Source organism: Vibrio harveyi NBRC 15634 = ATCC 14126 = KCTC 12724, from assembly GCF_001591145.1.
Classification (GTDB): Bacteria; Pseudomonadota; Gammaproteobacteria; order Enterobacterales; family Vibrionaceae; genus Vibrio; species Vibrio harveyi.
This window is the reverse complement of the sequence record NZ_BCUF01000016.1, coordinates 57,672-102,641: the sequence shown is the minus strand read 5'-3', so window position 1 is coordinate 102,641 and position 44,970 is coordinate 57,672. Positions and strand designations below refer to the sequence as shown.

General features: G+C 46.7%; 36 protein-coding genes (1 of these 36 cut by a window edge). 18 read left to right on the top strand and 18 right to left on the bottom strand.

Annotated features, from left to right (window positions below; translation table 11 throughout):
* The first annotated feature begins 270 nt into the window (after window positions 1-270).
* From VHA02S_RS10715 to VHA02S_RS10680, 8 genes are all read left to right on the top strand, one after another.
* Window positions 271-1,377 (top strand): M20/M25/M40 family metallo-hydrolase, encoded by a 1,107-nt coding sequence (locus tag VHA02S_RS10715; RefSeq protein WP_005445476.1) that lies wholly within the window; start codon window positions 271-273, stop codon window positions 1,375-1,377.
* Between the two features lie 317 nt (window positions 1,378-1,694).
* Window positions 1,695-3,305: a peptide ABC transporter substrate-binding protein gene (locus VHA02S_RS10710; RefSeq protein ID WP_038897563.1), complete on the top strand. Its 1,611-nt coding sequence runs from the start codon at window positions 1,695-1,697 to the stop codon at window positions 3,303-3,305.
* A gap of 164 nt (window positions 3,306-3,469) precedes the next feature.
* Window positions 3,470-4,390, top strand: coding sequence for an oligopeptide ABC transporter permease OppB (oppB, locus tag VHA02S_RS10705; protein WP_038897564.1), 921 nt, complete (start codon window positions 3,470-3,472; stop codon window positions 4,388-4,390).
* A 9-nt stretch (window positions 4,391-4,399) separates the two neighbouring features.
* Window positions 4,400-5,332, top strand: a complete 933-nt coding sequence (locus VHA02S_RS10700; protein WP_005439955.1) for an ABC transporter permease subunit — start codon at window positions 4,400-4,402, stop codon at window positions 5,330-5,332.
* Between the two features lie 9 nt (window positions 5,333-5,341).
* Complete coding sequence (locus VHA02S_RS10695; RefSeq protein WP_038897565.1) at window positions 5,342-6,325, top strand: ABC transporter ATP-binding protein; 984 nt, start codon at window positions 5,342-5,344, stop codon at window positions 6,323-6,325.
* 9 nt (window positions 6,326-6,334) lie between these two features.
* A complete protein-coding gene (locus tag VHA02S_RS10690) occupies window positions 6,335-7,330 on the top strand; it encodes an ABC transporter ATP-binding protein (protein WP_038897566.1) in 996 nt (331 codons plus the stop codon).
* Window positions 7,327-9,123 (top strand): aminopeptidase P family protein, encoded by a 1,797-nt coding sequence (locus tag VHA02S_RS10685; protein ID WP_038897567.1) that lies wholly within the window; start codon window positions 7,327-7,329, stop codon window positions 9,121-9,123. The genes VHA02S_RS10690 and VHA02S_RS10685 overlap by 4 nt, the downstream gene beginning before the upstream one ends.
* A 395-nt stretch (window positions 9,124-9,518) precedes the next feature.
* Window positions 9,519-13,229 (top strand): M66 family metalloprotease, encoded by a 3,711-nt coding sequence (locus VHA02S_RS10680; protein WP_152432892.1) that lies wholly within the window; start codon window positions 9,519-9,521, stop codon window positions 13,227-13,229.
* Between the two features lie 115 nt (window positions 13,230-13,344).
* Here the strand turns inward: VHA02S_RS10680 and VHA02S_RS10675 are convergent, their stop codons facing one another.
* The gene (locus VHA02S_RS10675) at window positions 13,345-15,789 is read right to left on the bottom strand and encodes a collagenase (protein ID WP_038897568.1); all 2,445 of its coding nucleotides are present in this window, start codon (window positions 15,787-15,789) and stop codon (window positions 13,345-13,347) included.
* Window positions 15,790-16,284: 495 nt separating this feature from the next.
* Between VHA02S_RS10675 and VHA02S_RS10670 the strand changes: the two genes are divergently transcribed.
* Entirely contained in the window at window positions 16,285-16,779 is a 495-nt protein-coding gene (locus VHA02S_RS10670; RefSeq protein WP_227740397.1) for a beta/gamma crystallin-related protein, read from the top strand.
* A 74-nt stretch (window positions 16,780-16,853) separates the two neighbouring features.
* On the opposite strand, the gene VHA02S_RS10665 is transcribed toward VHA02S_RS10670, so the two are convergent.
* The 5 genes from VHA02S_RS10665 to VHA02S_RS10645 form a co-directional block, all read right to left on the bottom strand.
* Window positions 16,854-18,113, bottom strand: a complete 1,260-nt coding sequence (locus VHA02S_RS10665; RefSeq protein WP_038897569.1) for a sensor histidine kinase — start codon at window positions 18,111-18,113, stop codon at window positions 16,854-16,856.
* A complete protein-coding gene (locus VHA02S_RS10660; protein WP_038897571.1) occupies window positions 18,110-18,799 on the bottom strand; it encodes a response regulator transcription factor in 690 nt (229 codons plus the stop codon). The genes VHA02S_RS10665 and VHA02S_RS10660 overlap by 4 nt, the downstream gene beginning before the upstream one ends.
* A gap of 53 nt (window positions 18,800-18,852) precedes the next feature.
* Window positions 18,853-19,335, bottom strand: a complete 483-nt coding sequence (locus tag VHA02S_RS10655) for a winged helix-turn-helix domain-containing protein (RefSeq protein ID WP_227740400.1) — start codon at window positions 19,333-19,335, stop codon at window positions 18,853-18,855.
* 215 nt (window positions 19,336-19,550) lie between these two features.
* The gene (locus tag VHA02S_RS10650; RefSeq protein WP_009697411.1) at window positions 19,551-22,640 is read right to left on the bottom strand and encodes a multidrug efflux RND transporter permease subunit; all 3,090 of its coding nucleotides are present in this window, start codon (window positions 22,638-22,640) and stop codon (window positions 19,551-19,553) included.
* 5 nt (window positions 22,641-22,645) lie between these two features.
* The gene (locus VHA02S_RS10645; protein WP_038897572.1) at window positions 22,646-23,785 is read right to left on the bottom strand and encodes an efflux RND transporter periplasmic adaptor subunit; all 1,140 of its coding nucleotides are present in this window, start codon (window positions 23,783-23,785) and stop codon (window positions 22,646-22,648) included.
* Window positions 23,786-24,009: 224 nt separating this feature from the next.
* Here VHA02S_RS10645 and VHA02S_RS10640 point away from each other — a divergent pair, with 224 nt between their 5' ends.
* Together VHA02S_RS10640 and VHA02S_RS10635 are read left to right on the top strand one after the other, a co-directional pair.
* Window positions 24,010-24,438 carry a hypothetical protein gene (locus VHA02S_RS10640; protein WP_038897573.1) on the top strand — a complete coding sequence of 143 codons (429 nt, stop codon included), beginning with the start codon at window positions 24,010-24,012 and terminating at the stop codon, window positions 24,436-24,438.
* A 9-nt stretch (window positions 24,439-24,447) separates the two neighbouring features.
* A complete protein-coding gene (locus VHA02S_RS10635) occupies window positions 24,448-25,122 on the top strand; it encodes a Crp/Fnr family transcriptional regulator (RefSeq protein WP_038897574.1) in 675 nt (224 codons plus the stop codon).
* A gap of 72 nt (window positions 25,123-25,194) precedes the next feature.
* Here VHA02S_RS10635 and tsgA read toward each other — a convergent pair whose 3' ends face one another.
* The 9 genes from tsgA to VHA02S_RS10590 all read right to left on the bottom strand — a co-directional run bounded on the left by tsgA (window position 25,195) and on the right by VHA02S_RS10590 (window position 35,221).
* Window positions 25,195-26,361 carry an MFS transporter TsgA gene (tsgA, locus tag VHA02S_RS10630; protein WP_038897575.1) on the bottom strand — a complete coding sequence of 389 codons (1,167 nt, stop codon included), beginning with the start codon at window positions 26,359-26,361 and terminating at the stop codon, window positions 25,195-25,197.
* Window positions 26,362-26,448: 87 nt separating this feature from the next.
* Window positions 26,449-27,159, bottom strand: a complete 711-nt coding sequence (gene deoD / locus VHA02S_RS10625; protein ID WP_370445480.1) for a purine-nucleoside phosphorylase — start codon at window positions 27,157-27,159, stop codon at window positions 26,449-26,451.
* Between the two features lie 220 nt (window positions 27,160-27,379).
* Window positions 27,380-28,228: an ABC transporter permease gene (locus VHA02S_RS10620; RefSeq protein WP_017190291.1), complete on the bottom strand. Its 849-nt coding sequence runs from the start codon at window positions 28,226-28,228 to the stop codon at window positions 27,380-27,382.
* A 2-nt stretch (window positions 28,229-28,230) separates the two neighbouring features.
* Entirely contained in the window at window positions 28,231-29,511 is a 1,281-nt protein-coding gene (locus VHA02S_RS10615) for an ABC transporter permease (RefSeq protein WP_038897576.1), read from the bottom strand.
* Window positions 29,508-30,647 carry an ABC transporter ATP-binding protein gene (locus VHA02S_RS10610; RefSeq protein ID WP_038897577.1) on the bottom strand — a complete coding sequence of 380 codons (1,140 nt, stop codon included), beginning with the start codon at window positions 30,645-30,647 and terminating at the stop codon, window positions 29,508-29,510. Before VHA02S_RS10610 ends, VHA02S_RS10615 begins: the two co-directional genes overlap by 4 nt.
* Before the next feature lie 74 nt (window positions 30,648-30,721).
* Window positions 30,722-31,636 carry a dihydrodipicolinate synthase family protein gene (locus VHA02S_RS10605; RefSeq protein WP_009705942.1) on the bottom strand — a complete coding sequence of 305 codons (915 nt, stop codon included), beginning with the start codon at window positions 31,634-31,636 and terminating at the stop codon, window positions 30,722-30,724.
* A gap of 56 nt (window positions 31,637-31,692) precedes the next feature.
* Window positions 31,693-32,664, bottom strand: a complete 972-nt coding sequence (gene lhpI / locus VHA02S_RS10600; RefSeq protein ID WP_038897578.1) for a bifunctional Delta(1)-pyrroline-2-carboxylate/Delta(1)-piperideine-2-carboxylate reductase — start codon at window positions 32,662-32,664, stop codon at window positions 31,693-31,695.
* 105 nt (window positions 32,665-32,769) lie between these two features.
* Window positions 32,770-33,843, bottom strand: a complete 1,074-nt coding sequence (locus VHA02S_RS10595; protein WP_038897579.1) for a polyamine ABC transporter substrate-binding protein — start codon at window positions 33,841-33,843, stop codon at window positions 32,770-32,772.
* Between the two features lie 121 nt (window positions 33,844-33,964).
* Entirely contained in the window at window positions 33,965-35,221 is a 1,257-nt protein-coding gene (locus tag VHA02S_RS10590) for an NAD(P)/FAD-dependent oxidoreductase (RefSeq protein WP_038897580.1), read from the bottom strand.
* Window positions 35,222-35,331: 110 nt separating this feature from the next.
* Here VHA02S_RS10590 and VHA02S_RS10585 point away from each other — a divergent pair, with 110 nt between their 5' ends.
* The 4 genes from VHA02S_RS10585 to VHA02S_RS10570 all read left to right on the top strand — a co-directional run bounded on the left by VHA02S_RS10585 (window position 35,332) and on the right by VHA02S_RS10570 (window position 39,494).
* Window positions 35,332-36,333 carry a 4-hydroxyproline epimerase gene (locus VHA02S_RS10585; RefSeq protein WP_038897581.1) on the top strand — a complete coding sequence of 334 codons (1,002 nt, stop codon included), beginning with the start codon at window positions 35,332-35,334 and terminating at the stop codon, window positions 36,331-36,333.
* Window positions 36,334-36,351: 18 nt separating this feature from the next.
* Window positions 36,352-37,884 carry an aldehyde dehydrogenase (NADP(+)) gene (locus tag VHA02S_RS10580; protein WP_038897582.1) on the top strand — a complete coding sequence of 511 codons (1,533 nt, stop codon included), beginning with the start codon at window positions 36,352-36,354 and terminating at the stop codon, window positions 37,882-37,884.
* 140 nt (window positions 37,885-38,024) lie between these two features.
* Entirely contained in the window at window positions 38,025-38,699 is a 675-nt protein-coding gene (locus VHA02S_RS10575; protein ID WP_005439897.1) for a GntR family transcriptional regulator, read from the top strand.
* A gap of 27 nt (window positions 38,700-38,726) precedes the next feature.
* On the top strand, window positions 38,727-39,494 hold the full coding sequence (locus VHA02S_RS10570; protein ID WP_009697395.1) for a hypothetical protein: 768 nt from the start codon (window positions 38,727-38,729) through the stop codon (window positions 39,492-39,494).
* 111 nt (window positions 39,495-39,605) lie between these two features.
* On the opposite strand, the gene VHA02S_RS10565 is transcribed toward VHA02S_RS10570, so the two are convergent.
* The 3 genes from VHA02S_RS10565 to VHA02S_RS10555 form a co-directional block, all read right to left on the bottom strand.
* Complete coding sequence (locus tag VHA02S_RS10565; RefSeq protein WP_038897583.1) at window positions 39,606-40,727, bottom strand: GGDEF domain-containing protein; 1,122 nt, start codon at window positions 40,725-40,727, stop codon at window positions 39,606-39,608.
* Window positions 40,728-40,922: 195 nt separating this feature from the next.
* Window positions 40,923-42,098, bottom strand: a complete 1,176-nt coding sequence (gene rlmF, locus VHA02S_RS10560; protein ID WP_038897584.1) for a 23S rRNA (adenine(1618)-N(6))-methyltransferase RlmF — start codon at window positions 42,096-42,098, stop codon at window positions 40,923-40,925.
* Window positions 42,085-42,600: a YgjP-like metallopeptidase domain-containing protein gene (locus tag VHA02S_RS10555; protein WP_038897585.1), complete on the bottom strand. Its 516-nt coding sequence runs from the start codon at window positions 42,598-42,600 to the stop codon at window positions 42,085-42,087. The genes rlmF and VHA02S_RS10555 overlap by 14 nt, the downstream gene beginning before the upstream one ends.
* A 139-nt stretch (window positions 42,601-42,739) precedes the next feature.
* On the opposite strand from VHA02S_RS10555, the gene VHA02S_RS10550 reads away from it, so the two are divergent.
* The 3 genes from VHA02S_RS10550 to VHA02S_RS10540 all read left to right on the top strand — a co-directional run.
* Window positions 42,740-42,967, top strand: coding sequence for a glutaredoxin family protein (locus tag VHA02S_RS10550; protein ID WP_005439862.1), 228 nt, complete (start codon window positions 42,740-42,742; stop codon window positions 42,965-42,967).
* 285 nt (window positions 42,968-43,252) lie between these two features.
* Window positions 43,253-44,359: an HlyD family secretion protein gene (locus VHA02S_RS10545; RefSeq protein ID WP_038897586.1), complete on the top strand. Its 1,107-nt coding sequence runs from the start codon at window positions 43,253-43,255 to the stop codon at window positions 44,357-44,359.
* A protein-coding gene (locus VHA02S_RS10540; RefSeq protein WP_038897587.1) for a DUF2955 domain-containing protein crosses the window boundary here: on the top strand, window positions 44,349-44,970 show its 5' portion. Its footprint extends 380 nt past the window's final position; 622 of the gene's 1,002 nt are visible here — the first part of the coding sequence; it begins with the start codon at window positions 44,349-44,351; the stop codon falls past the right edge of the window. Before VHA02S_RS10545 ends, VHA02S_RS10540 begins: the two co-directional genes overlap by 11 nt.

The window sequence follows — 44,970 nt, the reverse complement described above, 5'->3', positions numbered from 1 at the left end:
CGATTTGAAGGCTTAGTGGGTCTAAACATTGATTGACTAAGTAAACTCGCTTTTAACTCGCTTTCGCATATTTCTACATTCATTGTGTACTTTCGTGACCGCCGCATCAGATCCGGTAATTAGCAGGTCAGAATAATGTCAGGCAGAGGCGTTTTTTGATTCAAGACAGTTTTCACTCGGATTAGCTGTGTAATAAGAGGTGTTCTGTTCCCTTTCGGGCTCGCACTCTATACCGCTGCGGTCTCGACCAAGAAAGAAAGAGACATCCAAATGACACAAATTAATCAAGAACGTCTAGTTGAACATTTCTGCCAACTGGTTCGCATCGACAGCGAATCTATGAATGAAAAACAAATTGCAGAAACTCTGGCTGAGCAACTGGGCGAACTAGGCTTTACGGTTCACAAGCTACCTGTACCAGAACACATTTCTAACGGCTTTAACGTGTACGCACGTCTAGAGGGTAAGAAAGAAGGCTCTATCCTAATGAGCTGCCACATGGATACAGTAACGCCTGGTATCGGCATTGAGCCAATCATCGAAGATGGCATCATTCGCTCTAAAGGCAATACGATCCTTGGTGGTGACGACAAATCAGGTATCGCGGCAATCATGGAAGCGGTTCGCTGCATCCAAGCTGAAAACCTAGAACACAAAACGTTAGAGCTTGCTTTCACTGTGCATGAGGAAGGCGGTCTGTTCGGCTCTGAGTACTTCGACATGACGCACGTAACGTCTAACGAAGCGATCGTACTGGATACAGGCGGTCCTATCGGCACCATCGTGACTGCGGCACCTGGTCAGCAAAAAATCGTTGCGACAATCAAAGGCCGCCCTGCACACGCGGGTCTAGCACCTGAAGAAGGCATCAGCGCAATCATGGTAGCGGCAGATGCAATCAACCAGATGAAACTGCTTCGTATCGACGAAGAAACCACAGCAAACATCGGTATGGTAAACGGCGGTCAAGCGACAAACATCGTGATGCCAGAACTGAAGATCGTTGCTGAAGCACGCTCTCTAAACGGTGAGAAGCTAGAAGCGCAAGTGAACCACATGATCTCTACCTTTGAGTCAGTATGTGAAAAACACGGCGCAGAAGTTGAAATCGAATCAAGCCGCGCGTACGACGCTTTTGTTATCGAAGAAGACAATGCTCACGTATCAGCAATCAAAGCGGCATTCGCTGACATGGGCATCGATGCATTTACAAAAGGCACTGGTGGCGGTAGCGACGCAAACAACTTCAACAAGAAAGGTCTAACAACGGTAAACCTTTCTACTGGTATGGCGAAAGTACACACCACTGAAGAATTCATTGCCGTTGACGACATGGTGAAAATCACTGAGTTCGTTAAGCACTTCCTAGTGAAATAATCTAGAGAATAGAGCGCAACTTACGCTGAATGTGAAACGCTAATGCAGATCCCCTTCTTGCTTCGCGCATGAAGGGGATTTTTCGTTTCTATCCGCTTCACTCTCTTCATTATCTCTTTGCCCTGCATTCTTAGCAGAGAATCTGACTATGCCAAGTTGGCATAAATTCATGGATTGAAATTCTACTGGCTCACTTTTTGAGACCAAAAAGCTCAGCTTCTAACACCCTGTTACAGGTATGTTAAAACTCGATTGTCTGAACAATTTATACAATATACATTCAACTCATCTTCAAGGATGAATCGAGTGAGGAAAGGATGAAACTACCTAAGCTACTTTTGTTGGCATCTGTGATGAGCCCAATGTTTGCGGCTTCGACTTATGCTGTGCCGTACCCATCGGGCGTGACACTCGCCGAAGCTCAAGAGATCACGCTTAATAACGGTGCAGAAGTGACGTCTATCGATCCAGCGAAGCAAGCAGCTGAGCCCGCATTTAACCTTGGTCGAGACTTGTTCGAAGGGTTAACCATTCAAGACAAACAAGGAAAAACCATTCCCGGCGTTGCGAAATCTTGGTCGGTGAACGACAACAATACGGTCTACACCTTTCAGCTTCGTGATGCAAAATGGTCGAATGGTGACAATGTCACTGCACAAGACTTTGTCTACAGTTGGCAGCGCCTACTCGACCCCAATACGGCGTCCCCTTACGCTTGGTTTGCCGCGATTCCAAACATCCAAAACTCACAAGCGATTATGAAAGGCGAAGCAACACCGCAAACACTTGGCGTAAAAGCACTGGACGAAAAAACCTTCCAAGTGACGCTTGAAAAGCCAATTCCATTTTTTATCAAGCTGCTTAGTCATCCGGTTCTTGCTCCGGTGCATCAAGCCACGGTTGAAAAATACGGCAGCAACTGGACGCACCCAAAACACATTGTTACTAATGGCGCGTTTACCGTTTCTGAGTGGAAGGTAAACGAAAAAATGGTGATGGTGAAAAATCCATATTATTGGGACGCAAGCAACGTCGTGTTGGATAAAATCACGTGGCTGCCGATTGGTGATGCCAATGTTGTGCTCAATCGCTATTTAGCGGGGGAAATAGACCAAGTGATGTCGATTCCTTCTGCGCAAAAGAAAAAGCTGATCACCAAGCTGCCACAAGAAGTCGCAGACACCAGTGCGTCACTTGGCTCGACGTTTTATTACCTCAACACCCAGCAGGGTCCAACCAAAGACCTGCGTGTTCGACAAGCCCTATCCTATGCCATTGATCGCAAGATCTTAACCGACGCGATTTTAAGAAACGGTGGTATCCCGATGTTTACCTTAGTGCCGCCACAAACCGATGGCTTTCAATCACACACTCCCGAATACGCGACATGGACAACAAATCAGCGTATCGACAAAGCCAAACGCTTATTGGCACAAGCTGGTTATAACAAAGCGAATCCACTCAAACTCACTTTCACTGTTCCTACCTTCTCTAAAGACGTGAAAATGGCAACAGCAATGGCAGGCATGTGGAAAAGCCGCTTAGGCGCGCAAATCACCATTAAACAACTCGAGCCTAAAGTGTTCTACGCATTAAAAGAGCCAACTGAAATCACTCGTGGCGGCTGGACCGCAGACTACAACGAAGCTTCAACATGGCTCGATATCTTCGTCTCCAATGGCGAGTACAACGATTCACGCTACAACAACCCCAAATATGATGAGTTGATGTCGCGTTCTAAAACCATGAATGATCCCTCAAAGCTGTATCTACAAGCAGAAAGCATGCTGATTGAAGATATGGCGATTATCCCGGTTTACCGTCCAGGCAACGATCAATATTTGATCAAGCCTTATGTTGGTGGCTACGAGCGTACTAACCCCGAGTCTTCGTACTACCGCAAGAATGTCTATGTGAAAGTCCACTAATGGCATGCTTTCGGCCTGAGTCGGCTCGGTAACACGCACTGACATTGCGAGTACATGGCATATCGTGTCGAACTTCTCTTCTCTCGGTGATGAGCTCAGGCCAATTTTTTTCTCTTTCTCGACGTGACGACATGTAACGTCGAATGACCAAAGGATGATGGATCATGATTTGGTACATTCTCAGACGATTAGCCATCGCGATTCCGACGTTGTTGTTTATCACTTTGGTCTCTTTTTGGTTGATGCATATCGCACCCGGCGGACCGTTTGACATGGAGCGTCCTATGCCGGAAGTGGTTCGCGCTAACATCGAAGCCAAATTTCACCTCGACGAACCATTTTTGGTTCAGTTCTGGATTTATATTACCAACTTCGCTCAAGGCGATTTAGGACCAAGCTTTGTCTATCAAGACTTTACGGTGACTCAGTTGGTCGCTCAATCTTGGCCGGTCTCTGCCCTGCTCGGCGTTCTGTCTTTTTGTATCTCAGTGCCACTTGGCATGTTGCTTGGCACCATTGCTGCGTTAAAACGCAATAGCCGCTTAGATTACGGGTTGATGACCCTTTCCATGACGGGTGTTGTTGTGCCTGCTTTCGTCCTCGCGCCAATATTGGTGACGATATTTGCGATTCATTTAGGTTGGCTGCCTGCCGGTGGTTGGGAAGGAGGACAACTCGCTTTTCTCGTACTACCAGTGCTAAGCCTTGCGATTGGCTCTATCGCCAGTATTGCTCGTGTTATGCGCGGCGCCATGATTGAAACACTGAATCAACCTTATATTCGTACTGCAAAAGCCAAAGGGTTATCGACTGCATACATCTTGTTCCACCATGCACTGCGACCGTCATTGATCCCCGTCGTCGCCATGCTGGGTCCAGCTTTTGTCTCGGTTGTCACAGGCTCGGTCATCATCGATATCTTTTTTGGTACTGGCGGTATGGGTCAACACTTTGTCTCCGGCGCACTGAATCGCGATTACGGCTTAGTCATGGGTATTACTCTCATCGTTGCTTCACTGACGATCTTTTTCAACCTTGTGGTCGACTTGCTCTACACCGTTATCGACCCGCGTATCCGAGTTTAGGAGCCGAGCATGTTATCGATTAAAAAGCTGGATACTCAATCCTTACAAGACCGAGTTGTTGATAATATCGAAGCCGTAGAAGGTCGAAGTCTATGGCAAGACGCGTGGACTCGCTTTCGCCGAAATCGCGCGGCAATGACCTCCGTATACGTGCTTGCGTTCATCATCTTGTGTATCACCTTTGGTCCTTCACTTGCTGCCTTTGGACATGATGAGATTGATTGGAACATCCTTGCTGACCCGTACGAATTGGGGAAACCCTCTTTAAGCAGCGGGCACTATTTTGGTACCGACGACCTAGGACAAGACCTGTTTGCCCGCACGATGCAAGGTGGTCGCCTGTCGATTTTGGTTGGCTTTGTTGGTGCCTTGGTTGCCGTTGTGATTGGCACGATTTGGGGCAGTATTTCCGGCTATCTTGGTGGTGTGGTAGACAGCGTAATGATGCGTATCATCGAAGTGCTCGACTCAGTGCCATTTATGTTCATGGTCATCCTGTTCGTGACCTTATTTGGCAACAACATCTATCTGATCTTTATCGTAATTGGCATGGTGTCATGGCTGGGTATTGCCCGAGTGGTACGGGGCGTAACCTTCGGCATCAAAAAGCGCGAATTTATTGAAGCAGCGCACTCCATTGGCGTCTCAAAGTTCACCATTGTGCGTCGTCATGTGCTGCCAAACGTGCTTGGGATCGTGATGGTCTACTCCTCCTTAATGGTGCCCGGCTTCATCATGTTTGAATCCTTCTTGAGTTTCTTAGGCTTAGGAGTTCAACCGCCAGACACCAGTTGGGGAATCTTGATTTCAGAAGGCGCAAAAACCATCGACGTGGCATTGTGGATGCTACTTTTCCCATCGCTGTTTTTGGTCGCAACCCTGTTTTGTTTTAACTTCATCGGCGATGGCTTACGCGACGCCCTTGACCCGAAAGATCGATAAGGACTTCCCATGCTATCAATTGAAAACATGAACGTGCGCTTCGATACGCCAGACGGACAAGTGCAAGCGGTCAGCAACCTCTCTTACGCGATTCAAGCGGGAGAAACACTAGGCATCGTTGGCGAGTCCGGCTCAGGCAAAAGCCAATCGGTGTTTGCGCTAATGGGGCTAACGGCTGATAACGGTAACGTCTCGGGCGAAGCGCGTTTTCATGGCGAGAACTTACTCGCGATGTCGAAGAAGCAACTAAACCGCATTCGCGCAGAGAAAATCGGCATGATCTTTCAAGATCCGATGACCTCTCTTAATCCTTTTATGAAGATTGGCAAACAGCTCAGTGAAGTGCTGATGGTGCACAAAGGAATGAGCCGAAAACAAGCCATTGCAGAATCCATTCAGATGCTAGATGCAGTGCGGATTCCTTCTCCGGAAACGCGCATGAACCAATATCCACACGAGCTTTCTGGCGGTATGCGCCAACGTGTGATGATTGCCATGGCGTTGTTGTGTAAACCGGAACTGCTTATTGCCGATGAGCCCACAACCGCACTCGACGTGACAGTACAAGCGCAAATCCTGATGCTGTTGCGTGAGTTACAGCAGGAGTTCAACACTGCCATCTTACTCATCACTCACGATATGGGCGTGGTCGCTGAAATGTGTGACCGAGTTTTAGTCATGTACGGCGGACAAAAAATGGAACAAGCCGATACGGACACCTTGTTCGCCCAGCCAGCTCACCCGTATACCCAAGGGCTTCTAAAGGCGATCCCATCGATTACAGAAGATATGCCTCGTTTGCCAACCATTGCCGGTAACCCGCCGAGCGCTCTGATCAATCACAAAGGCTGCCCGTTTAGAGATCGCTGTGACTATCGTGAGCCACATTGCCAAACACAGACGCCTCGGTTCGCTCCCCTTAACGGACGCCAATCCATCGCCTGTCATGTCAAAGCGCAAGGCAGTATTTCTCTTATTCATCAATCGGCTTAAGGAAACGTTATGACCCAACAAGAAGTGTTACTGTCTGCCCGCGACCTGAAAGTCCACTTTCCAGTATCGCGCCATATCATTCCTAGTCGAAGAAAGATCGTCAAAGCGGTGAATGGCATTGACTTAGATGTGTACCGAGGCGAAACCCTTGGCATTGTCGGCGAATCCGGCTGCGGCAAATCCACATTGGCGCGCGCCCTACTTCGTTTGGTTGAACCGACACACGGCGCCCTGACATGGAAAGGTGAAGATATGCGTGGCTTTGACAAAAACGCACTCGCCCTTCGTCGTCGCGAATTCCAGATGATATTTCAAGACCCATCAGCCAGCTTAAACCCACGCTTAACCATTTCAGAATGCATTGCCGAACCACTACTAACGCACGAACCAAGGTTGAAACGCGCCGAAGTCGAAAAACGAGTCATCGCCATGATGGACAAAGTAGGACTGCTCGCAAGCCAACGTAACCGCTATCCGCATGAGTTTTCCGGTGGGCAGTGTCAACGTGTCGGCATCGCACGTGCGTTGATTCTTAATCCAGACTTGGTGGTGTGTGATGAACCCGTGAGCGCACTTGATGTGTCCATTCAGGCGCAAGTGATCAATCTACTCGATGACCTCAAACAAGAAATGGGACTGACACTGGTAATGATTGCCCACGACCTCAGCGTGGTACGTCATATTAGTGATCGCGTAATGGTGATGTATCTGGGTAAGCCGATGGAAGTCGGACGTTACGACCAAGTATTTGATGATGCGCAGCACCCTTATACCAAAGCGTTGCTTTCTGCGGTGCCAATCGCCAACCCTCAATTAGCACGCAACCGCGAGATCCAATTGCTGCCCGGCGATCTCCCTTCCCCACTCAGCCCTCCGAGCGGTTGCGTCTTTCGAACTCGATGCCCAGAAGCAACCCAACTCTGCGGGCAGCAAAGCCCAGCAAAGATCGGCTCTGAGCAACATCATATCTATTGTTCAAACATGATTTCAGGAAGTCTTTCATGAATACAACAAACTCGGTAAATCAACGCCTTTCATCGCTGCGAGATGCGATGGCAACTTATCACGTTGCAGCTTATATCGTAACGAATAACGATCCTCACAATAGTGAATACTCTGCGGATCATTGGGCTGGTCGAACATGGATTTCTGGTTTTACCGGCTCGGCAGGCAATGTTGTTATCACTACTCAGGGCGGTGGATTATGGACCGACGGTCGTTACTACATTCAAGCTGAAGAACAACTTCATGGTACTGGACTCAACCTATTTAAAGCGCGTCAACCAGAGACGCCAAGTATTCCTAAATGGTTAGCCAGCACGTTAGAAGCCAACAGTACCATCGCGGTAGATGGGCGCTCGATCAGCTATGCATTTTACCAAGAACTCAAACAAGCGCTTGAGCCTAAAAACATCCAGATTATCCTCGACCTCGACTTACTGACACCAATCTGGCATGACCGCCCTAGCAGACCAACTGAGAAGATCTTTGAGCACCGTGTCGCCTATGCCGGCATAGAGACCAAGCAAAAGCTGGCAGACCTTCGCTCTTGGCTTGGCGACAACCACGTTAACAGTTTGTTGGTGTCAACGTTAGACGATGTAATGTGGACGCTAAACATTCGCGGCGCAGATACTCCTTACTGCCCGGTATCTGAAGCGTATCTTGTGGTGGAACAAACGCGCGCTACCGCATTTATCGACAAAGCGAAGTTACCAGCTGAGATAGAAAAACAACTCAACGAGCAAGGTGTCAGCGTTCGTCACTACGACTACGTGAGCCAATATTTGAATCAGCAATGTGAAGGGCTGTCTCTCGCGTTTAACCCAAGCTACACCGACAGTTTATTGGTCAGTGCAATTGAGCAAAACGTTTCACTAAAGCCAATGGCTTGCCCGGTCACCGACATGAAAGCCAGCAAAAACCCGACCGAGCTAGCCAATCTCGAACAATCATTGAAGGACGATGGTGTGGCAGTTGTCAGGTTTATGAGTTGGCTAGAAGACCAAGTCCCAAGTGGGCTTGTTACTGAATTGTCTGCTGAGGCGCAGTTAAAAAGTTATCGCCGTCAAACTCGCCATTATGTGAGCGACAGTTTTCGCACCATCGCAGGCTTTGCTGCCCATGGTGCCAAAATGCACTACGCCGCCGATGAAGAAAGCAATGCCCTCGTCAACGAAAGCAACTTCTTTCTTGTCGACTCTGGCGGTCAATACCTTGGCGGTACTACGGATATCACCCGTACTTTCCATTTCGGGTCACCGACCATTAAACAGCGCAAAGACTACACCTTAGTGCTCAAAGCGGTCATCCGACTGACTCAGACTCGATTTATGAAAGGCTCTACGGGTGCCAATCTCGACATCATGGCTCGTGGTGTGTTGTGGCAGCATGGTATCGACTATAAATGCGGCACGGGACATGGCGTTGGCATTTGCTTAAATGTTCATGAGGGTCCACAAAACTTTTCGCAAAGCCATCGCGAAGTGGAACTGAAACCAGGCATGGTGATCACCAACGAGCCGGGGGTGTATCGCGAAGGTGAATACGGCGTTCGTATCGAGAACATCATGAAAGTCGTGGAAGTCGAGCAGAATGAATTTGGCACATTTTACGGTTTTGAGACCATTACTCTCGCCCCAATTGCCACCAGCATGCTCGATGTCACCTTACTTAGCCAAGACGAGGTGGATTGGTTAAATCACTATCACACGCAGGTTTACAAAGCGCTCAGCCCATCATTAGATGCGCATGACAAAACTTGGTTACAAGGTGCAACCCAGATGGTTGAAAAATAGCGTTTTCTTCATCTCCAATTTCATTTTCATTTCAAACTCTTGTTAACTTCAAATAACTCAGTTTGATTGCCAGTCTTCGGGCTGGCTTTTTTCATTTAAAGTCTAACTTATTATAAAATAAAGGCATTTCATTAATTTACTATATAAAGAACCCTATTTTGTATAGATAGATAAATACAAATTTGGACATAAGATATCAATTCGATTTCGTGATCAAATCAGAGCTGGAAGCAGAGTCACAAGTCCGATTTATCCCACCTATTTAAAACTCAAATCCCATCAGATAATCAAATTTATCATCCGTACATATTGAAATGGATGATGCAACTCCCCTAAGTGCCGAGCTTCTGGCGGCATGTTTAATGTCTATTCCATTGGCAAAAGTAGAGTCTCATATGAAGAAAAATACGCTCGCTTGGCTGATCTCTTCACTCCTAGGAAGTACAGCCGCTTTCGCAAACGCGAACCACGACCTAACCTTGGTCGAAATCGGAAATCAAACCTTTGAACGCATTGAAATGCTCAAGCAGTTAGCAGACAAAGGTCAAGACACCTATCAACGTGATGGCAAAACCTATCTAAATTTCCAAGGACATGAATACTGGGTTAACTTCGATAACTACCCTAAGTTTCCTTTTATGTTTGGAGAGCAAGACCAAGCTTATCGCAACGTAGTGGACTTCGTCGGTCCGGAATGGGAATTTATTTGGTATAACGGTGGTTTCTACCTTATGCACAAAGAGTTTGGTGTGATGACCCCAGACGACACAGGTTGCTACGTAGAATATATCCCTGCTGCCCGAGGCTCTAAGGGTCCAAATGGCGAATACATTTGGCAGTCAGATATGATTCAAAACATAGAGACTTCTGACTGTGGTGGCCTATCTGCGCCAAGCATCAATGCATTGAACGTAGCCAGCGTTTCAGATCAAGGTGTTCAGCTAAAATGGGCTACGCAAAACGCGAATGACAACGTGGTTTTGACGTTGACCGAATCAGGTTCAGAGCCCGTTCGTTATGACAACGTTCACTCTGGCTTGTTCATTGGCAGCCTGAAACCAGACACTCGGTACACGGCGGAGCTTTCTTCGTGCAATGCGATTGATTGTATCGAGCCACAAAAGATTGAGTTCACGACAAGTGCCGCACGCCTTGCTTACGCAGATGAATTGCCGCTAGACAATCATTTGAATGGCGATTTAACTGGTTCTATCCATTTTGCTCAAACCCATACGACCACCGCCCCAAATCAAAACGATGTTAACCTGTTCCCTGACTTGGTGATAGACCGTGAAGCTCTGCTTTTATTCACACCAGAAGACAAAACCGTTCAGCAAGTTTGGGTAGAAGTGAGCTTTGAAGGCACTGTCATCACTCGCCTCCCAATGCTGCCACCAAGCGCACTTGCGGCTTCTGATCAGCCAGAGAATGGACGTTCTAAAGTGGTATTCTCCCATCACGCATGGTCACTGCCGCTGCAATGGGATTGGATGAAGCCAGGCTTGTCGCTACGTTTAACCGATAACACTGATCGCCAAGGCGATTTAGCTGCTAATGAACTTGTCTTTGGCGGCGCGCCGGAGCTTATCATTCAAAACATCGACATGGGTATGCTCACGGCGCCGCGTGATGGCAACACCATGATCAAAAACATGGCAAAACTCAGCGCCGATTACTTCCAGAAAATCCCAGCATCTAAACTGGTGATGGCGGATTACACTGCCGCTTATTTCCCGAAAGTGACGCTGCCAAACGGTAAGGTTTACACCACAAGCTCCGATGGTGAAGGTGGCTGGCACGGCGGTGACATGCGTGAAGCCATTGGTAAAGCACTGGTCTCTACAGGTGTGAATAATGCGAACGTTGGCATTACCGATAGTGCTGGCTATTCGCAAGCTTACAATAAGCGCTTCAATCACATTACCGCGCACACCAACCGCGGCGTGTACACCAACGGCATTATTGATCATGGTGGCAGTGGCGGCGGTGGCATCGTGACGTTAACGGCAACAACCGGTAACGAATGGTCACACGAACTGGGTCATAACTATGGTCTGGGTCACTACCCTTGGTATGCTTCCACGCACGATTTGGAATCTGGTTGGGGTTGGGATGCTCTGCATCGCCGCTTTATCGGTAACTTACACTGGACAGGTGAAGCCACGACTAACGATGTGGGTGGTGAAGTAGTGCCACCATTTGCGGGTGAATTCCGCTTTATGCGTGATGCGCAAGCTGGTGGCGAAGCCGCACTATTAGGCACCATTAGTCATTACACGTTAGAGCACCCTTCTCAGTCTCGCCGCGTGCAAACTTGGCTCAATAACGGCTTTAACGTCGATTTAAACAGCTCGACTGGTTATGTTCGTTGGAATCAAGAAAGCCAAAGTTACGAAGAAGCACAAACCGACACGCCAGTACCTAGCGCGGCAGGCGTGCCTGTTGTCACCATGTTGGGCATTTACGATCCGCGTAACGAACTTGCAAGCCAAGTTTACCCGCTGATTTACTCCAACTACGGTAACGTGTTTGATCTGCCTTCTGCACCAGACGTAACTTATCATCCGGAGGGTTGGCAAGCGGTTTCTTCTTTGTCTGACGAGCAAATTCAACAAGATTTGTGGCAGACGATGAAGGTCAACAACCAGCAGGCTCGTATTTGTCAGTTCACCTACACGGCAAGCAACGGCAAAAGTGCAAACTTCGTCGGTACAGTCAGTACGGATATGGCGCGTTGTGAAAGCAGCGAAGACATGTACTGGAACATCAATGGTCAGCGTGAGCGCATGATATCTCAAGATCATGACTACTCATTGCTGTCTAAATACGGTGAAGGTGCTGTGACTTACACGCCGAATACCGAAATTGGCGAAGTGCCACTTTGCGTGCTTGATAAATCTGGCACGAGTCATGATGGTGCGGGCTACTTTACCTCTTCCCACTGCCAGCAGTTTAGTGGTGTGAAACACAACAACGGAGCGGATTGGCGTTACGCACGACATCAAGGTGGAATGCATCAGCCAAGTATGATCTCTCAACGTAGCTGTGCAGTTACTGTGGAGCGCCAAGATGGCTCAGTACAGAACATTGCGGTTGCAAGTAGCCGATTAAACGACTCACAAAGCAATAAGTTCCACTTTAACCTAGAGCAATTGCCACTCCCGACTCGTGTCACCTTAAGTTGTACTGACGTGAATGGTGAACAAGTGCTAGATAGCTTGATCCCTGATCAAAACCCAGCGATCGATAAGCTTGTTGGTCCTATCTTTGTTGGTCAGGAGCACGGTTACAAACAATACGTTGATGAACAAGTCATGTTTGCCGACAACGCAGCGTTAAACCGCATCGACTTTGGCTTTGTGGCTGACTTCGACAAGTTCGTAGCAGACAACTACGGAGCGGGTGTGCTGAACAATGGTGAGACAAGCGCAGAACGCCGCGCTGGTGCACTTTACGTGTACCCTAACCCAGTCACCGGCACTCGCGATTACTTCCTAATGCGTGATATCTCTGCGGCGGATTTCCCAACCAATCAAGCAGACAATGAAGGCTGGAAGTACCTAGGCTCAGCGGAAAACCATGTCCAGTTTGGTTTTAACCCACTGAAAGTCGATCGTAGTAACATCGACAATGCACAGCGCATTGCCAACTACTTCAATCAACCGCAGTTGCTAACGTGGGAACAAGCGAGTTCAACGGCATGGGGACAATCTGAGAACGCTATTTTCATTGATACCGATGAAAGTGGTGAGCGCCGCTACTTTATGCAAAAACGTCCGGGAGTGAACAGCGCGTTGCCAGTTCAAAACACCTCTGACGCTGATTGGCGCTTTATTGGTAGCGATACGGATATTGAACAGTACATTGCTGAGCTCAACAGTGACCTAGCTAAGTTTGAAGCCGAAATCTTAAACTGGCACAAGCAAGATCGCATGGGATTTTGGGGCGAGAACAACAACACGGGAACGATAAACGATATTTACATGTACCACTTCCGTGGTGGTTACCATTACTACCGCCTCATTGACGGCAAGTACTGGTACTTCCCTTGGCCAACGGAGGCGAACCCAAACAACGCTGATTGGCAGTACTTGGGGCACTTCTAAGCCTCAACCGATATTCAATATGAATAAAAACGCCCAGCACAATGTAAACTCGTGCTGGGCGTTTCATTTTCTGTTGTTACTAGGACCAGTTGATCTTAATCAACAGAAACAATGTTTACTGACGACAACCTGAGGTATCAAAGTCCACTACAATCGCGGCATTTTCAAACTCACCAGAGACTTTAACGTACCCCCAGTAATTGCGCTGATTGGACAAGGTAATACACTCGGCATTACCCGCATTGTCTGACCACGCATGGTGATTTGAACCGTTTGGCCAACCATCATTGCTGTACTCAATTTTCAGGTCGCCTACCCCATTTGCCGTGGTGATTGCCATACTGGTGTGCTCATTGACCGCTGGGATACTCAACCAAATGGTTTGTTGCGTCGCCAAACACGCCGCTTGTCCCGCAGTTAAACGTCCACCACTAATTTTACTTTGCACTGCACAATCTTGTGGTAGCGCATCAGAACCGCCCTGCGCCGTAATAGTAAGACTGTGTGTCGTGCTTGCGGTTAGCCCATCATTATCAGTCACGGTTAAGCTGATCGTGTACTGCCCTTCACTGCCATATTGGTGCGACGGCTGGGTTTGTGTGCTGGTCGTGCCATCACCGAAATCCCACAAGACGCTGACGATCTTCCCGTTTGCATCCGTGCTGTTTTCACTGCTAAATGTAATGCTTTCACCGACTTTACCCTCACTGTTTGCGGTTATGACTGCATTAGGAGCATCACCAGAAACAAGAGCTTGTTGCCACTGTTCAAACTCGCTCTGGTATAAGATTGCCCACTGATTAATGGTTGCTTTGTAATTTGCCCAGTTACCCTGACGAGTTTCTATCAGCATTTGATTTACGTCCTCTTTATGTCGCTCAAACATGAATCGAACCGCCAAGTAACCCCAGCGATAAATTCTATCGACATCAAAGCCATCATAACTGGTCTCAAAGATCTCGCTGAGCGTAAACGTTGACCCATCTTTGATGGTGTCTATCGCAGCTTGGTTATCGTTCTCCTTCGACACATATTCGGCGATGCCCTCACTCCACCACACGATTCTTTCAGTTGGATGACCGAAGCCACCATAAAGGTCAAATCGTCCATCAAGGTAATGAACATACTCGTGCTCTAGGTTCCACACAAAGTGATCTGGGTTGGCGTAAGGCGCTTCATAAGCAACAAAATTAGGGATGTTCCCCGGCGTTGCTGGATCGCCCTCAAGGTACATTCCCCCATTGTTGGTACTGATGTTAAAAATCGGTCCAGCGTATTTGCCGTAATCATCGCTTGAATCAAAGATATTGACCTGCAACTGCGTGTTGTAGTCATCCGCAACAGGCTGTCTTCCTGTCTCAAGTGAAGTGTGGAAATACCCCTCTTCGTACCCCATCTTCGAACAAGCCGCGACGTGCTGATCTTGCGTCATGTTCTGCGACAAAATATGAATGGTAGGACTACATGTGTACGATTGAGAAAGCACTAAACCTTTCAACTGGAACTCAAAGTTACAAATTCCATAGTCACTACAATCCGCGTAATAAGAGACCGTATCGGCAGCGCCAAGCCAAATGGCATCGCCTCTACCGTACATCTCGTATTGAGCAAAGATCTCGGTCAGTTTGCTTTTCACTGTACTGGAAGCACTACCGGAATATTTGGTTAATCGTCCTAACTCACGACCAGCATTCGCTGCCATAAACTCATCACTAGCACCGATAGCTGACGAGCGTAGCGCAAAGTCCCCTAGTGCTTTAGCAAGCTCAGTCTGATTACCAATGGCTTGCACAAATTGCTCATTCCACTGACCACCAAACAAAATGGTAAATACGCCATTCACTGCATTCCGCATGTACCAGTTCTGAGCGTATCGACTGTCCCAGCGAGTGAGCCACTGCGTAACCTGTGGTAGGTAGGCATGCTGGAGCCCTGCACTGTCCATAGTGATAATCACTTCACTGAGCACCTTGCCATGGGGGTCACTGTTCTCATAGAAGTTCGCATTGTTAACGAAGGCATCGACGGCTTCTTTTACTGCAGGTGTCACCCAAGAAAGAAACGAGACCTTGCTGTTGTAAAACTCAGCGTAATAACCCGCTCGTAAATACAGGAACAAAGCTTCAAGCTCACCGCTGCCGCCCCCAGCGTAGGCTTTCGCTAAATTGGTCGTGTGCTTTGCAATGTTGTACATGTGCCCAGATTCGAACGCCGCTTCTTGTATTCGACTCTCGGCTGAGAAAAGCGCATTAACACAACTTGCTCCTTGGGTTTTGATTGCGTTGAGCACATCATTGCTACTGTTCGAAGTGAAAGCTTCTACATCACACACGTTTGCTGCCTGCTCCGCAGACCGAGTAGAAAGGGTACGAAGGGTCGGTTTCGGTTGCTGGGGAAGCAGCTTAGTTGGTGCATAATCTGGCAACGCTCTATCATTACCGTTTTGATGAGCGTGATGTTGATATATTTCTGTGACTTGCTGCGATGGCTCACTTAAAGCAAGCGCATTCGTACTAGCAAAGAAGGTCGCTATTGCGACGGTGAGATTTTTTAGTTCCATCTTTATTCTTCTATATGATGAGTTCCTTAAATGCCGTTACCACTTAGGCATCACCATTTACTCTTCTCACGACAAAGAGCACTCTCATATAAAGCGCCTTGAGCTTTAAAAGAAACATTTCATTAACATTCAAGAGCTTTGGTCTCAGTTTCTAGTACTCAATCTGCCAGAAGACGAACTTTATAAAATTCACTTGCTTGATAAGGATTTCTCACCTATTGCGCTTTTTCACCAGGATCACTTAACGACGTGACTTACCATAAATGGTTTCACTTTCGTTGAGCTTTCTGGCTGCCTTTCTTTCCTCTCAGAAATGCACTTGTCAATAAATCGCCGAAATAATGAGCAACAACATGCGCTTGTGTAATTTTAAGGTGAATTTTCAAGCCATAACGCTCCGTTCTCATTACCTAAACACAAAGTTGTGGTATTCATTCTGCGATTATTTGATCGACTTAAATTAGGATTATCAATATGACTTTGGTTAAGAGATTTATGTTAGGAACATTGCTGTTTTTACCGTCGCTTAGCTATGGCGGTGATTTTGTTTACGTTTGCTCTCTAAAACCTTTTATGGATACATTTTCTCAAGCAGGTCGAACTGAAGCAGAGGCAAGACAAAACGTACGAAGCAGTTGTGAAAAGCAATATGGGGAAGGCAGTATCTTTTGTAAAACGTCTGATGCGAAATGCGAAGGCTCCTCTCTTCGTGGCAGTAGTGATAGTGATGTGAATGATAATGCGTCAGCCGTGATTTATCAGTATCGACACCAAACAGGTCCATCACTGATGCTTAGCCATGACATTTCCGACCTCAGTATGTACAAATTCGATGACAAAATGAGCTCGTTTTCTATCCCTCGCGGATGGCGTGTCCGTTTTTATGTCGATAAAAACTTCCGAGGTGATTACTACACCCGCGATCATGGCTCATACAATGCCGATGGCTTTGAAGGTAAGATCAGTTCAATCAAGATCATTTCTCGTTAAGCTTCCACGTTTGTGCTTTGCTTAAAACAGCCCCTCGGTAAATCGAGGGGTTGTATTATCAAAAAGCGTCGAACTTAATTTGGAAGAAAATCAATAAAGACATCATGACCATTATCAATGGCTCGGTTTTTATACAACCAATTGTTCTGCTTGATGATTCGTTCAGTCAATTCAAGCCCTAAGCCAAAACCGAGATTGTTCTCTTCTGCATCTTGAGTTGCACTTTGATTGAATATCACCACCGAGCTGCCCTCTTGCTTTACTTGCACAAAACCATCTGCCGTGTGTTGGAAAGCGTTGCGAACCAGATTGGTGCAAACCATTCGCGCTAATGGTTCGACCAATAACACTTGTTGTCGATCAGTAATAATATCGACGGTTACTTGCTTGCCTTGCAGCAAATAGGACAATTCATCAATGATTTGGGCTAATAAATCTCCCAACACCACTTCTTTGGCAGGGATTTGAGGCGCGTTACCTCGGTTGAGCCACAGTATTGCTTCTGTTAAGTCGGTCATCGTCGCATTTGCACGCGATATCCGTCTGAGCACCTCCTGTTGTTTTTCCACCTCAACTTGCTTTTCACACATCTTCTTTAGCAGTTCGGTATTGGTTTTGGTGACCGCAATAGGTGTTCTTAGCTCATGACTCGCGTAGGCAAGAAATTTTTTCTCACGCTCAACACTTTGCTGCACTGACTCCATGCTTGATTTAACGATATTCGCCAGCACGTTGAGCTCGCTGTAGTGAAAATCTGGAATAGGCTGACTAAGTTGATCCGTCGTCATGTTCTTTGCCCAATTCTTTAACTGTTCAACAGGTGTTGTGACCTTGCGAAAGATGATGATCAAAACCAAATAGAACAGCAATATCGCCACCAACGCGGTAGAAAAAATAATGAAGAAGTGAGGAAACTCATCATCAACGGGGAACTGCTCTGAGCTGTCGTAGAAAGACACTGAGACATATTTCAGCATGCCATTATGCTGCACTTTCATCGCAAACAATGCCATTTTGGGTGGCGAGAAGATCGAACCATCAACAAAATAGTTGGTAAGTTTATTCGTTTCCAAGCTATCACGAGGAATATTCTCACGCACATCTTGGGGCAGATCGCGCCAACGTGAAGCAATGGTAAAGTCGCTGATTTTTACTGGTTCTCCAGGTTGGGTCTCTATAGAGATCGCGTGAGAGAACATCAAGTCTCTTAGTGCGATGTCCATGCCGGAGAAAAAGTAGTGCATAGTTAAAACGGACAACACCACGATTGTCGTAACGCCTGTGAGTAATACCGCAAAAAAACTGTATAAACGGATACTGGGTCTGATCTTCACGACACATCTCCTTCTGAGATAACAAAGCCTTGCTTCACCACGGTCTTGATGAGCTTTTTCTGGTGCCCTTGGTCGACGCGCTGACGCAGGTTAAACATGTGAACTTTAAGGCTGTTGCTGTCGGGCTGTTCTTCACCCCAAATTTTGTACATCAACTGCTCACGAGTGACAGGATTTGGGCTCTCACGCATCAGCACTTCTAATATCTTAAAAGAAATCGGAGACAGTAAAACGGACTGCCCTGCTCGATTCACAGTCTTCTTTTGTACATCGATGGTCAGATCGGCAATGGTTAACTTGGTGTTTTGCGCGCTACGTCGTTTAGATAAGGCAATAGTTCGGGCAATCAACTCTTCCATCGCAAAAGGTTTGATAAGGTAGTCATCTGCCCCGCGCGAAAATCCCGCAAGTTTGTCGCTCAGCGAATCTAATGCTGTGAGCATGATGATTGGCGTTTCCACCCCTTGTTCTCGCAGTTTTTCACATACATCTAAGCCGTTCATTCTTGGCAAATTGATATCCAAAATGATCACGTCATAGTCGGTTTTTTCAATCATCTGCAAGCATGCCACGCCGTTCGCCACATGGTCGCAATGGATGTCTTCCAAGGCGAGATAGTCAATCACAGCGCTCGCAAGGTCGTGATCATCCTCTACGATGAGAAGCTGTAAGTGATTGGATGACATGAAATCCCCTTAAATGTTGTTTAGTTGGTCGAATGAACGCTTTGGACTGTGTTTTACCATATCGCAAAAGCGTCCCTAATTTTACTTAACCAACTTTTGGTATTTTGATAAAACTCGACCGCATAAGTGGTCTCTTCACGATGCAAAGAAGGCATCTCGATTTGTGTTTGCTGTTTAAGGCTCTCTTCAACAATGAGCTTGTCTGGAGGCAAACACTCGACAGAAGCGATGAAACGGTAACCGCACTTAGGCACAGTAAGAATATACTCAGACTTTTGACGATTGTCGCACAAGGTCCTTCTTAGCGTTGCAATGGCTTGGGTCAAACTCGCTTCAGTGACTTTAACGTCATTATCCGTCCAAATTCTATCAAACAGAATTTGCCTCGATAGAGTTTGGTTTGGGTGTTCAATCATCATACTAAGTAACTGATTGCTGTTTTTGCCAAGCACTTTTGTCTCTTCTTCTTGCTCGGTATCCACAATGGTGCCATCAAGAAAAGAGTAAACAAATCGACTACCGATAAGAACCGTCACGCTACCACTCTCCATGCTCGTTATTATTTTCGCTTTTTTCGAGAGTGGATACTAAAAAGGGTCAGGTTAAGGTTGGGTTAAGACGACCCTAACTGAACGCAAAAAGGGGCGAATTCACTCGCCCCTATTATTTTTGAATCGCCTAGCGTAGTAATGCATTGTTAGACACGAGCTTGCTTTGGCATCGCTCCTACTTGGCTAACCATTGACGCGACTTAACGCTTAGTTTTGGTTAGCTTGTTCACAAACACAAAGAAGGTCGGCACAAACAACAAGGCTAATAACGTCCCTGATACCATGCCACCAAATACGCCTGTACCGAGTGAGTTCTGTATCTCTGAGCTTGCCCCACTTGCGAACATCAGTGGCACAATACCAAAGGTAAATGCCAGAGAGGTCATCAAGATTGGTCGTAATCTCAATTTCGCCGCTTGAATTGCTGCTTCAGCAACCGATAATCCTAGCTTGCGTTGTTGGTTGGCAAACTCAACAATCAATATCGCGTTTTTAGCCGATAAACCGATCAGAGCGATTAACCCCACTTTAAAGAACATATCATTTTGCAGCCCGCTTAATGATACCGCCCACGCAGAACCCAATAGCCCAAGCGGTGCGACCAAGACAACTGCAATTGGTATGGTCCAGCTCTCATATAACGCGGCAAGCACTAAAAACACCACCAGCAGAGAGAACAGCAACAAGATCTCCACTTCAGATTCTGCCTGGCGTTCTTGTTTGGATAAGTTGGTCCATTCAATACTCACGCTGTCATCGACTTGGCTAGCGACTTCTAACACTGCGTTCATTACCTGTCCGGAGCTGTAGCCCTGAGCCGCCATCGCAGAAGTGTCCGCCGCTTGCATACCATTATATCGCGTCAGCTGTTGCGGCATGGACTGCCAATCGGCTTTGATCAGCTCGGATAAGTAGACCAATTTTCCACTGCTGTTTTTCACCGCAATGCCCAAAACATCTTCGATGTTCATGCGGTATTTCTGGTCCGCCTGCACAATCACCTTCTGCATCCGCCCATGGTTTGGAAAATCATTGACGTAGTTTGACCCCATAGCGGTGCTCAGAGTTTCGCTAATGTCAGAGAACGAAACACCCAACGTCATTGCCTTTTCACGGTCAATATCTAACGCCAGCCCTACCGTATAAGGAGTCGCGTTATAAAACAGCCCTGTCACTTCTGGTCGAGCCGTCAATGCTTGGTTGAACTTCTGTTTCAGTTGTTCAAAATCGGCTGCACTTCTATTTGCTCGGTCTTGCAGTTGAAAGCTAACACCATTAGTTGCGCCCAACCCTTGGATTGCAGGAGGTAAAGCCGCAAACACCGCACCATCATTAGAGTGCTCACTCATGTACGCGTTAAATGCATTGGCAATGTCCGCACTCGAACGCTCACGCTTATCCCACTCGACTAAGTCTGTAATCATGAGTGCAGAGCCGGAGCCGGAACCCGCAAAACTAAAGCCTAAGACTACGTTGGAAGCGCGCACCTCTGGCTGAGCTAATAGGAACTTTTCAGCAATCGAAACCACTTCTAAGGTTCTTTCTCGGCTCGCATCGGCTGGCAGTTGGATCGACGAAAAGAAGTAACCTTGATCTTCTTCTGGGAAGAAAGTGCTGTTGAGTTGCTGGAACATGTACACCGCACCCACCGATAACACGAGGTAAATCCCCATCATGCGCATCGTTTTATTGGTTGTCTTCGCCACCAACGAGCCATAACGCTGGGTGGAGGATTCAATCGCGCGGTTAAACCAACCCAATAAACCCGTACGCTTGTGCGCATCTTCCTTAATGGGTTTTAACATGGTCGCACACAGCGCTGGCGTCAGGGTTAGCGCCAAAAATGCAGAGAACAAAATCGCAACAGCGATCGACAGCGCAAACTGCTGATAGATTTGCCCAGACGTCCCCGAAGCGAAAGAGATTGGCACAAACACCGCCACCATGACCGCCGTTACCCCAATTACGGCACCGGAGATTTCTTTCATCGCTTTTTTAGTCGCTTCTAAAGGTGATAGTCCTTCTTTTGCCATCAAGCGTTCGACGTTTTCCACCACAATGATCGCATCATCCACAATGATACCGATCGATAGAACAATCCCGAACATAGTGAAAACATTAATCGAAAAGCCCATCAACTTCATGATCACGAACGCACCGCACAAGGCTATCGGTGCGACAATGGCGGGGATAAAGGTGTAAGTAAATCGCTGCAAAAATAGGTACATCACGATAAACACCAAGATCATCGCTTCAACCAACGTCTTAACCACTTTCTGAATGGAGATTTTCGCAAATGGTGCTGCGTCACCCGACGCCATGTAGTCGATATCTTCAGGAAAGGTTTTCTTGAGCTCCTTCATCCGCGCATGAATGCGGTTCGACGTCGCCACCGCATTCGCGCCTGACATCATCTTAATCCCGATACTTGCCGACGATTTGCTATTGATGCGACTGCCAAAGTTATAGCTTTCTTGCCCCAATTCAACGCGCGCCACATCTTTAAGTCGCAGTTGTTTACCATCGGTCGAAGAGCGCAAAATGATGTTCTCAAACTCTTTGACGTTTTTGAGCTGTCCAGACGCGGTCAACGGCGTTACGGTTTTCTGCCCTACTTTTGCAGGCTCTTGCCCTACTTGCCCCGAAGCGATTTGTACGTTTTGCGCGCTGATGGCGCCCGTCACGTCAGACATGGTAAGGTCATAAGAAACTAGCTTTTGTGGATCGACCCATATACGCATCGCGTGCTCGGCGGAGTAAACCGTCACTTTACCAACCCCAGGTATACGCTTGATTTCATCGGTCACATTACGCGCTAAAAAGTCACTCAATGCCCCTTCTGTCATCTTGCCTGATTTGGAGTACACGCTTAAATACATCAGATCGGAGCTTGAACTCGACTCAACATTCAAACCACTTTGTCTTACGTCTTGAGGTAAACGAGGCTCAACGGTTTTTATTTTGTTCTGCACCGCAATTTGTGCCAGTTCAGGGTCAGTCCCGTAGGCAAACTTCACGCTGATCTGCCCATTACCAGTCGAATCTGAGCTGGATGTAAACGACTCAATGCCATCAGTACCAAACAACTCACGTTCGATGATCGAAATAACGGTGTCATTGATGGTTTCCGGCGAGGCTCCTTGGTAGCTAAAAAAGACGTCAACCTGAGGCTGACTCACCGACGGAAATCGCTCCACTGCGAGCTGAGTAATCGATACTAAACCCAAAAGCGTAATAAGGATGCCGATCACCCACGCAAAGATGGGGCGGCGAATAAAAAAGTGCGACATAGTGATTACCCATTCAACTGCTTAGTATTGTCGTGCCATTCCATTGTTTCGATACTGGTACCGGGAAAAGCGTTCTCACCACCAACGACCACCACTTGTTCTCCTTCATTGACACCACTGGTCACTAAGGTCATACCGCCAGTATTACCATCGGTCGTTACAAGCCGTTCTTCCAATTGACCATTTTTCACCACCAACAAGTAAGCCTCGCCCGTCGATTTGTGTTTCACGGCTAAATTGGGAATAGCAAAAGCCTCAACTTTGCCAACGGGGATCTGTGCTCGTACAAATTGCCCAACCAACAATCCTCGTGATGTGTTATCTACGACGGCACGCAAGGTCACGTTGCTGGTTTCTTCATCCACATACACAGCGGAATAGACCACCTTACCGGAGAGGATCTGACCGCTGGGCGATATCACTTTTAAGCTGCGATCGGATTGATGGATGTCATCGGTTAAGCGAGAAGCCATAGACGCCGGCACTTGAACATCGAGATACACTTGATCAACCTTACGAATCACCGCTAGCGGCGACGAGTCACTCGGCTTGACCAACGCACCTTCAGTGATCAGCTCTTCACCTATCACACCGTCAATTGGAGCGGTTACGACGGTACGCTCTAAATCGAGTTTGGCTTTATTAAGCTGCGCTTTGCGGCTCATCCATTGCCCTTTCGCTGTACCAACACTAAAACGCGCATCATCTAAGTTCTGCTGACTTGCAAAATCAGTCTCACTGAGCTTTTTCAATCGCTCATATTGCGCCTGTGCTTTTTTATAAGCGTTTTCAGCTTCAACCACGTTAGCACGCTGGGTTTCGACTTCAATTTGGTAGGAGTCAGCATCGATTTGATATAAGGGTGTGCCTTTCTTCACAAAGTCCCCTTGGGTGAATAACCTTGCTTCGATGATCCCCTCGACTTGAGGGCGTATTTGCGCAATTTTGATGGGATTTACGCGCCCTTGCACTTGCTCATACAACGCCGTAGTCGTGGATTTGGCAACAACAGTAGAGAGTTTTACAACCTGAGCAAATGCTGCCGGACCTTCTTGACTGGCTTCTTCAGAAGCGGAAGATGGATTGCACCCTGTAGTTATAAGAGCGGCGGCAATCATCACCGCAACCAAAGACTTTCTGTACATGTTTCTTTCTCACAATCAGATGACACGTTTTCGTCACTTAACTTGAATTCGCTCCCAAGGATGGAGCAGTGTGAGAACGGAAACTAGCAGCGGCTTGGTTAAGACAGGGTTAAGAGACCAAGCAATATCAGGCAATAACGTAAAGAGGGCGACATGCGTGTGACTTTTCGAATACCTTAAACGCAGTTACACTACGCACTCTTTTCTTTTTCCGATTCATTCCCATGACTGACGCTGATATCGAGCTGCAACACCTTTGGTTAGAAGTCCAAGCTGAGCGCTGGCAGAACCTGTCACGCTTTTTGTTTAGCTATTACTGCTACAAACACAACCTCGTGAGTAAAACCAATAAAGTGTGTTGGGAAACTGCCCGTGCATCACTACCTTGTTCTAAAACGATTACCGAGCGCAAACATGCGGTTATCGAACCATTGATACCGGAAGATACGGTCCTTGGACTATTAAAAACCATCAGTAAAGATGGCGACATGAGCTTTGAAATAATGGCGAGCACACTCGACACATTTTTGCGCTATGTTGTGATCAGCAAACAAGAAAAAGCCCAGCTTAAACCCAACATGCCGGCAAGTTGGTATCAGCTAGAGAACAAGCCATTAATGGCTCGTTTTGAACTCGCGGGTATTGTCATTTAAGGTACGTCGATGCAATTACAAACCCTAGGTAAAGGACGCTTTGAGGCGCAATGGAGTGACGATAAACATCTCATCGAAAAAACGATCCGAGATTGCATCTGTACGCGCCGAATTTTTGATGAAAACGAAAAGCTCCTCACCCAAGGTGAGCATGTCGAAAACTTATATCTGGTCGATTCAGGACGCATCTCTATGGGCGTTACAGCAAGAAACGGCAAAACCTTTCTGCTTGGTACGCTTGAGTGTGAACAACAAGTCTTTGGTGAGATGGAGTTCTTTACTGGCTACCGCTGCCAAATGGACATCGTTCCGGTAGAACCGGTTGAAGTTGCGATTATTGACGCGCAAAAGCTGCAAAAATGCTTGTTAGAACAGCCTCGACTGTCGCTTTACTTTGCCAGCGCCATCGCGATTGATTACCAAGATACGGTGGAGATTCTTTCTCGCCGATTACTCTACCCAATCACCTATAACGTAGCGTACGACATTTATCATCAGTATCTAAATGACCTGCCAGTGGATGGGTTCCAAAAGAACTATTTGGAAGCGGAGCGATTTGCCACCTCAGATCGTGTGTATCGTCGCGCGGTGAAAGAACTAGAGAACAAAGGCTTTATCGCTAAAGAAAAGAAAGGATTACGTATTCTCAACTTAGAAGGACTGCGTAATTTTGTTGAAGAATAGCTAAGTTCTTCAATCGTAAATGAGAAAAGGTCTGCATGGTGCAGACCTTTTTGTTCTCTTACTTAATTTCATTTAAGCGGTTTGCGTTTGCTCTACTGTCTTAAATTTCATTGAAACCACCAGCATTGCGACGACCACTGCGTAGATAACAGGAATAGCGTACATCACGGTTTGCAGACCAACCACGCTTTCCATTACCGAACTGATAGCTGGGCTGAACATCGCGCCCGCACTGCCACTGATTAAGATGTAAGACACGTTCTTACTGGTTGCATTGCGCACAAACGATACACCATAAGCGATGAAAGCATTGTAAAGCGCTGCACAAGCAAAGCCGTAACCGTAAGTCAGGTATGACAGCCATTCTAGTTTATCCGTGGTGACGATAACGCTAGTGATCACCATAGCAACAGAGATGATAGTCAGTAGGAATGTCTGAATCTTCATGCGCGAAACAATCACGGTAGAAACCAATGCACCAACCAGAGCGGCAGACCAGTATTGAGTGATGATGTTGCCTGCTTGCTCAAATGGGATATCAAACTTCTCTTTCACGAACATTGGCGCCCAAGTTAGGAAGGTGTACAGCGCAAGCATACCTAGGAACAAACCTACGCCACCGCTAATGATGCCGAAGTTCCATTCAGATTTTGCTTCTTGCTCAGAGCCGCTTTCACCGCCACATTGTTTAAAGTTAGTCAGCAAAGCAACAAACATGGTTGCCAACGCCACAACGCCCACGCTTAGGTAACTGATGCTCCAGTTCATTGCGTTCGTCAGCGCGTAAGTAGTGATCAATGGGAAGATGACGCCTGCAATGTTAAAGGTCGCGTCTTGTACCACCAGCATGGTGCTTTGAATTTTGTCTTTCCATACCGATACCACGATAGTACCCGCGATACAAAGACCGACACCGCCACAGAAACCAATCACAGTCATGCCAAGCATCACGATAAACAGAGATGGCGCGACATATAGACTCAGTGCTGCCGCGGCAATCGCGCCGTAACACAATACGGTCATGCGTTTGATGCCGACTTTTTCAATCAAAAAGAAAGCCGCGATAGTACCGGCAAGTGCGCCGCCGTTTAATAGCGAGAAAATCGATGCGACTTCGTTAACGTTCGCATCAAAGGTGTTGGCAAGCGGTTCAACCAACATACCAAATTGGGTCGCAAAACCCGCCATGATGAAGTTGGCGAGAAAGCTAATTGCGGTGAGTGTTATTTTATTTTTCATAATTCACTCCAAGGGCTCATGAGATAGATGTTCTTAGTATTAGAGAGAGCCAGCGAGCCAGCTCTCAAAGAAAACTTAATTGTAGGGTTAAGCTTTAATCGCAGTTTCTAGCGCAATTTCAATCATGTTGTTGAAAGAAAGCTGACGCTCTTCTGCTGTGGTTTCTTCGCCAGTAATGCAGTGATCAGACACGGTCAAAATCGCCAGCGATTCAATGCCGAATTGGTGCGCCAAGCCATACAAGCCCGCTACTTCCATATCCACACCAAGCACCCCAAAGCGCTCTAGGGCTGGAATCATGTCTTCATCCGGATCGTAGTAAAGATCGCCTGTGAAGATGTTACCCACTTTGACATCAATGCCCTTCTCTTTCGCTGACATGTAAGCGTTATGCAGAAGTTCAAACGTTGCAGACGTTGCCATATGGTAGCCACTGCTGCGCTTAGCATTCGTCGGTGAATCTGTGCCTGCCGCTTGGGCTAGGATAACGTCACGCATGTGAACGTCTTTTTGCGTCGCGCCGATGCTACCGATTCGGATGATGCGTTTCACACCAAAGTCATTAATCAGCTCGTGACCATAAAGCACCATTGATGGAATGCCCATGCCGTGCCCCATCACTGAAATGCGCTGACCTTTGTAATAACCGGTGTAGCCCAGCATGTTACGAATGTCCGTAACCAGTTTGGCATCATCTAGGTAGGTTTCAGCGATGTATTTCGCGCGTAGCGGATCGCCCGGCATGATAACAGTTGAAGCAAAATCTTCTGCAGAACCTGCGATATGAGCAGTCATAATGTTTTCCTCGTTCGTTCTGATGGCGCAATCATAATGAGGAAGCAGGATAAAGTTTCAGGACAAAAGTCCGGTTTGAAAGTACGAGCTCTCATAACTGAGCAAAGCGTCAGTATTCAACGAAAAAAGCGCCCACAAGGAGGCGCATTCGGTCAAAAAGTGAGTAATTCTTTGCAGAGAAAGCTCAGGGTAACCGCAAAATGGCTTGTTGCTTTAACCAGATTTATTCTTGAATGCCGCGGATACGCACGTTTCGTCTGCGCAGTATTTCTAGCGTGACGAGCAGACACACCGACATAAAAATCAACAGTGTCGCGACAGCAAGTATAGTCGGACTGATTTGCTCGCGAATACCCGACCACATTTGCCTTGGTACGGTTTTTTGCTCCGCTCCCGTTAAGAACAACGCGACCACCACTTCATCAAACGAAGTACCAAAAGCAAACAAGCCGCCGGAGATCATACCCGGACGAATTAGAGGAAACGTCACATGTCTGAAGGTATACACCGGATTCGCTCCAAGGCTGGCAGCGGCTTTAACTAAGCTGTGGTCAAAACCACTCAGTGTTGCCGTTACCGTGATCACCACAAACGGTGTACCAAGTGCAGCGTGAGCCAAAATGATGCCGATGTAGGTTTGGGACAGTCCTAAGCGCGTATAGAAGAAATACATAGCTGCCGCCGAAATGATCACCGGAACAATCATTGGCGAGATCAGTAGCGCCATAATGGCATTGCGAAACGGCAAATTACTGCTGGCTAACCCTAGTGCCGCTAATGTGCCAAGCGCTGTGGCAATCAAAGTCGCCATCAAAGCAATGAAGGTGCTGTTCTTGAGCGCTAACAACCACTGCTCGTTAGTGAACATCTCGTGGTACCAACGCACTGAATATGCCTCGGGATCGAGATTCAGCATGCCCTCTGTAAAGGTAAAATAAGGTGTGGCATTAAACGATAGAGGAATGATGGTTAAAATCGGTGCAATAAGGAAAAACAGCACCAAGCCGCAAAAGACCAAATACCCAGCGTAGGCAACTCTCTCGCCTTTGGATGCATAATTCGGCAAACCCATGATTACCCTCCTACCTTGATATTATTAATGCCCACGACGCGGTTGAACACATAAAACAGCGCTAACACCACAAACAACAATAGACCGCCTAAAGCCCCTGCCATGCCCCAGTTCAACGAGGTTTGCATGTGATAAGCAATCATGTTGGAAATCATCTGTCCGCTTCGTCCGCCAACCAATGCCGGTGTGATGTAAAAACCAATGGAAAGAATGAAGGTCAACAACGCACCTGCGCCAATACCGGGTAGCGTCAGCGGCATATAAACTTTGGTGAACGCCACCAAAGGCGTGGCACCAAGTGAACGAGCCGCACGAAAGTAAGTCGGACTAATGCCCTTCATCACGCTGTAGAGCGGTAAAATCATAAACGGCAAAAGGATGTGAACCATCGATACCACGGTGCCAAACGTATTGTGGATCATTTGAATCCGTTCCGACGTTAAGCCAGACCAAATCAGTAAGTCATTAATCACACCTTGGTTTTGCAACAACACAATCCAAGACGTGGTCCGGACAAGTAGCGAAGTCCAAAATGGTAGAAGAACAACGATCAGTAATAGGTTTGCGCGCTTGTCTGGTAAATTTGCTAACAAGTACGCTACTGGGTATGCCATCACCAAACAAATGAGCGTGATTAAGACCGACATCCAAAAGGTTTTAAAGAAAAGGTCGACGTAGATCTGGCGTTTTTCTGGTTGCGCTTCAATTTCACCAAACTCATTCACTTGCATGTCTAATGCCGCTAAATAGTGGCTCAATGTAATGGCACCACTGAGGTTCTTAAACGCCGCCCAATACTTAGTTTCTGCCCAGCGCTTATCTAGCTTAGATAACTCTGTCATCGATGCTGGCAATGACTCAAGACGAGATAACTTTCTCCCGGTTTTCATCATTAAGCTGCGCATTCCGGAAACTTCAATATTCATGCGATTAGCGATTTTTGGCAGCGTTTTGCTTTGATACAAAGCCAATAGCTCATGAGAAAACGCAGTGATTACTTCTGGGTGCGGCTGACCGCGATAGTCCCAACTTTCTAGCGCTTGAATAGTGTCTGGTAATGCTTGTGGTATGGCTCGATTGTCGACACTGCGATACAGCATTTCTAAGATGGGAAATGCAAAGGTGAGCAAAATGAAACACACCAAGGGCACAGTAAGCATGATCGAGCGAATGGTTTTTCTACGTTCTGCTTTTTGCAGCTGAGCTTTGAGATCGTGTTCTTGCTCATGAACTTGGCGCTCGATTTCCAATACCGAGTCCAACGAGGTTAGCTCTCGACTCATGCTGCCTCCTCATTGCATTCCGTTTGCGGTTGAAATTGAGGTTGTGAGCAATCAAGGGCGTGGCAATCTTCACTTTGCCAGCCGATGCAGCATTGTGCGCCGGGAGTAAGTGAGAGATGGGTGCGATTGTCATTTGGTACTTTGACGACGAGTTTGCCGACTGTCTCGACGTCAACCACTAAACGATAATGATCACCATGGTAAATCAGCTCACGCAGGATACCGGAAACTTGGTTATCACACAGGTCGCCATCAGACTGAAGGATAATTTTTTCAGGTCGAATCGAAAGCGTGGTACGCTGCCCTCGCCCTGTAACTCTTACTGGTTTCGCATTGAATGCCGCTTTCCCGACCTGCACTTGGCAGCTAGCAGCACCTAACGTGTTTACAATACCGGTAAGTTGATTGTTCTCGCCAATAAACTGCGCCACAAACGCATTGCTTGGCGATTCGTACAACTCAGTTGGCGGCGCCAATTGTTGCACTTCGCCATGGTTAAATACCGCAATCCGATCAGACATCGTCAGCGCTTCATCTTGATCGTGCGTTACGTACAAGATGGTGATGCCGAGCTTTTCGTGAAGATGCTTTATTTCCATCTGCATTTGCTCGCGAAGCTGCTTATCCAACGCACCTAACGGCTCATCCATCAACACAAGTTTTGGCTCGAACACCAACGCTCTTGCGAGTGCAACGCGCTGTTGCTGACCGCCAGATAACTGCTTGGGATAACGACTGGCAACGTGCCCTAGCTCCACCATGTCTAATGCGCTTTGCACTTTACTCTCGATGGTTTCACTGTCGAGCTTGCGTACCTTTAACGGAAAGGCAAGGTTTTCTGCAATGGTCATATGAGGAAAAAGCGCATAGTTTTGAAATACCATGCCGATGTCTCGCTTGTGCGGAGCAAGGTTATTCACCGGTACGCCATCAATATAAATTTCGCCGCCAGTGGCAGTTTCAAACCCGGCAAGCATCATTAAGCACGTGGTTTTGCCCGAACCGGAAGGTCCAAGCATGGTGACAAACTCACCGGGGGCAATATCTAAGTTAAAATCTTTTACAACCAAGTTGGTGCCATCGTAGGTTTTCTTAACGTGTTGAAAGCTGACATAGTCCTTGTTCGCCGAATTCATGGCTTCCCTCCTCTCACTTTTTTGAACATCAAGAATAAGCAGAGCGTCAGTTAACGCCCTGCTAAGCAGCTTGGTTATAGATTGTATTTAGTTAGATCTAGACGAGTAGCAAGCGCATGCTCGACCAATTGAATCACCTGTTCACGCTCTGCGCCTTGCAAGATTTGACGAGGGGCACGAACTTGCTCAGAGCCGCGTCCGCACACTTGCTCTGCCAACTTGATGCACTGAACCAAAGTCGGGATGGTGTCTAAACGCAGCAATGGTAGGAACCAGCGGTAAATCTCCAACGCTTCTGCGTAACGACCTTGACTTGCCAACTTGTAAATCGCTACTGACTCTTCAGGGAATGCATTGGTCAAGCCAGAGATCCAGCCTGTTGCACCAAGCATCAGTGATTCAAGCGCAATGTCATCAACGCCGCTGAACACGGTAAAGCGATCGTCAAATTGGTTGTAGAGTTCTGTAATGCGGCGCGTATCCGTGGTGGACTCTTTCACCGCCACAATGCTTTCAAATTCAGCCAGTTTCGCCATGATGTCGAGATTGACATCCACACCGTAAGAAACTGGGTTGTTGTAAATCATGATTGGCATTTCTGGAGTTGCTTGCGCCAAAGTGCGGTAGTAATCAAAGGTTTCGCTTTCTGACGTGCGGTACACCATTGCAGGCATCACCATACAGCCATCAATACCGATTTTTTGAGCGTCTTGCATATAGTCAATCGCTGCAGTGGTAATGGACTCTGCCGTACCAGCAATCAAAGGTACACGACCATTGACCACTTCTTGTGCTGCCTGCAATACCTGACGTTTTTCTTCTGGATACAAGGCGCAGTTTTCTCCTACTGTACCCAAACAGATGATGCCGTTGACGCCATCCTTAATTTGGTTATCGATAACGGTTTGTGTTGCATCTAAATCAATTGACTGATCGTGACGAAACTGAGTACTGACCGCTGGATAGACACCTTTCCATTCTACTTTCATGGACTTCCTTCCCTATATGTATATTGTATGCAATTTAAAAAGGCGAGCAAAAATGCTCAAACTAGGCTGATGCCGCTTTCTTTCAATACCGCTTTTACGGCGGCTAAATCGGCTAAGGCACTGCCCACCGATTTGTATAAGGTGATCGCCTCATCACTCTGACGCGCTCTCACTTCTTTGGCGCAAAGCTGTGGCAACTCTCCTTTAATCTGCTCGGCGTTAAACACGCCCTCTTGGATTGGGATCAGTAAATCCCCTGCTTCCGCTAACACATTGATACGGCTATCGACATACACCAGTGCGCGCTGCACAATTGTCGAGTCACACTCTCGTTTATCCGAATCATGATTACCCACTAAGTCGATATGTGTGCCGGGTAGAACCTTTGCACCATCAAACAGTGGTGTAGCGGAAGCGGTTATACAACTAATGATATCAATGTGTTCAAGAGTCTCATCGACGCTCTCAACCACCGACACCGCAAACTGACGTTCGATTGGCAAGGATTGATACTCTGGCGAAGAGACAATGCGATCGACGGTAGTCATCGCTTTGTCCAAGCTGCGTCCCCAAACATAAACCTGTTTAAGCGGTCGAACTGCGGCATACGCCCACGCAAAATATGGTGCCAGATTGCCAGTTCCGCATATCAGCAACCGAGAAGCGTTTTCACGCGCTAGGTAATCCGCAGCTAACGCAGACGCCGCCGCTGTACGCCAGAAGGTCAGCACTTTTCCATCGACCAATGCAACGGGTTGACCGTCTTCTCTTTTAAACACCAAGATTTTGGAAGCCAGCGTATCTTTGCCATCTGCTGGGTTTTGCGGAAAATAGGTAAAAGCTTTAACCGCGATTAAGTCTTGGTTCCATGTAGGCAGCAAAGCGAATGCTTCATACTTACCTTCTTCCAAAGGCATCACTCTTCGTTGGGGAATAGCAGCTGGCTGGGCATAAGTTTCTCGCATGGTTTCAATCAATGACTTCATGCTCAAACACTTGGCAACTTGCTGCGCATCGATAACGTTCATGGTTTCTCCAAAGCAAATAAGGGGGAACATCAGAGGCGGAACTTTTGGTCATGAAGCCCGCCTCTTCAGTGGTAACACTCAACTGAGCTAGCGCTTGGTTAATGCCTAATTAAGCAGCCAAGTGTTAAACTCTTCATTGAGCTCATCGGCATAATCCGACCACCACTCATCATTAATCAAAAAGGCTGTTTTAAAGTTCTGCGGTGCGGTAGGCAGGTTTGCCAAAATCTCAGGACTTACTTGCGCCGATGACGACTTGCGTGTTGGACCATAGGCAACGTATTTTGCTTGGTCAGCTAAAGGCTTGGTACCCGACGAAAAAGCAATGAAATCAAGCGCTAGCTTGGTGTGCGCACTGCCTTTTGGAATCGCCCAGCCGTTCATGTATCCCATTTGGTGATCCCAAATGATGCGAAATGGCTGACCTTCATCTTGTCTGGCATTATGGATACGACCGTTAAATGCCGAGGCTATTACCACTTCTTTGTCGGCGAGCATTTGCGGTGGCTGAGCACCTGTGGTCCACCACAACACTTGTGATTTGATGGTATCGAGCTTGGCAAATGCTCGCTCGCGCCCTTGTTCAGTCTCTAGCAAGGCATAAACCTCTTCAGGCTTCACGCCATCCGCTAACAGCGCCCACTCTAAGTTACCTTGAGGCTGCTTTTGTAGCGCACGTCGACCAGGAAAGTTCTGCAAATCAAAAAGGTCGGTCAACTTGCTTGGTGCGGCTTTGCCTTTAAATGCCTCTTCATTGACGGCAAGTACGGTCGAAACCACAATCGAGTTGATAGCGCATTCGTGAATCGCCCCTTCAATGAAGTCTTGTTCTGCTGGCGTGCCATCCGCACCCGGCGGCAAAATACTTGGATTAACAGGCTCTAACAGCCCTTCTGCACAGCCGCGTACAATGTCTGGCTTGTCTAGTGATACCAGATCCCAGCGCACATTATTGGCTTCTACTTGCGCTTTGATTTCGGCTAAACCACCACTGAAGTCTTCTGAGACAATCTCAACGCCCGTCTTTTTGATAAAAGGTTTGTGGTACGCCTCAACTTGGCTCTTGGTAAACGCACCGCCCCAAGACACAATCGTTAATTTCTCTTCTGCGTATGCAGAGGTCCCCAACAGCATTCCTGAAATCAACATCGCCAGTGGTGCTTTCGTCATTCGTGACATGTTTTACTCCTTTGGTCGTTTTCTGGAGGTATCCGGATACGGCTGCTGGACACCTTATTGTTAAATTTTCGTTAACATTAGCATTAAATATATTTTATACAATATTTAATCTTAAAATTTTTTAAGCGAATCGCTTGAGCGTAAATGGTGAAAGATCAACCGATGGGCTTTTACCTTCAACAAGCTCCAAAATGAGATCGGCAGTGATTGCAGCTTGGGTTAATCCAAGGTGCTGATGCCCAAATGCCAGCAGCACTTTTCCTTCGCAAATCTGGTCAATCACAGGTAACGAATCCACTGTTGATGGTCGATTTCCCATCCACTTCTCTTGTTGCTTGAGTGGGTTTAATCCACTTTCGAACATCGCATCTCCTTGCTGATACAGCATCTCGGCACGCTTCATATTCGGGGGAGATTCTATGCGTGCATACTCCACGGTTCCCGCTAAACGCAGCCCACTCGCCATCGGCGTCATGATGAATTTTCGGTCGGCAGAGCTGATCGGAAACGGCAACGCTTGCCGTTTATCATCCATCATCAAGTGATACCCTCGCTCGGCTTGAATAGGCACAGAAATACCAGTTAATTGCTCCACTAAAGGCTTGGAATGCACCCCAGCAGCAACGATGATACGGTCGAATGAATATTGACTTGATTCCACCAACACTTGTCCAGACTGACTTAGAGCATCAATCGTTTTATTAACAATGGTCCCACCCTGCTTCTCAAATGCATCATAGAGCTCAACGCAGATGGAATAAGGGTCTAACGTATGTCCCGTCTCAGGAAAAAACACGCCATGACGAACCTGGCGACTGATTTCGGGAAGCTGTTCACGGATGGTTTTCTGCGTCCAAACTTGATACTTCACGCCGTGTTTTTCTAGCTCTTCTAGCGTACTTTGATAACGTTCGAACAGCCGCTCGCTTTCAAAGGTCAATAACGAGCCATCCATTTTGATCAGGTCTTTTTTCTCGATGGAATCGAGCAGCTGTTGCCAGCTTTTCACTGCTCTTGAATTGAGACTTTTGATGGCGTTGGTCGAAGGTTCTGTCGACGATGGTTTGGCTTTTGATAAGAACCGAAGCATCCAACCCATGGTGGAAGGGAGATCTTGCCATCGGATAGAGACTGGACTTTTGGGGTTCAATAACATCTTAGGTAACTGAGGAATAACACCCGGTGTTGCGAGTGGAAAAACTTGCTCAGTGGCAATATGTCCAGCGTTCCCTTTCGAGCAACCATTTCCCACGCCATTCGGGTCGAATAGCGTCACCTGATGCCCTTGTTGCTGCAATTTTAAGCCAATCGCTAAGCCGATGATCCCCGCGCCTACTATCGCTATATTTTGATTTCCAGTTTCTTCCTTGACCAACATGAATATGCTCCAAGTCACATTTGAAAAAGCAGATTGTATACAATATATTTTACATCACGATAACATTAAGCCTGTTCGATTCAACCCATTTTTTCAGCAAGGAGCGAAAAATGAGACAAGGAACCTTTTTCTGTATCGATGCCCACACCTGTGGCAATCCAGTCCGTTTAGTGGCGGGCGGTATTCCTCCACTTAAGGGCAATACCATGAGTGAGAAGCGCCAATATTTCTTGGAACACTATGATTGGATTCGTCAGGCACTGATGTTTGAACCTCGTGGTCACTCCATGATGTCAGGTTCCGTTGTTTTACCGCCTTGCAGTGACAATGCTGATGCCTCGATTTTGTTTATCGAAACCAGCGGCTGCTTACCAATGTGTGGGCACGGCACAATAGGTACAGTCACCACAGCAATTGAGAATCGACTGATCACACCGAAGGAAGAAGGTCGTTTGGTCCTTGACGTCCCTGCTGGACAAATCGAAGTGCATTATCAAACAAAAGGTGACAAGGTCACGTCAGTTAAGATCTTTAACGTTCCTGCTTACCTTGCTCACCAAGATGTCACCGTTGAAGTAGAAGGACTGGGAGAAATCACTGTCGATGTTTCTTATGGAGGCAACTACTACGTGATTGTCGACCCACAAACCAACTATGCCGGTCTTGAGCACTACTCACCTGATGAGATTTTGATGCTCTCCCCCCGAGTACGTGAAGCGGTTTCAAAAGCGGTGGAATGTGTGCACCCAGACGACCCTACTGTGTGTGGTGTCTCTCACGTGCTTTGGACAGGTAGCCCTACTCATGAAAACGCAACCGCTCGCAACGCGGTGTTTTATGGCTACAAAGCCCTTGACCGCTCCCCTTGCGGCACAGGCACCAGTGCCCGTATGGCGCAGTGGCATGCCAAAGGCAAACTCAAACAAGGTGAGGACTTTGTCCACGAAAGTATTATCGGCAGCCTTTTTAACGGACGTATTGAAGGCGTCACTGAAGTGAACGGGCGAGCAGCTATTCTGCCTAGCATCGAAGGTTGGGCGCAAGTGTATGGACACAACACCATTTGGGTGGATGACGAAGACCCATACGCGTATGGATTTGAAGTGAAATAAGGACAGTAAGGAATCACAATGAACCCGCAAACCGACAACGTTTTTTACGCTACTAACGCCTTTACCGGTGAGGCGCTCCCTTTAGCTTTTCCTGTTCATACGGAAGTTGAGGTCAATCAAGCCGCTACTACAGCAGCAAAAGTCGCGCGCGATTTTCGCCGCTTAAGTAACAGTAAGCGTGCGAGTCTGCTTCGCACGATTGCCAGTGAATTAGAAGCAAGAAGCGATGACATTATCGCCCGAGCCCATTTAGAAACGGCGCTTCCCGAAGCACGTCTGACAGGAGAAATCGCTCGCACAGCTAATCAACTTCGCTTATTCGCTGACGTAGTCAATTCTGGCAGTTATCACAAAGTCATTCTTGATACGCCAGACCCAACTCGCGCCCCGCTACCTAAGCCAGATATTCGTTGCCAGCAAATTGCGCTTGGTCCTGTCGCGGTATTTGGTGCATCCAACTTTCCGTTGGCTTTCTCTGCTGCTGGTGGAGATACTGCTTCTGCTCTCGCGGCAGGTTGCCCGGTGATTGTAAAAGGTCATACGGCGCACCCAGGTACAAGCCAAATCGTTGCAGAGTGTATCGAGCAAGCGCTGAAACAAGAGCAGCTACCACAAGCGATTTTCACCTTGCTGCAAGGAAATCAGCGTGCTTTAGGACAAGCTCTGGTCAGCCATCCTGAAATTAAAGCGGTGGGCTTTACTGGATCGGTTGGTGGTGGACGCGCCCTGTTCAACCTAGCGCAGCAGCGACCTGAGCCAATCCCGTTCTATGGTGAACTTGGTGCGATTAACCCGACGTTTATTTTCCCTTCTGCAATGAGAGCCAAAGCCGACTTAGCGGAGCAATTTGTTGCTTCAATGACCATGGGATGTGGACAATTTTGTACGAAACCTGGCGTAGTGTTTGCGCTGAACACACCGGAAACACAAGCGTTTATCGAAACCGCGCAAGCCCTTATTCGACAACAGTCTCCTTCTACTCTACTTACTCCCGGAATCCGTGATAGTTACCAATCACAGGTCGTCAGCCGAGGTACTGACGACGGAATTGACGTCACTTATTCTCAAGCGGAGCCCCCTTGTGTTGCCTCGGCTCTCTTTGCTACAAGCAGTGAAAACTGGCGCAAACATCCTGCGTGGGAAGAAGAGATTTTTGGTCCACAATCGTTGATCGTCGTTTGTGAAGATGTGGCCGATATGCTTTCGCTCAGTGAAACGCTAGCAGGCTCGCTAACCGCGACAATTCATGCAACGGAAGAAGATTACCCACAAGTATCGCAGCTCATCCCTCGTTTGGAAGAGATTGCCGGACGATTGGTATTTAATGGCTGGCCGACAGGCGTAGAAGTTGGTTACGCCATGGTGCATGGCGGCCCTTATCCCGCATCGACCCATTCGGCTTCGACTTCTGTTGGTGCAGAAGCCATTCACCGCTGGCTACGTCCGGTGGCTTATCAAGCGTTACCAGAAAGCTTACTGCCCGATTCGTTAAAAGCAGAAAATCCATTGGAGATCGCGCGCGCAGTAGATGGCAAAGCAGCTCACAGTTAAGTCATTGGCTCAAAAAGGCACCAGTTGGTGCCTTTTATTTCACGCCACATCTCAAAACCTTCGCTTGCAGTTGGCTTAATCCAGAAAAACAATAAACTAAAGAAATTGGATACAATATTTATTTTTGACGGGAGACTTCAATGTCACAAAAACCTGTTTTTAAGACCCGCACTCAACTGGTTGAGGAAGCGATTCGAACTCAGATCCTTAAGGGCGAGTTAAAAACTGGTCAACCTTTACGCCAGGACGCGTTGGCAAAAGAGTTTAATGTTAGCCGTATTCCCGTTCGTGAAGCGTTAGTGCAATTGGAAGCACAAGGATTAGTGAGCTTTGAGCCTCATAAAGGGGCAACAGTAACCGAGCTCTCTCCAGATAAAATCGACGAGTTGTTCGAACTGCGCGCCGTAGTGGAATGCCACATTTTAGAGCGTGCGATTCAGAACATGACTGACGAAGATCTCGAACGCGCACGTGAAGTCCGTGAACGTTTTGAAGCGGTAGTCAACAGCGGCGATGAAGTAGAAGAATGGAGCAACTACAACTACGAATTCCATAAAGCTCTGTATGCCCCAGCAAACATGCCAGAAACCATGGATGTGATTTACAGCCTCAACACTAAGTGCGACCGCTACATTCGCATGCAACTGCTGTTCACGACGGGCATTCAAAAGGCAGAGCAAGAGCATTTGACCTTGTTCGAAATGTGTCAAAACCGCGATGTGGACGGCGCTAAGTATCTGCTGAAAAAACACATTTTGGAAGCTGGCACCGCCATTCGTAACTTGTTGTTGGAACAACAAAACACATCAAAATAAGCTCAGCAGCTAAGGTGGTGTTAAGAAATGAATGTCGGACCTAAATTTCTATTAGCGGCGCTGCGACAAAAGATCAAAGATGAGGGGCTGTGCTACAGCTCTTTGTCGGAGAAAAGCGGTATTCCCTTGTCGAGCATCAAACGCCACCTTCATAATCCTTCTTTGGGCTTGGATAAAATCCTTGTCTATCTCAACTATTTAAACACCGATCTTATTGAACTAGCCAACCTCGCCAATCAGCTTCAGCATGAGAACGAACAAATGCTGACTGAAGAGCAAAGCGCGTTATTTCTTGAACACCCCTACCTTCTCGACTTTATCTATATGGTGACGTCTCGTAACCTTGCTCCGAAGGATATTGCAAAAACCTATCAGCTATCAGAAACCAGTCTGCGTTTTTATCTGCGCATCGCGGAAATGCTAGGTTATGTTGAAGATTTTGGTGATGGGTTGTTCTACCGTTCTGGGCGACGCTTTTTGATGGAAGAAGGCTCTGAACTCGACTCATTATTTCGTGAACGCTTCCAAAAAGAATCCTTATCTCACGAGGTAAATCCGGGGATTTGTGTCGGTCGTATTCGTTTGACCAACGCACAGCGCCAACAACTAGAAGAAGAAGTTTACAACAAGCTGGTTAAGCTCAATGCGATCAATACTTCTAATGATGATGGTGAACTCACCAACGTATTAATGCGTTGTACTCCAGGAGCACAAATTTTCTTCTCTGACGGACTGCCTGACATTGACGGCGACCTATTAAAATATGTCGCGCAACTCACCAATAAAAAAAACTAATATGATCATTATTGAAGTTCAATCAATTTTATATTGATTTTCAATTTAATATTAATTATCGAATTTAAAACCGACAACTAGCTACTTTTAATTCACCGCAGCTAATATCGTTTATATCTCGTCTGCGATGACAATATTTCGACCATTGAGTTTTGCTTTATATAAGCACTGGTCTGCTTTATCTAAGTAATAACGAATATCCAAATTCGGTTCTGGACACTGAGTGAACACACCAATTGAACTGGTTAATATGTGACTTTGAGCACTGGTTTCACAAATAATAGAAAGCTCGGCTGTGGCTTTTCTAAACGCCTCTGCGCGGTTGATTGAGGTTTTATGTTCAGACCCTACAATCACAACTAGAAACTCTTCCCCACCAATTCTAAACACGATGTCATCGAGGTCATTAAAGTGAGCAGACAACAATGCGCCTACTTTGGTGATCGCTTCATCCCCTTTTAGATGACCAAACTGATCATTTAGTTGTTTAAAGTAATCTAAATCAATGGATACAAAGCTGACGAGTTGGTTAGTGTCTTGTGCTTTATTAAGAATATCTGGCGTCATGATATTGAAGTATCGGCGATTGTACAGACCCGATAATTCATCAGTAATAGCGAGTTCTTGCAGCTTTTTATTGAGACATCTCAATTCTTTCTCAGCAACAAAGCGACGATGCTTTTCTCTCACTAATTCAATAGATTGACTTGATACCTCAAAATACATTTTAAGTACAGTATCGGCGACCAAGCCATTGATACCTTGCAAAGTGTCGACAGCATTCACTTTCGCCGCCTCTAAAGAGTCACTCGACTCTAACTCTCTTACTGCCACGCTCATTTTTTTATCGTCACCAATAATATGGAACACGAGCCAACGCACTAAGAACTGTAGGATATGCTCAATAGATTCTTGCCAGTTGAGATCTTTCGACTCCGCTTGGATTTTTATGACTTCATCAACAAAAGAGGCATGGCTCTTCTTATGCTCATCATTCCAAATATCATCAGAAAAGTATTCATTCCATACACTTTCTTCATATGAAAAGTGATATTGAGCATAGTCTTTTAACTCACTAAATACGCCGTCTACTTCAATCTGGTCATCATAAATCAACGTATTAGCTAATTTATTCACCAATAAAAATAGATGGTAATGTTGTTCATCAATCTTTTTCATCCCTGTCTCAAAATTGTGATTCCAAGGGAAGATGATCAGTTCGTTATCGGACATCGCTGGGCATATATAAATATTATTTCTTTACTGGATAGTACCCCATGTTATTTTAACTTGATAGCCCTACCATATAATTTGACATAAAGAGAAAATAAACTTGTTATAATTATTAAATTAATGAATTTCTTGTTAAAAAATAGCACCAACAAAGTGGTGCTATTTTTTAATTATTTGAACAGCTTTGCTGGATAACTACTTTAATTCAATCCACGCTTTACGCTGCGATTTGTCCATGTAGGACCAAGCGATAAAACGGCTGACTTTTTGTCCTTGGCTCATTTCCACGATTCGGATCGCTTTTACATCCAACTTTTCAAGTTGTTTGCGCATCGGACGAACATTGTCTTTCTTTGAGATTAACGTGGTAAACCAGAGCACTTGTGCACTGAATGCTTGGCTTTCGTTCGCCATCTTACGGATGAAAGTAGCTTCACCACCTTCACACCATAGCTCAGCATTTTGCCCACCAAAGTTAAGCGCGGGTTTATTGGCTTTTACTTGAGGCGTTTTCGCTTGATTAGCTTGAACCTTCACCCCCTTCTTACGCTGATTCGCTTTTAAATTATCTAGCTTACGCTGACTGCCCATCGCGGCTTCTTCAGCTGAACGGTGGAATGGTGGGTTACAAGTCGTAATATCGTAGCGATCGTTTGGTTGGATAATACCACGGTAAATATTGGACTCACTGGTTTGTTGTACCAATTCGATCTTACCGTTTAACGAGGCGTTGCGTTCTGTGATTGCTCGTGCTGATTCAATCGATGTTGCGTCAACATCGCTACCAGTGTAATGCCATCCATATTGAGTCACACCTACGATTGGGTAAATACAGTTTGCCCCTACACCCACATCAAGTGCTCGCACCTTATGGTGTGCGTATTTGCCTTTTACTTCACTATCAAGCAACTCTGCTACGCGATGAACGTAATCCGCACGCCCAGGAATGGGCGGACATAAGTAAGTATCAGGAATATCCCAGTATTCAATATCATAATGCGCCGCCAGCAATGCTTTATTGAGCATCTTGACGGCTTTTGGATCAGAGAAGTTGATTGAGTCTTCCCCTTTCGGATTCTTTATCACAAATGATTTGAGCTGAGGCTCTGCTGTGATTAGCTTTTTGAAATCGTAGCGACCTCGATGTGCATTACGTTCATGCAATCCACTTTTGGCAGTTTTGATCACTTCCACATCGCTGCTTTTGTTCGCGGCGTTAGTTTTCAGACCAGTGCTTTTTGCCGCACTCGCAGCTTTTGCTGTTGGTTTATTTTTCACACGCTTTGGTTTGATCTTGGTGACTTCTTTGCTCGGCTTAGACTTCGCCGTTTTTGGCTGAGCTTGTTTCGCGTTGTGATTATTGGTCTTCATTCGAATTCGCTTTTAAATCGAGGTAAATCATAAACAGACGAGCATCAAATTCGAGTTGGTGATACTCAGGTTCCATATAACAGCACAGTTGGTAAAAGGCTTTGTCGTGTTTTTTCTCACGCGTGTGTGCCAGCTCATGTACCACCAGCATGCGTAATAACGCTTCAGGTGCATCTTTAAACACGTTCGCAATGCGAATCTCATTTTTCGATTTCAGCTTGCCACCATGGTTACGATTTATCACGCTATGCAAACCAAGCGCATTGTTTACAGCGTGAATTTTCTTATCGTAGACCACTTTGCTAATTGGCGCGGCTTTCTTCATGTAGCGATTTTTGATCGCTATTGCGTATTCGTAGAGTGCCTTTTCGCTTTTGATTTGGTGTCTATCTGGGTAGCGTTTTTCGAACCAAGGCACCAGTTTACCACTGTCGACGAGTGAACTGACTTGCTCGACAATGTTCTGCGGATAACCTTGAATATATCGAAGTGACGGATGCATGCGTATTAAGTCTGCTATGACAAAAGAAAGGCGCTAAATATACCTGAGATGAGCAAGAGTTTCATCTTAGGTTTCAAGCTTTCCTTTGTTGCGAAACCTCGCTAAACTTCGCCTCCCGACGATAATGGAGAGAAATTGAATGAAACGTGTCGTTCTTTACGTCAAAGACAAATGCCCGCACTGCAAAGATGCTCAACGTTATCTTGATTCGAAAAATATTAACTACCGCTTGTGCAATGCAAAAATGCAACGCGGACGCAAAGAGCTCGATGCTCTGGGGGCTCGTTCTGTACCTGTACTGAAGATTGGCGATCGAGTCATGATTGGCTGGAATCCAAAGAACTTTGAAAAAATGTACAGCAACTAAGTGACATATTAATCAATTTGTTTGATCACTTAGTCACGTTATCTCTACCCTAAAGAGCTTCTCCAAAGAGAGGCTCTTTTTCTATCTGCCCGCCCTATTTCTTTGTCTGTCGCTCTTATTCAAACCACTACTCTGCAAAATTTCCGAATGTCGCATAATGGCAATTTTTACTTCCTTACACATTGTATTTTAACGCTCAAACGAACTGGTCTCAGTTTAATTCGCGCCTAGCTTGCGTCGATGGAGAACTCTGACCATCTTTCTTCATCATTAGTGAGTGTTTATATGTCAGAGACAGCAGCAGAAAACCAAGTAAGCCAGACGCCGCAACCGGTTAATAAGGTCAAGCGCACAACCAATGCACTATTGGCACTCACTATGGTGTCCATTGGTACAGCGATAGTGGCAGATCGCATCATTCCGACAACCGATAATGTCCGTGTGGAAGGCAATGTCGTCTCATTGATCCCACAAGTTTCTGGCCAAGTAGACAGCATCAGCATTAAACCAAATACCCAAGTCAAAAAAGGCGATGTGCTACTGCAAATCAATACCACCGATCACCAGATTGCGGTCAAGCAAGCAGAAGCAAAGCTCAAGATCGCAGGACAGAATGTTGGCTCGCAAATGGCAGGTGTGATGTCAGCACAAGCTCAATTGACCACCGCGCTCGTGGCACAAGAAAATGCTAAACGTCAAGGGCAACGAGTTTTAGCCATGGCAGAAAAAGGCGTGGTTTCAAAATCAGATGCAGATACAACTCGCGCAGCCATTGATAAAGCGAATGCCGATGTCGTTAACGCCAAAGCGAACCTAGAAAAAGCAAAAGCTCAGGTGGGAGCGGCAGGTGAAGAGAACGCTCAGATCCAATCGGCTTTACTAGAACTGCAACAAGCGCAACTGAACTTATCACGCACGACAATGCGAGCACCTTCTGATGGCGCTGTGACCAATTTTAATTTGTCGCAAGGTGCTTATGCCACGGCAGGTTCTCCCTTGATGACGTTTGTTGAAAGCGACGGTTTATGGCTTGAAGCCTTCTTCCGCGAAAACAGCATGGGCAACATTAACGCCGGAGATAAAGTTGAAATTGCACTCGATTATGCTCCCGGACAAACCTTCTCTGGCACAGTATCTTCAGTAGATTTAGGGGTTGCATGGGGCGCGAATAATCAGCCAGGCACCTTAGCCACCGTGAAAAATCAAAATGGTTGGCTGCGCGATACACAACGTATGCCCGTGACCATTAAGCTCGATGATAAACATGCGGCTGACTTCATGCGCATCGGTGGACAAGCAGATGTGGTGATCTACACAGAGAGCAACGCTCTATTTAACTTTCTGGGTAAGATTTGGATCAATCTAGTGAGCGTGTTCTCTTATGTTAGATAGTCTGACTCAAGCACAAGAACGTCGAATACTGCGCTATGTTGTCACCGTAGGTTTGGCTACTTTTATCGCGCTATGGTTTAACTGGTCTTTGGCATTTTGTACGCCTCTTTTGACGGCAAAATTCATCGTCGATAAACCCCAGTTTCATATCCTGCATGTCAAACAACTTGGCTATGCGTTGATCTCCACCGCGGTCATTGGCTTTTTGGTATCGAGCGGCTTGCCAGAGTACAAAATAGGTTTTCTGGCCGTACTGTCGTTGGGCATGTTGTGGAGCTATTACCTATTTACCGATCCAAAATGGGTAATGTTTGCCACTTTCTTGATGATTGCCCTGATCTTGATTCCATCGGTTACCATTATAGACAAGCAAGCCGCGTTAGACGTGGGCATCGGTTTTGCATTTTCTGGTATCGTCGCCGTAGCGCTTTACGGGGTGTCACATGTTTACTTCCCAGAAGAGGATGCGACTGAATTTGCTGGCTTCCCTCCCTCCCCTCTAACTCAAGAAGTTCGTTGGAATGCTGCGATTCGAGCTTGGATGATGTCGTTTCCCTTGGTTTGTTTTTATTTCTATTTCCAACTGTCACAAATATTACTCACCGTTGCGT

Excerpts from the sequence above, each read along its gene's own strand:
- VHA02S_RS10635 (WP_038897574.1), top strand. The coding sequence starts at position 24,448 with ATGCAATTACAAACCCTAGGTAAAGGACGCTTTGAGGCGCAATGGAGT.
- VHA02S_RS10650 (WP_009697411.1), bottom strand. The coding sequence starts at position 22,640 with ATGTCGCACTTTTTTATTCGCCGCCCCATCTTTGCGTGGGTGATCGGC.
- VHA02S_RS10680 (WP_152432892.1), top strand. The coding sequence starts at position 9,519 with ATGAAGAAAAATACGCTCGCTTGGCTGATCTCTTCACTCCTAGGAAGT.
- oppB (WP_038897564.1), top strand. The coding sequence starts at position 3,470 with ATGATTTGGTACATTCTCAGACGATTAGCCATCGCGATTCCGACGTTG.
- VHA02S_RS10675 (WP_038897568.1), bottom strand. The coding sequence starts at position 15,789 with ATGGAACTAAAAAATCTCACCGTCGCAATAGCGACCTTCTTTGCTAGT.
- VHA02S_RS10645 (WP_038897572.1), bottom strand. The coding sequence starts at position 23,785 with ATGTACAGAAAGTCTTTGGTTGCGGTGATGATTGCCGCCGCTCTTATA.
- VHA02S_RS10590 (WP_038897580.1), bottom strand. The coding sequence starts at position 35,221 with ATGTTGGTCAAGGAAGAAACTGGAAATCAAAATATAGCGATAGTAGGC.
- VHA02S_RS10620 (WP_017190291.1), bottom strand. The coding sequence starts at position 28,228 with ATGGGTTTGCCGAATTATGCATCCAAAGGCGAGAGAGTTGCCTACGCT.
- VHA02S_RS10585 (WP_038897581.1), top strand. The coding sequence starts at position 35,332 with ATGAGACAAGGAACCTTTTTCTGTATCGATGCCCACACCTGTGGCAAT.
- VHA02S_RS10550 (WP_005439862.1), top strand. The coding sequence starts at position 42,740 with ATGAAACGTGTCGTTCTTTACGTCAAAGACAAATGCCCGCACTGCAAA.
- VHA02S_RS10610 (WP_038897577.1), bottom strand. The coding sequence starts at position 30,647 with ATGAATTCGGCGAACAAGGACTATGTCAGCTTTCAACACGTTAAGAAA.
- tsgA (WP_038897575.1), bottom strand. The coding sequence starts at position 26,361 with ATGAAAAATAAAATAACACTCACCGCAATTAGCTTTCTCGCCAACTTC.
- VHA02S_RS10710 (WP_038897563.1), top strand. The coding sequence starts at position 1,695 with ATGAAACTACCTAAGCTACTTTTGTTGGCATCTGTGATGAGCCCAATG.
- VHA02S_RS10685 (WP_038897567.1), top strand. The coding sequence starts at position 7,327 with ATGAATACAACAAACTCGGTAAATCAACGCCTTTCATCGCTGCGAGAT.
- VHA02S_RS10605 (WP_009705942.1), bottom strand. The coding sequence starts at position 31,636 with ATGAAAGTAGAATGGAAAGGTGTCTATCCAGCGGTCAGTACTCAGTTT.
- VHA02S_RS10555 (WP_038897585.1), bottom strand. The coding sequence starts at position 42,600 with ATGCATCCGTCACTTCGATATATTCAAGGTTATCCGCAGAACATTGTC.
- VHA02S_RS10575 (WP_005439897.1), top strand. The coding sequence starts at position 38,025 with ATGTCACAAAAACCTGTTTTTAAGACCCGCACTCAACTGGTTGAGGAA.
- VHA02S_RS10660 (WP_038897571.1), bottom strand. The coding sequence starts at position 18,799 with ATGTCATCCAATCACTTACAGCTTCTCATCGTAGAGGATGATCACGAC.
- VHA02S_RS10715 (WP_005445476.1), top strand. The coding sequence starts at position 271 with ATGACACAAATTAATCAAGAACGTCTAGTTGAACATTTCTGCCAACTG.
- VHA02S_RS10695 (WP_038897565.1), top strand. The coding sequence starts at position 5,342 with ATGCTATCAATTGAAAACATGAACGTGCGCTTCGATACGCCAGACGGA.
- VHA02S_RS10700 (WP_005439955.1), top strand. The coding sequence starts at position 4,400 with ATGTTATCGATTAAAAAGCTGGATACTCAATCCTTACAAGACCGAGTT.
- VHA02S_RS10690 (WP_038897566.1), top strand. The coding sequence starts at position 6,335 with ATGACCCAACAAGAAGTGTTACTGTCTGCCCGCGACCTGAAAGTCCAC.
- VHA02S_RS10565 (WP_038897583.1), bottom strand. The coding sequence starts at position 40,727 with ATGTCCGATAACGAACTGATCATCTTCCCTTGGAATCACAATTTTGAG.
- VHA02S_RS10670 (WP_227740397.1), top strand. The coding sequence starts at position 16,285 with ATGTTAGGAACATTGCTGTTTTTACCGTCGCTTAGCTATGGCGGTGAT.
- VHA02S_RS10545 (WP_038897586.1), top strand. The coding sequence starts at position 43,253 with ATGTCAGAGACAGCAGCAGAAAACCAAGTAAGCCAGACGCCGCAACCG.
- VHA02S_RS10595 (WP_038897579.1), bottom strand. The coding sequence starts at position 33,843 with ATGTCACGAATGACGAAAGCACCACTGGCGATGTTGATTTCAGGAATG.
- VHA02S_RS10570 (WP_009697395.1), top strand. The coding sequence starts at position 38,727 with ATGAATGTCGGACCTAAATTTCTATTAGCGGCGCTGCGACAAAAGATC.
- VHA02S_RS10580 (WP_038897582.1), top strand. The coding sequence starts at position 36,352 with ATGAACCCGCAAACCGACAACGTTTTTTACGCTACTAACGCCTTTACC.
- VHA02S_RS10615 (WP_038897576.1), bottom strand. The coding sequence starts at position 29,511 with ATGAGTCGAGAGCTAACCTCGTTGGACTCGGTATTGGAAATCGAGCGC.
- VHA02S_RS10640 (WP_038897573.1), top strand. The coding sequence starts at position 24,010 with ATGACTGACGCTGATATCGAGCTGCAACACCTTTGGTTAGAAGTCCAA.
- rlmF (WP_038897584.1), bottom strand. The coding sequence starts at position 42,098 with ATGAAGACCAATAATCACAACGCGAAACAAGCTCAGCCAAAAACGGCG.
- lhpI (WP_038897578.1), bottom strand. The coding sequence starts at position 32,664 with ATGAACGTTATCGATGCGCAGCAAGTTGCCAAGTGTTTGAGCATGAAG.